Origin of the sequence: uncultured Chloroflexus sp. (genome assembly GCF_937951745.1) — a bacterium.
In the GTDB taxonomy this organism is placed as follows: domain Bacteria; phylum Chloroflexota; class Chloroflexia; order Chloroflexales; family Chloroflexaceae; genus Chloroflexus.
In genome coordinates, this window is sequence record NZ_CALFBQ010000083.1 from 1 (window position 1) to 53,647 (window position 53,647).

49 protein-coding genes are annotated in these 53,647 nt (G+C 57.9%); 26 read left to right on the forward strand and 23 right to left on the reverse strand.

Annotated features, from left to right (window positions below; translation table 11 throughout):
* Positions 1-27: 27 nt before the first annotated feature.
* On the reverse strand, positions 28-171 hold the full coding sequence (locus tag Q1A59_RS16930; RefSeq protein WP_298408318.1) for a hypothetical protein: 144 nt from the start codon (positions 169-171) through the stop codon (positions 28-30).
* Between the two features lie 283 nt (positions 172-454).
* Here Q1A59_RS16930 and rplS point away from each other — a divergent pair, with 283 nt between their 5' ends.
* The gene (rplS, locus tag Q1A59_RS16935; RefSeq protein WP_298408321.1) at positions 455-820 is read left to right on the forward strand and encodes a 50S ribosomal protein L19; all 366 of its coding nucleotides are present in this window, start codon (positions 455-457) and stop codon (positions 818-820) included.
* 99 nt (positions 821-919) lie between these two features.
* Here rplS and Q1A59_RS16940 read toward each other — a convergent pair whose 3' ends face one another.
* The 3 genes from Q1A59_RS16940 to Q1A59_RS16950 all read right to left on the reverse strand — a co-directional run bounded on the left by Q1A59_RS16940 (position 920) and on the right by Q1A59_RS16950 (position 3,565).
* Positions 920-1,723 (reverse strand): alpha/beta fold hydrolase, encoded by an 804-nt coding sequence (locus Q1A59_RS16940; protein ID WP_298408323.1) that lies wholly within the window; start codon positions 1,721-1,723, stop codon positions 920-922.
* A 104-nt stretch (positions 1,724-1,827) separates the two neighbouring features.
* Positions 1,828-2,457 carry a DUF4388 domain-containing protein gene (locus Q1A59_RS16945; RefSeq protein ID WP_299645282.1) on the reverse strand — a complete coding sequence of 210 codons (630 nt, stop codon included), beginning with the start codon at positions 2,455-2,457 and terminating at the stop codon, positions 1,828-1,830.
* A 142-nt stretch (positions 2,458-2,599) separates the two neighbouring features.
* The gene (locus Q1A59_RS16950; RefSeq protein ID WP_298408328.1) at positions 2,600-3,565 is read right to left on the reverse strand and encodes a COX15/CtaA family protein; all 966 of its coding nucleotides are present in this window, start codon (positions 3,563-3,565) and stop codon (positions 2,600-2,602) included.
* Positions 3,566-3,707: 142 nt separating this feature from the next.
* Between Q1A59_RS16950 and Q1A59_RS16955 the strand changes: the two genes are divergently transcribed.
* The 3 genes from Q1A59_RS16955 (at position 3,708) to Q1A59_RS16965 (ending at position 7,927) form a co-directional block, all read left to right on the forward strand.
* Positions 3,708-5,054 (forward strand): M20/M25/M40 family metallo-hydrolase, encoded by a 1,347-nt coding sequence (locus Q1A59_RS16955; RefSeq protein WP_298408341.1) that lies wholly within the window; start codon positions 3,708-3,710, stop codon positions 5,052-5,054.
* Between the two features lie 164 nt (positions 5,055-5,218).
* Complete coding sequence (locus Q1A59_RS16960; RefSeq protein WP_298408354.1) at positions 5,219-6,262, forward strand: iron ABC transporter substrate-binding protein; 1,044 nt, start codon at positions 5,219-5,221, stop codon at positions 6,260-6,262.
* A 54-nt stretch (positions 6,263-6,316) separates the two neighbouring features.
* On the forward strand, positions 6,317-7,927 hold the full coding sequence (locus Q1A59_RS16965) for an iron ABC transporter permease (RefSeq protein ID WP_298408385.1): 1,611 nt from the start codon (positions 6,317-6,319) through the stop codon (positions 7,925-7,927).
* A gap of 40 nt (positions 7,928-7,967) precedes the next feature.
* Here Q1A59_RS16965 and Q1A59_RS16970 read toward each other — a convergent pair whose 3' ends face one another.
* The 3 genes from Q1A59_RS16970 to Q1A59_RS16980 all read right to left on the reverse strand — a co-directional run bounded on the left by Q1A59_RS16970 (position 7,968) and on the right by Q1A59_RS16980 (position 11,201).
* Positions 7,968-8,303, reverse strand: a complete 336-nt coding sequence (locus Q1A59_RS16970) for an STAS domain-containing protein (protein WP_298482433.1) — start codon at positions 8,301-8,303, stop codon at positions 7,968-7,970.
* Positions 8,304-8,412: 109 nt separating this feature from the next.
* Complete coding sequence (locus Q1A59_RS16975; protein ID WP_298482434.1) at positions 8,413-10,101, reverse strand: SpoIIE family protein phosphatase; 1,689 nt, start codon at positions 10,099-10,101, stop codon at positions 8,413-8,415.
* Between the two features lie 8 nt (positions 10,102-10,109).
* A complete protein-coding gene (locus Q1A59_RS16980; RefSeq protein ID WP_298402541.1) occupies positions 10,110-11,201 on the reverse strand; it encodes a HEAT repeat domain-containing protein in 1,092 nt (363 codons plus the stop codon).
* Positions 11,202-11,392: 191 nt separating this feature from the next.
* Here Q1A59_RS16980 and Q1A59_RS16985 point away from each other — a divergent pair, with 191 nt between their 5' ends.
* The 10 genes from Q1A59_RS16985 (at position 11,393) to uvrA (ending at position 23,512) form a co-directional block, all read left to right on the forward strand.
* A complete protein-coding gene (locus Q1A59_RS16985) occupies positions 11,393-11,593 on the forward strand; it encodes a hypothetical protein (protein WP_298402542.1) in 201 nt (66 codons plus the stop codon).
* Entirely contained in the window at positions 11,593-11,751 is a 159-nt protein-coding gene (locus Q1A59_RS16990; protein WP_298402543.1) for a hypothetical protein, read from the forward strand. The genes Q1A59_RS16985 and Q1A59_RS16990 overlap by 1 nt, the downstream gene beginning before the upstream one ends.
* Before the next feature lie 180 nt (positions 11,752-11,931).
* Positions 11,932-12,741 (forward strand): ABC transporter ATP-binding protein, encoded by an 810-nt coding sequence (locus Q1A59_RS16995; protein ID WP_298402544.1) that lies wholly within the window; start codon positions 11,932-11,934, stop codon positions 12,739-12,741.
* A 47-nt stretch (positions 12,742-12,788) separates the two neighbouring features.
* Positions 12,789-14,738, forward strand: a complete 1,950-nt coding sequence (locus tag Q1A59_RS17000; RefSeq protein ID WP_298402545.1) for a long-chain fatty acid--CoA ligase — start codon at positions 12,789-12,791, stop codon at positions 14,736-14,738.
* A gap of 75 nt (positions 14,739-14,813) precedes the next feature.
* A complete protein-coding gene (locus Q1A59_RS17005) occupies positions 14,814-15,695 on the forward strand; it encodes a branched-chain amino acid ABC transporter permease (protein WP_298402546.1) in 882 nt (293 codons plus the stop codon).
* A gap of 33 nt (positions 15,696-15,728) precedes the next feature.
* Positions 15,729-16,787 carry a branched-chain amino acid ABC transporter permease gene (locus Q1A59_RS17010; protein ID WP_298402547.1) on the forward strand — a complete coding sequence of 353 codons (1,059 nt, stop codon included), beginning with the start codon at positions 15,729-15,731 and terminating at the stop codon, positions 16,785-16,787.
* A gap of 21 nt (positions 16,788-16,808) precedes the next feature.
* Positions 16,809-18,029, forward strand: coding sequence for an ABC transporter substrate-binding protein (locus Q1A59_RS17015; RefSeq protein WP_299645283.1), 1,221 nt, complete (start codon positions 16,809-16,811; stop codon positions 18,027-18,029).
* Between the two features lie 58 nt (positions 18,030-18,087).
* Positions 18,088-18,879 carry an ABC transporter ATP-binding protein gene (locus tag Q1A59_RS17020; RefSeq protein WP_298402549.1) on the forward strand — a complete coding sequence of 264 codons (792 nt, stop codon included), beginning with the start codon at positions 18,088-18,090 and terminating at the stop codon, positions 18,877-18,879.
* A 369-nt stretch (positions 18,880-19,248) separates the two neighbouring features.
* On the forward strand, positions 19,249-20,469 hold the full coding sequence (locus tag Q1A59_RS17025) for an AMP-binding protein (protein WP_366144866.1): 1,221 nt from the start codon (positions 19,249-19,251) through the stop codon (positions 20,467-20,469).
* A gap of 118 nt (positions 20,470-20,587) precedes the next feature.
* Positions 20,588-23,512, forward strand: a complete 2,925-nt coding sequence (uvrA, locus tag Q1A59_RS17030; protein ID WP_298402553.1) for an excinuclease ABC subunit UvrA — start codon at positions 20,588-20,590, stop codon at positions 23,510-23,512.
* A 40-nt stretch (positions 23,513-23,552) separates the two neighbouring features.
* Here uvrA and Q1A59_RS17035 read toward each other — a convergent pair whose 3' ends face one another.
* The 12 genes from Q1A59_RS17035 to Q1A59_RS17090 all read right to left on the reverse strand — a co-directional run bounded on the left by Q1A59_RS17035 (position 23,553) and on the right by Q1A59_RS17090 (position 36,311).
* Positions 23,553-24,491 (reverse strand): pentapeptide repeat-containing protein, encoded by a 939-nt coding sequence (locus Q1A59_RS17035; RefSeq protein ID WP_298402555.1) that lies wholly within the window; start codon positions 24,489-24,491, stop codon positions 23,553-23,555.
* A gap of 19 nt (positions 24,492-24,510) precedes the next feature.
* Positions 24,511-25,188 (reverse strand): 4-vinyl reductase, encoded by a 678-nt coding sequence (locus tag Q1A59_RS17040; protein ID WP_298402557.1) that lies wholly within the window; start codon positions 25,186-25,188, stop codon positions 24,511-24,513.
* Positions 25,189-25,338: 150 nt separating this feature from the next.
* Complete coding sequence (locus tag Q1A59_RS17045) at positions 25,339-26,490, reverse strand: spermidine/putrescine ABC transporter substrate-binding protein (RefSeq protein ID WP_298402559.1); 1,152 nt, start codon at positions 26,488-26,490, stop codon at positions 25,339-25,341.
* A 29-nt stretch (positions 26,491-26,519) separates the two neighbouring features.
* Positions 26,520-27,386 (reverse strand): ABC transporter permease, encoded by an 867-nt coding sequence (locus tag Q1A59_RS17050; RefSeq protein WP_298402561.1) that lies wholly within the window; start codon positions 27,384-27,386, stop codon positions 26,520-26,522.
* Positions 27,383-28,252 (reverse strand): ABC transporter permease, encoded by an 870-nt coding sequence (locus Q1A59_RS17055; RefSeq protein WP_298402563.1) that lies wholly within the window; start codon positions 28,250-28,252, stop codon positions 27,383-27,385. The genes Q1A59_RS17050 and Q1A59_RS17055 overlap by 4 nt, the downstream gene beginning before the upstream one ends.
* 10 nt (positions 28,253-28,262) lie before the next feature.
* Complete coding sequence (locus Q1A59_RS17060; RefSeq protein WP_298402564.1) at positions 28,263-29,360, reverse strand: ABC transporter ATP-binding protein; 1,098 nt, start codon at positions 29,358-29,360, stop codon at positions 28,263-28,265.
* Positions 29,361-30,031: 671 nt separating this feature from the next.
* Positions 30,032-30,529, reverse strand: coding sequence for a DUF4276 family protein (locus tag Q1A59_RS17065; protein ID WP_366949925.1), 498 nt, complete (start codon positions 30,527-30,529; stop codon positions 30,032-30,034).
* A 407-nt stretch (positions 30,530-30,936) separates the two neighbouring features.
* The gene (locus tag Q1A59_RS17070; RefSeq protein WP_299645284.1) at positions 30,937-31,329 is read right to left on the reverse strand and encodes an AAA family ATPase; all 393 of its coding nucleotides are present in this window, start codon (positions 31,327-31,329) and stop codon (positions 30,937-30,939) included.
* A gap of 201 nt (positions 31,330-31,530) precedes the next feature.
* Positions 31,531-31,791 (reverse strand): DUF2813 domain-containing protein, encoded by a 261-nt coding sequence (locus tag Q1A59_RS17075; protein ID WP_298482436.1) that lies wholly within the window; start codon positions 31,789-31,791, stop codon positions 31,531-31,533.
* A gap of 229 nt (positions 31,792-32,020) precedes the next feature.
* The gene (locus Q1A59_RS17080) at positions 32,021-33,202 is read right to left on the reverse strand and encodes a Xaa-Pro peptidase family protein (RefSeq protein ID WP_298402568.1); all 1,182 of its coding nucleotides are present in this window, start codon (positions 33,200-33,202) and stop codon (positions 32,021-32,023) included.
* Positions 33,203-33,589: 387 nt separating this feature from the next.
* A complete protein-coding gene (locus Q1A59_RS17085) occupies positions 33,590-33,859 on the reverse strand; it encodes a hypothetical protein (RefSeq protein ID WP_298402569.1) in 270 nt (89 codons plus the stop codon).
* A 106-nt stretch (positions 33,860-33,965) separates the two neighbouring features.
* Positions 33,966-36,311, reverse strand: coding sequence for a DNA translocase FtsK (locus Q1A59_RS17090; RefSeq protein WP_298402571.1), 2,346 nt, complete (start codon positions 36,309-36,311; stop codon positions 33,966-33,968).
* A 244-nt stretch (positions 36,312-36,555) separates the two neighbouring features.
* Between Q1A59_RS17090 and greA the strand changes: the two genes are divergently transcribed.
* From greA to Q1A59_RS17120, 6 genes are all read left to right on the forward strand, one after another.
* Positions 36,556-37,029, forward strand: coding sequence for a transcription elongation factor GreA (gene greA / locus Q1A59_RS17095; protein ID WP_298402573.1), 474 nt, complete (start codon positions 36,556-36,558; stop codon positions 37,027-37,029).
* Between the two features lie 125 nt (positions 37,030-37,154).
* Entirely contained in the window at positions 37,155-38,627 is a 1,473-nt protein-coding gene (lysS, locus tag Q1A59_RS17100) for a lysine--tRNA ligase (RefSeq protein WP_298482437.1), read from the forward strand.
* Between the two features lie 41 nt (positions 38,628-38,668).
* Positions 38,669-38,884 (forward strand): hypothetical protein, encoded by a 216-nt coding sequence (locus tag Q1A59_RS17105; RefSeq protein ID WP_298402577.1) that lies wholly within the window; start codon positions 38,669-38,671, stop codon positions 38,882-38,884.
* 90 nt (positions 38,885-38,974) lie between these two features.
* The gene (locus tag Q1A59_RS17110; RefSeq protein WP_298482439.1) at positions 38,975-39,415 is read left to right on the forward strand and encodes a type II toxin-antitoxin system death-on-curing family toxin; all 441 of its coding nucleotides are present in this window, start codon (positions 38,975-38,977) and stop codon (positions 39,413-39,415) included.
* Positions 39,396-40,364: an NAD-dependent epimerase/dehydratase family protein gene (locus Q1A59_RS17115; protein ID WP_298402581.1), complete on the forward strand. Its 969-nt coding sequence runs from the start codon at positions 39,396-39,398 to the stop codon at positions 40,362-40,364. The genes Q1A59_RS17110 and Q1A59_RS17115 overlap by 20 nt, the downstream gene beginning before the upstream one ends.
* Positions 40,361-41,683, forward strand: coding sequence for a lysophospholipid acyltransferase family protein (locus Q1A59_RS17120; RefSeq protein ID WP_298402583.1), 1,323 nt, complete (start codon positions 40,361-40,363; stop codon positions 41,681-41,683). Before Q1A59_RS17115 ends, Q1A59_RS17120 begins: the two co-directional genes overlap by 4 nt.
* A 58-nt stretch (positions 41,684-41,741) precedes the next feature.
* Here the strand turns inward: Q1A59_RS17120 and Q1A59_RS17125 are convergent, their stop codons facing one another.
* Both Q1A59_RS17125 and Q1A59_RS17130 read right to left on the reverse strand, forming a co-directional pair.
* Complete coding sequence (locus Q1A59_RS17125; RefSeq protein ID WP_298402585.1) at positions 41,742-42,479, reverse strand: response regulator transcription factor; 738 nt, start codon at positions 42,477-42,479, stop codon at positions 41,742-41,744.
* Entirely contained in the window at positions 42,461-43,198 is a 738-nt protein-coding gene (locus Q1A59_RS17130; RefSeq protein WP_298402587.1) for a nucleoside triphosphate pyrophosphatase, read from the reverse strand. The genes Q1A59_RS17125 and Q1A59_RS17130 overlap by 19 nt, the downstream gene beginning before the upstream one ends.
* A 441-nt stretch (positions 43,199-43,639) precedes the next feature.
* Between Q1A59_RS17130 and Q1A59_RS17135 the strand changes: the two genes are divergently transcribed.
* The 6 genes from Q1A59_RS17135 to Q1A59_RS17160 all read left to right on the forward strand — a co-directional run bounded on the left by Q1A59_RS17135 (position 43,640) and on the right by Q1A59_RS17160 (position 51,402).
* Complete coding sequence (locus tag Q1A59_RS17135) at positions 43,640-45,574, forward strand: ABC transporter substrate-binding protein (RefSeq protein ID WP_299645285.1); 1,935 nt, start codon at positions 43,640-43,642, stop codon at positions 45,572-45,574.
* Between the two features lie 172 nt (positions 45,575-45,746).
* Positions 45,747-46,940, forward strand: a complete 1,194-nt coding sequence (locus Q1A59_RS17140; RefSeq protein WP_298402591.1) for an ABC transporter permease — start codon at positions 45,747-45,749, stop codon at positions 46,938-46,940.
* A gap of 55 nt (positions 46,941-46,995) precedes the next feature.
* Positions 46,996-47,988, forward strand: a complete 993-nt coding sequence (locus Q1A59_RS17145) for an ABC transporter permease (RefSeq protein ID WP_298402593.1) — start codon at positions 46,996-46,998, stop codon at positions 47,986-47,988.
* Positions 47,989-48,025: 37 nt separating this feature from the next.
* Positions 48,026-49,042: an ABC transporter ATP-binding protein gene (locus tag Q1A59_RS17150; protein ID WP_298402594.1), complete on the forward strand. Its 1,017-nt coding sequence runs from the start codon at positions 48,026-48,028 to the stop codon at positions 49,040-49,042.
* Between the two features lie 57 nt (positions 49,043-49,099).
* The gene (locus Q1A59_RS17155; RefSeq protein ID WP_298402595.1) at positions 49,100-50,098 is read left to right on the forward strand and encodes an ABC transporter ATP-binding protein; all 999 of its coding nucleotides are present in this window, start codon (positions 49,100-49,102) and stop codon (positions 50,096-50,098) included.
* Between the two features lie 77 nt (positions 50,099-50,175).
* The gene (locus Q1A59_RS17160) at positions 50,176-51,402 is read left to right on the forward strand and encodes an exonuclease SbcCD subunit D (RefSeq protein WP_298402596.1); all 1,227 of its coding nucleotides are present in this window, start codon (positions 50,176-50,178) and stop codon (positions 51,400-51,402) included.
* A 95-nt stretch (positions 51,403-51,497) separates the two neighbouring features.
* On the opposite strand, the gene Q1A59_RS17165 is transcribed toward Q1A59_RS17160, so the two are convergent.
* Positions 51,498-52,349 carry an acetyl-CoA carboxylase carboxyltransferase subunit alpha gene (locus Q1A59_RS17165; protein WP_298402597.1) on the reverse strand — a complete coding sequence of 284 codons (852 nt, stop codon included), beginning with the start codon at positions 52,347-52,349 and terminating at the stop codon, positions 51,498-51,500.
* An 18-nt stretch (positions 52,350-52,367) separates the two neighbouring features.
* Complete coding sequence (gene accD / locus Q1A59_RS17170) at positions 52,368-53,288, reverse strand: acetyl-CoA carboxylase, carboxyltransferase subunit beta (RefSeq protein ID WP_298402598.1); 921 nt, start codon at positions 53,286-53,288, stop codon at positions 52,368-52,370.
* Between the last annotated feature and the right edge of the window lie 359 nt (positions 53,289-53,647).

Sequence of the window (53,647 nt, forward strand, 5' to 3'; positions counted from 1 at the left end):
AATGCATTTATGCCATAACTGTGATCATCATACCCATCGTGGTGCCGCAGGGCAGAACGTCGCACCGGTGTTGACACAGCCTTCGTCGTCTTGGGCACGGAAGACACGCCTCGCGTTATTCACGCCATCGCCATAGACCTCACTCTTCGGCGCAGCATCGAGCGTCGCCATTCTAGCTGCCTCACCCATACACCGCAGCTACGTACCGAACTATAGCACGGCTTGGCGCATTAACAAAATCAATTCTAGCTGCCTCGCCCATACACCGCAGCTACGTACCGCTGAGATACGCTCGCCGCTTGCCGACATACCACGGCTATGGTATAATCAGTAGCGGAACAGAGCCGGTCTGGCAGGCGGCAAACCATCCGCCTGCCAAATTTGTGTGTTAGCACGCCGTGCAGTCCCGCTGCCATGCGGGCGCCTGCCGGCACGATCCGAAAGGAGCGACGCCGTGTCGCAGCAATTACTCGAAGAATTGGGCCGGCGCCAATACCGCACCGACATTCCCGAATTTCGCGTCGGTGACACGGTGCGCGTCGGCGTCAAAGTGGTTGAAGGCAACCGCGAACGAGTGCAAGATTTTGAGGGGGTCGTCATTCGCCGGCGCGGCGAGGGCATCAATGAGAACTTTACCGTGCGCCGGATTGCGTCACACGGGATCGGTGTCGAGCGTACCTTCCTGCTCCACGCGCCACGTATCGATTCAATCAAGGTTATTCGGCGCGGCAAGGTTCGCCGGGCCAAGCTGTACTACTTGCGCGGTCGTACCGGCAAGGCGGCCCGTATTCGCGAGCGGCGAGAAACGACCCAGAACTAAGACACTTTGTGCAGCAGAACCGCAGCGGCGCATGCGCCGCTGCGATTGTTTGGGCAGGAAATCTCTGGGCCGGCGGCCCACTGCCAAGAGTGGTGACGCCTATTCTTTCGTATTGGTTGCAGCCACCTGCATCACCAGCTCAACCAGCGCCAGATTAAATTCAGCCGGACGCTCGATTGCGCTGAGATGGCCGGCGCCGGGAATCACGACAAACCGGCTGCCGGCAATCGCTTCGTGCATCACCCGCGCCTCGCTCGGCGGGGTCAGCGTGTCTTCCGCACCGACTACCACGGTCGTTGGCACGCGGATCTGGCTCAAGAGCGGCGTTGAGTCAGGGCGCGCCGCCATCGCATGCAATGCCGCAGCCACTCCCGCAGGCGGATTAGCGGCGGCAATGGCCAATAATTCGGCCCGCAGCGCCTCGCTCGCTTGCGACGCTAGCAGATTCGGCAGCAATCGTTCCGCTAACGCCGCACTACCCTCGCGCAACGCAATCTCAGCGTTAGCGGCGCGGGTCGCGCGGGTTGCATCACTATCGGCAGTCGCACGGGTATCGGCCAGCAACAAGCCACTGATCCGCTCAGACGCCCGGCGGAGCAAGGCAAACGCGATGTAGCCACCCATTGATAGCCCGCCGATGATCGCCCGTTCAATCTGTAATGCATCGAGCAAGGCAAGCACATCATCGGCATAATCGTCAAGCGATTGCGGTAGAGGTGCGGGTGGCGAACCGCCAAACCCGCGCAGATCGGGCGCAATCATACGAAACCGATCGGTGAGCGCAGTCAATTGCGCGCGCCAGAGCGCCGCACTTAGTGGAAACGCATGCAATAACACGACCGGCTGCCCGCTCCCCACATCATCGTAGCGTATTTGCACGCCGGTAGGCAGAGTCACTTCCATCGCAACCCCCATCGTTTTGCGTATTGGCGAATGCGTATAGTATAACGCACAGTAGGGGCGCAGCATAGCTGCGCCCTTACCACCCTACGCCATCTTAATTGAGATCACGACCGCAAAATCGCTAATAGCCGGTCAATAGCGGGGATTGCCGGCGGTGCCGGTTGCGGTTGCGCCTCTGGCACAGGATCGTGCGGCGCCAGTGGCACTGCTTCGAGCCGCACAATCTGTTGCGCTACCAGATGGTCGATGCCTTCAACCACATCAATTGCCTGCCAGTGCAACTCAGCCGCAATCTCGCCCACTCGCTTGCGCCCATCGATCGCATCAATGAGCAGATGCTCCGTTACCTTCGCACGCTCTTTCGCCACTTCCCGCGGCATTGCCAGTACCGGCGTCAAATGTAGCGAAGCCACCTGATGCCACAGCCGGCGCCAGCGTAATGCTGTGTGCTCGGCATTGCGCAGCAACGTCTCGAGATCGCCCCACACTGACTGCTGCTCGCTGCGCGCGCCACTTGTGACGTTGAACATCCCTTTCTGCACATTGAGCAGTATCCCAAGCGCCTCGATGCCAATCTGCCCTTCGCACTCGATATGGTAGATTTGGCCATTAAAGAGAAAGATACGACCGGATCGCTCGCCAACGATATCGAGTGATCCGGTGAGTAAGCTATAGGTCGCGAGATCGATTAGCTCGCGCAATGATACCTGCTCTAACGATCCATGCAGCGCCATTCGCGGGCCTCCTATGCAAGAGAGCGATGAGGTGAGGATGACCCTTCGTTATTGGTTATACCATAGCGCCGCTTAGCGCACAAGATGACCCTAGTCCCGTTGTGCAATAGGCCAAACTACAACCCATCGCATGCCAAACCGGCTAACGGGCCGGCGACCCGGAAACGACCGGCGCATGCGGCACAGTCACTGTCGCTGGCCGCGCTAGCAACGTCGCACTGAGCAAAACCAGCGCTAACCAAGCTAGATCGGCGAAGAGCAGATGCACCAACTGCATCCACACCGGTGCTTTGAGCAGAACGTTTACCACACCAAGAAAAATTTGACCGACAAAGATGGCAGCAGTAGCCCATGCTAGCCGCCGCGTGGACGGAGCAGGATCGTAGCGCACAGCGCGCTGAGCCAAGGTAATCATTGCTAAACCCACCAGCGTGCCTAGCACCGGGTGGATAATGCGCATCCAGACGAGGGGGTGACTGTCACGGTTGATCGATTGCGATACGCCGCCGGGCAACACGCCCAACTGCAAGAGTGTATCACCCAGCGCAGTCACTGCGCCGCTTGAACCAACCAGCGCCGTGCCAATTAGCGCAGCGATCAATATGCCAAGCAACCCCCCTTTGCCGCGCAATTCAGGCGCTGGCTTACCGCTAGCGTACCATGCGGTTAATGCCATCGCGCCAATCAGCAAGAAGGTGTTAATCAGGTGCAGACCGAGTGACAGCGCCCGGGTCAGTGAGGCATCATGTGCCACTAATTGGAAGAGCACTAATGCCGCGCCAATTAGCGCCTCTACAACCATAAAGACCATCGTGGCAATTGCCGCCCGCCGTGCCGGATGCCCGGCTGCAAACAAGCGTAAGGCCCAAACGAGCAATGCAACTGCAAGCAAGAGAGCAATTCCACTTGTAACCCGATGCGAAAACTCGATCATCTGTGCCGTGTCCGGTGCGCGTGGAATAACTTGCCCATCACACAGCGGCCAGTGATCGCCACAACCGGCGCCCGAACCAGTAGCACGCACAAATGCGCCCCACATAATCACCAGCAGGTTGTAGCCAACATTCAGCCATGCAAAATTCACAAATGCGCGGTACCGGGAATCCATGCCATAACCTCCAGCCGCGACCGGCTGTCGCGGATTGCAAGAATAATGTGACATTTCGCACTTTATTCTAGCATGGCCTTAACCCTCTCTGGAGTAAACCCCGTGTTATAATTCGTTCACCAAATACCGATGTTGCACTACAATGGGAGCAATCTGGGTGACTGTTCACGCACCGCCATCAACTGAACAGCTCGTGCATGTGCTGCACCACATTTGCCGGTTGCCATCAACGACTGGGCATATCGAAGAGTTGCGCGCTGCGGCTGAACAGATCGCGCTCTTCATTCGCATGCTCGGTATGCATGTGCGCATCGCCACGACTAGCGCGGCGCCGGTGATTATTGCCCACCGCTCTGGCCGACGCCCCCAAACGCTGTTGCTCTACCATCACTATGATACGCCGCCAACCGGCCCTTGGCGCTACTGGTCGCACGAACCGTTCGCTATCTCCGAACGCGACGGCAAGATATTCGGGCGTGGCGTCGCCGGCGGCAAGGGAGCGCTCGCTGCCCACCTCGCCGCCTTGCAAGCGATTGTGCAACGTGAAGGCAGGTTGCCGTGCGGTGTGACTCTTGTCATCGAGGGCGCCGCCACAATTGGCAGTCCGGGATTAGCTGAAGCATTGCCAGCCCACACCGATCTGGTGCGATGCGATGCGGTATTGGCCAGCATCGGCGATCGCGACGCGCACGGCACGCCAATCTGCACGAGCGGCAGCAAGGGCTGGCTCCGATTACGCTTGACTGCCCGCGGCCCAGCTTATCCGTTACCCGCCGGCTTTGCCACCAGCGTCGCGAATCCGCTCTGGCGCCTGATCTGGGCGCTTGCCGCCCTGAAGGGTGATGATGAAGATGTGCGCATCGAGGGCTTCTACGATGCGGTTGAAGGCCCTTCCCGCGCTGATAATGCCGCGATTCGCCAATTACAACTGGCCGCCGCCGCGCGCCGGGAAGCATGGCAGATCGACCAGTTTTTGTTTGGAATCGACGGCGCGGCTCTCAGCCGCACAGAAGTAACACTCCCAACCTGTAATGTCAGTTCATTGACCGTTGAACCTCATAGCGACACGCCGGTCATCCCTGCCCTCGCTTCAGCCCTGCTCGATCTCCAATTAGTGCCGGGCCAGCAGCCTGATGCTATCTATGAGTTAGTACGCCGCCATCTTGACGATAAAGGGTTTGCTGATCTCGTCCTTGAACGATTGCCCGGCGGTTATCCGCCTTGGATTACTGCCACTGATCATCCGATCGTAAGCCGAGTCGCAGCGATCGGTGCCACTGTGTGCGAACGTCCCCTCCCAATAGTACCAGCTGGCCCCTATGTGGCGCCGCTCAGCCTGCTCACCGGCGGCCAGCCTATCCCTACCGTTAGCCTCGGCTTGACGCCGGCGATCAGTGCGCTGTTCGCCCCCGATGAGCATATCGCCCTTGCCGATCTGAGCCGCCATAGCCAATTGTTGCTTGAGACGCTCGACCGGCTGTGGACGTAGCCCCCGCGCTTGCCCACCTATTTCACAACCTTTTTCTAAATATCTCAACCAAAATGTTCGTAAATTAGCTTGACCTTCGGAAAAGGTTAGGATATACTAACGTCAACCTTGCGCAAGGTTGTGGTCGTTGTCACGAAGAATCGACGTAGTCGAGGAGAGAAACCGTGAATCGCTTTCTGCGCCTGTTCGCGCTGTTGACATTGGCGGCATCCACATTGGCCGCCTGTGGGAATCAAACTGTTAGCACGCCCACCCAAGCGTCTGCACCAACTGATACGCCAGCCAAGATTGTCGTCTATTCCGGCCGCAGCGAAAGCCTCGTTGGGCCGTTCTTTGCCCAATTCACTCAAACTACCGGCATTCAAGTTGAAGTGCGCTATGGCGATACCGCTGAGTTGGTGGCTACCATCCTCGAAGAGGGCGCCAATAGTCCCGCCGACCTCTTCTTTGCCCAAGATGCTGGCGCGCTCGGCGCGTTGGCGGCTGCCGGCATGCTGGCCCCCTTGCCTGCCGAAACGCTCAATCAGGTGGAACCGCGCTTCCGCTCGTCTGATGGCTTGTGGGTTGGCATCAGTGGCCGCGCCCGCGTAGTGGTCTACAATACCAATAAGCTGACCGAGGCCGATTTGCCGCGTTCGATCACCGGTTTTGTCGATCCGCAGTGGCGGGGTCGGGTTGGTTGGGCGCCGACTAATGGCTCGTTCCAAGCGTTTGTCACCGCGATGCGGATACAGTTGGGCGAAGAGGCGACCCGGCGGTGGCTGGAAGGGATGATCGCCAACGAGGTCAAGACCTACGAGAAGAATGCGGCAATCGTGCAAGCAGTTGCTGCTGGCGAGATTGACGTTGGCTTCGTCAATCACTACTATCTCTACCAATTGCAGAGCCAGTCGGGCAATACGTTAGCGGCAGCCAACTATTACCCCGCCGATGGCGACGTTGGCGCGTTGATCAACATTGCCGGCGTTGGCATTCTCAAGACGGCGAAGAACCCCTCGGCGGCACAGCGTCTGATTGACTACATGCTCTCAACCGAAGGTCAGCGATACTTCTCAGAAAAGACCTTCGAGTACCCCCTAGCCGGTAATGTGCAACCTGATCCACGCCTGAAGCCGCTGTCGGAAATTCAAACACCTGCTATCGATCTTAATCAACTGCGCGATTTGCAAAGCACCTTGCAATTGCTGCGCGATGTCGGAGCGTTATAACCGTGTGTATGCGCCGCGATCGTGCATGATCGCGGCGTCCATCATTCCAAGCCTATGATCCGTCGCGTCACCTTCTCTGAACTAGCCGTTGCCACTCCCCAACGCCGCGCGCGTCCGTGGGTCTTGATCGGGCTGAGTCTCGGCATTGTTGTACTCGTGTTGCTACCGATCGGCTATTTACTGGTGCGCGCCCTCGAAGCCGGGCCTGATGCATGGGCGGCCTTGCTTCGCCCCCGCACGCTGCGGGTCGTGACGAATAGTATCGGTCTGGCCCTCGCCACGGCGCTGCTCAGCGTACTCATCGCAGCACCGTTAGCATGGCTGACAGTCTGCGTTGATATTCCCGGTCGCCGCTTTTGGGCGATCGCGACCGCCTTGCCGCTAGCTGTGCCGTCATATATCAACGGCTTTGCGATCATTGTAGTGTTAGGGCCGGTAGGGTTGCTGCAACAGATGCTCGCGCCGTTGGGGGTTGAGCGGTTGCCGCCGGTATATGGCTTCGGCGGCGCCGTCTTGGCCCTCACCCTCAGCAGTTATCCGTATGTGTTGCTGAATACGCGCGCAGCGTTGCAACGGTGTGATCCGGCAGTGGAAGATGCTGCCCGCAGCATGGGCGATAGCCCGTGGCGCGTCTTTTGGCGCATTCTCTTGCCGCAAGTGCGCCCGGCGATTGCGATTGGCGCACTGCTGGCTGCACTCTACAGTTTGAGCGATTTCGGCGCGGTGTCACTCTTGCAGTTCGAGACCTTCACCCGTTCGATTTACGTGCAGTATCGCGGATCGTTTGATCGCAGCGGCGCCGCCCTGTTGGCCCTCGTCTTGATTGGGCTGACACTCAGCCTGATCGGGATCGAGCAGCTTATCCGTGGCCGGCCTAGCATGAGCCGTACCACCTGCGCCGTGGCTCGCCCACGCCGGCTGGCTGACATTGGGCCGTGGCGCTGGCTAGCGGCGCTATACGCCGCCTTGTTGACTTTGCTCGGCATCGGGATGCCGCTGTTGGCGCTTAGCTACTGGTTGATCCGCGGCTTGCTCAATGGGCAGACGCTCGATGTGCTCTGGCGACCTATGGCCAATTCCCTGCTCGCTGCCGGCGGTGCAGCGGCGCTGTCGGTTGTGGCCGCCATTCCGATTGCGCTGCTGGCGGCCCGCTTTCCCTCCCGGCTGAGCCGCATCCTCGATGCCGCTGCGTACACCGGCTACGCGCTGCCCGGGATTGTCGTTGCGCTGGCGCTCGTCTTCTTCGGCGCCAACTATGCGCCGTGGCTGTACCAAACTCTGCCGATGCTGTTGTTCGGATTGGCTATCCGCTTCTTGCCGCAGGCGATCGGTAGCCTCCGTACCACATTGCAGCAGATGAACCCGCGGGTCGAAGATGCCGCCCGCTCGCTGGGTCGCTCGCCGCTTGCCGTCTTTGCCGGCGTCACCTTTCCGTTGATGACTCCCGGCCTCCTCTCGGCAGCAGCGCTGGTCTTCCTCACCTCGATCAAGGAATTGCCGACCACGTTGCTGCTCAGCCCGACCGGCTTCCCGACCCTTGCTACAATGATCTGGAGCGCCACCAGCGAAGCGATGTTTACCCAAGCCGCGGCGCCGGCCTTGGTCTTACTGGCGGTGTCGGCAGCCGCAATGGCCATTATGCTGTCGAACGAGCGATCGGCATAACCAGCGGGGCGAGAGCTGTCTCGCCCCATTACATCGCACCTTACCGATCGCGGTATGACGCCAGCGCCGCTTCGCGGTCGGGGTAAATCTTGAAGAGCGTATCAAAGCGGCTCTTGCGGAAGATTTCGGCGATCTGCGGTTGCAACCCGCACAAGCGCACATCCCCCCCTAACGGTTGCACAGCGCGCAGATTGCTCAGCAGCATGCGCAACGCCAAGCTGGCGACAAAGGTCACTGCGGTCATATCGGCCAATACTTTACCGCCGTGGTTTGTAATCGCGGCCGCCAAATCTTGTTCGATCGCGGCAACGCCGGCGGCATCGAGGCGTGCTGGCAGCTCAATAATGAGCACGTCATCTACTTGCTCGGTTTTCACGCCGAAAAACCCCTTTCTAGCAGGTGATGGCCCGCTATGCAATCAAGGATGCGGTCATTATAGCACGGCTCGCTCAGGGGTTTCGGCTGCCGGCGGTAGTGGCGCGGGTTTACCCATCCGCCGGCAATCGCTCTACCACCAAGAGGGTGATGTCATCGGCTTGGGGCGCACCCTGCGCAAAAGCATCCACTGCCGACACCGTTGCTGCCACCAACTCAGCCGCCGTACCCTGCGCCTGCGCTCGCAACAACGCTTTGAGACGGTCATCGCCAAACAATTCCCCAGCCGGGTTCATAGCCTCGGTAATGCCATCGCTAAATGCAACCAACTTCTCGCCGGGAGCAATCCGCAACGCGCGCACCTCATACGTTTGCCCGGTCACGATGCCAATCGGTAGCGCGCCTTCGCTTAACTCCTCAATCACCGCGCCATCGCGCCCGATTCGCAACGGTGGATTATGGCCGGCATTGATGTACTGCATCACTCCGGTGGCCGGATCGAGCAAGCCATAAAAGAGGGTCACAAACATCATCGATTCACCATGCTCACGGCAGATATAATCATTGGTCAGGCTTACGGCGGGCAGCAGAATCGCCGCGCTGGTATCACCATCGCCTTGGACGCTGCCGGCAGCTTGGGAAGCGGCGCGCAAGAGCGACCGGCTGAGGGCGACAAAGAGCGCAGCAGTGACGCCTTTGCCGCAGGCATCGGCGACCACCAGCCCGATCTGGCCATTGGGAAGGGTAATGGTATCAAAGAAGTCACCGCCAACCGCCTGTGCTCCCCGGCTAAATGCCGCAATGCGCCAGCCGGGTGGTTCCGGCAAGACGCGGGGTAAAAACGATTGCTGAATGCGGCGCGCAACTGCCAGCTCTTCTTCGAGCCGGTTGAGCCGGATCAGTTCGGCTTGGGCGGCTTGCAATTGTTGATAGGCGGCCACCAGCTCGGCGTTCTTGCGTTCGAGGTCATGGATCATGCGCTGGTTGGTGTTGCGCACCCGGCTGACGATGCTACGCAGCATTGTCATCGCCAGCTCCGGGCTGGAACCAATCAGGGTGGCAAATACCGCTTCGTTCAACGCAACTAGCCGGCTTGGCTCGATCGCACGCACTGTCGCCGAACGGGGACTGCGATCGATCAAGCTCATCTCACCGATGATCTGACCGGGGTGGAACACCTCTAGCCGCAACTCGGCGCCGTTCACGAATGTAATTACCTCGACCGCGCCGTCGAGAATGACAAAGCATTCGGCGCCGGAGTCCCCCTGATTGAACAACACGTCGCCAGCGGCCAAACGGCATTCCGCCAGCCGCGGAGCCAGCTCGGCCAGCACCGCTTCCGGCACGGCCTGAAAGATCGGCAAGGCCCGCAGCCGATCGAGCATACTCATCGCCTTCGTTACCGTCAACTCATTCCAGCCGCTGCGCGGATCGTGGTGATAGGTCAGCGTATCGGCATATTCACGGACGAAAAAGAGACCAAGCCCGCCAATCAATCGTTGATCAGCAGCCGCATGGATGTCCGGCGGCGGCGCTTCGCGCGGATCGAATGGCTGGCCACGATCACGAATGGTCACCGTAAGTACCCCTTGCTCGTACTCGCAAGCGAGCTGGATCTGGTCACGGTTGTGATCGTGGTAGCCATACTTGACGATATTGGTAGCCACCTCTTCGATCACCAGCCGCAACAAATACCCATAATCGGGCGGCAAACGCCAACTGGCCTCCAGCTCATCGCTGAAGGCCAAGAGAGAGGCTATAGCGTTCTGATCAGCAAAAACTGCAATCTGCCGCCGCATGCGCCCACCTACACTGCCAGCGGCTCGGTCGGATGGCGGCTCTGACCAAGCGGCAGAGTAGCCCGCAATTTGCGCAGGCGCGTGATCGCATCCACCGCCGCTTCGTGGACATTCGGATCGGTATCATCGATTGCTTGCGCCAAGGCATTGAGCACCTGAGATGTCGCTGCGGCTACGCCGAGGCGGCCCAAGGCCCGGGCAGCAGCTTCACGGGCATAGGCATCGCTATCGGCCATCATTGCCAGCAGGTGCTCGATCATCGGGCCGGTGCCGGCCAACTCACCCAATTGGCTGACTACCAGCGCCGCCGCCGAGCGCACAAAACTGTCAGGATCGCCAAGGCACTCGATCAGATGGTCGAGCAATTGCGGCGACGCGATCCGGTCGCGCAACAAGCCCAGCGTGCGGGCGGCGGCGAAACGGGTTTCTAAATCGCAATCGTGAATGGCCAACCGGATCAACGTCTTGACCAAAGGCTGCGGCGGTGTGCCGACGATCAAACCCAGCGTGCGAGCAGCGGCAGCTCGCACATGGGAGTCGCTATCGCTTAAGCCATCGTGGAGCAGCACCAGATCGGCGGCGGTAAAATGGCCTTCGCGCACCCGCAGGCGACGAATCGCTTCGTACCGGCTCTGCCAGCCGGGATCGTGCAACTGGCGGCGCAATTGCTCAAAATCACCGTTCTCGAACGTCCCGATTTCAGCGATGAGGGTTAGGCGAAACCATTCATCCCGCGAACTATTCAGCCGCTGGCGCGCAAGGTGAATAACGTTCAGCGCCACTAAAATCTCTTCGATCGTGAGGCGCAATTCGGGGCGCGAGCGCAGTTCGCGCTCGATCAATTGCGCTAACTGGTAGCGCCAATGGCTCGCCCGCCGCACAATATGATTCGCGCCGGGACCACGCGAAATCTCGGCCAATGCCAGCACCGCTGCTACCGGTTCGTCTTGAAAGGCTTCGAGAAAGGGTTCGAGCGAGCGTAGCGCGAGGAAACCGAGCACTGTACTGACGCCGGCTACTTGGATCTCCTGCCGCGGGTTGCGAGCAAAGTTATTGAACCGTTCGGCTACCCGTTGCCGCCACGTCTCGCGGTCAAACATCGGTAGCTCCTTTCTCCATGCGCCATTGCAGCCAAGCTTGTGCTTCGCCTACATCTGTAATATAGCATATTGGCTATGGATTGCACAGTACTTTAGTACTAAACCATGATTGCAGTACCATTACATACAGCACGCCGCGCGCTACGGATGTGCTAAGATAAGGCGAGAAGCATGTAGCAGCGGAAACGATCATGTCTCAGACTCCCGAAGAGCCCGATGTCGCTGCCAGTGTGCGTCGTGTGCGCCGCGGCTGTATTATGATGGCGATTATTGTAATTGCGATGACGATCTTCTTGATCAGCGCCACCGGCAACCTCGCCTTTTCGTTGCTGCTGTTCATCGCCGCGGCGCTGTTCGCGCTCGCCTTCTTTGTCGTGCGTGAGGGATCGTGATGCCAGTTCACTATCGACGCGCTCTGCTTGCCCTCCTCGGTCTGATCTGCGTGGTTATTTCGATCGTGGTTGCTTTCCTGCAACCGTTTGGGTTATGGCATTGGTTGTGGCTGGCCTTGGCTGGCCTCTGTCTGTATGGCGCACGATACGTGCCATAACCCAACTCCCATTTGCGCAATTCTGCGACCTTCGTTATAATAAACCGTAAGTATTCCCCATAGTTTGTGATACGTCATTAGTTGATCACAGCGATCGAAGTGGCGGCATTCTAGACTTCATGCGCATGATCGACTCGTGAGCGGTGCGTACCTGTTTCGTGCATTGTCAATGAGGATCGCATGACGCATCGTGATTCGGTGACACTACCAGCCCCGCAAATGGAGATCGATAACATCGGGTTGAGCTTCGGCGGGGTGCGCGCGCTGCTTTCCGTAACCTTCAATATCTATCCCGGCACCATTCAGGCCATTATCGGCCCCAACGGCGCCGGAAAGACGAGCCTCCTCAACTGTATCAGCGGTCTTTATCGCCCCCAACAGGGCCAAATCCGCTTTGAAGGGCGCAACATTATTGGCATGCCGCCCCATCAGATCGCGCGCCTCGGCATTGCCCGCTCGTTCCAGAATATCGAGCTCTTCCGTCACATGACGGTTGTCGACAACTTGATGCTGGGCCGTCATATCCATATGCGCAGCGGAGTCTTCAGCGGCGGGTTGTATTGGGGGCGGGCACAGCGCGAAGAGGTCGAACACCGCGCGTTTGTCGAGCAGGTGATCGATCTGCTCGAAATCCAGTCGATCCGCAAGAAGATGGTCGGCGCACTTTCGTATGGCCTGCAAAAGCGGGTGGAGTTGGGCCGTGCCCTCGCCATGAATCCACGCCTCTTACTGCTCGATGAGCCGATGGCCGGCATGAATACCGAAGAAAAAGAGGATATGGCCCGCTTTATCCTTGATATTAACGAAGAGTACGGCACAACGATTGTGCTGATCGAGCACGATATGGGAGTGGTGATGGATATTAGCGATCGGGTGGCGGTGCTCGAATTCGGCCAACTGATCGCGTATGGCACACCGGCTGAAGTGCGCAGCGATCCGAAAGTGATAGACGCTTATCTTGGGCGTGAGCATGCGCTTCCATACACATAAAGAAAATATTCCGGCGCTGTCTGCCGGTCCCACAGTTGGGTGACGCAATGATACAGATACCTGAGACAACCCTGCCACGCTTGCTGTTTCAGAATGCTGAACGTTTCGGCGATAAGGTGGCGCTACGCGAGAAGGATCTTGGCATCTGGCAAACGGTGACGTGGCGACAGTTTGCCGAGCACGTGCGCGCGTTTGCGATGGGGCTGCATGCGCTTGGCGTGCGCCGTGGCGATATCATTGCCATCATTGGCGATAACCGCCCGGAATGGCTCTACGCCGAATTTGCCGCTCAAACCATCGGCGCAATATCGATTGGCGTCTACCAAGACTCGGTGGCCGAAGAGGTGTATTACGTCGTTTCGGCGGCTGAAGCGCGGGTGATTGTGGCCGAAGACCAAGAACAGGTCGATAAGATTATCGAGATTTGGCCGCGGCTGGAAGGGGTGCTGAAAGTTATTTATTACGAACCAAAGGGGATGCGTAATTACCGGCAACCCTACCTTGCCCATTTCCCCGATATCGAAGAACAAGGTCGCATCTACGATCGCGCCCATCCCGGCCTGTTTGAAGCCGAACTGGCCGCTGGCAAGCCCGACGATGTCGCCATCCTTTCCACCACTTCCGGCACCACCGGCAAGCCCAAGCTGGCAATGCTCACCCACCGCAATTTGATCAGCCAAGGCGCCGGCCTGCTCTCGGTCGATCCGCTCGGCCCTGACGATGAGTTTGTCAGTTTCTTGCCGCTAGCATGGGTCGGCGAGCAGATGGTGACGGTCGCCGCCGGTATGCAGTGCGGGTTTACGATCAATTTCCCCGAATCGGCTAGCACCGTGCAAGAGAATATCCGCGAGATCGGGCCGCGGGTGATGTTCTCGCCGCCCCGCATCTGGGAAAATATGCTTTCGCAGGTGCAAGTCAAAATGCAAGACTCAACCCGTTTGAAACGGGCGCTGTTTGAGTGGGCGATGAAGCAAGGCTACGAAATGGCCGATACCCGCTTTAGCGGCAAGCAGCCGAGCTTTGGGCTGCGCCTGCGTTATTGGCTAGCCCGCATCACCGTGTTCGAGATGCTCAAAGACCATCTCGGTTTGCGCTTCCTCAAACGGGCCTATACCGGCGGCGCTGCGCTCGGCCCCGATGTCTTCCGCTTTTATCACGCCATTGGTGTTAATCTCAAGCAGGTCTACGGCCAGACCGAAAGCTCTGGCTTGAGCGTGATCCACCGCGATGGCCAAATTAAGTTCCAAACGGTTGGCACGCCCCTACCCAATACTGAGATCCGGATTGCTGAGAACGGCGAGATTCTGGTGAAAAGCCCGTCGGTGTTTGTTGGCTATTACAAAAACCCGGAAGCGACTGCCGAGGCGCTGGAAGATGGCTGGCTGCATAGCGGCGATGCCGGCTATTTTGACGAGGATGGCCACTTGATCGTGATCGACCGGGCGAAAGACGTGATGACGCTGCACGACGGCACCAAGTTCTCGCCCCAGTTTATCGAGAATAAGCTCAAGTTTAGCCCCTATATCAAGGAAGCAGTGGTGTTTGGCGGCGATTGGCCCTTTGTGACCGCAATGATCAATATTGACTTCGCCAATGTCGGCAAATGGGCCGAGAATGCGCAAATCTCGTACACTACCTACACCGATCTGGCGCAGAAGCCGCAGGTCTACGCTCTGATCCGCAAAGATGTCGAGCGGGCGAATGCTGATCTGCCGCCGGCGGCGCGCATCCGCCGCTTTTTGCTGCTCCATAAAGAGCTTGACGCCGACGATGGCGAGCTGACCCGCACCCGCAAGGTGCGCCGGCGGTTGGTGGCTCAACGCTACCAAGAGATTGTTGATGCGCTCTACGGCGACCAAGACATGCTTGAGATCGAGACGACGATTACCTATCAAGATGGGCGCACGGCTCTGATCAAGACCCGCCTGCGTATTGAGGAATTGCACGACCCGGCGGCGCCGTCACCAGCCCCGGCAGCGCGAGCCGTGGCACGTTAGAGTGCAGGATCACATTTCTAAGGCCCCATTCCATATTGGCATGCATTGTTCAATTCGGCGACGACGGAGACGCGCATGGATCGGATTATTCAACTGGCGCTGAGCGGGATTGCCAATGGCGCAATCTTTGCGTTGGTGGCGCTTGGCTTTGTCTTGATCTACAAAAGCAGCGACGTGATCAACTTCGCCCAAGGCGAGTTGTTGCTGATCGGGGCTTACCTCACCTACACGATGGTCGAGCTGTTTGGTCTCTGGTGGCCAATCGGCGTTGTGATAGCCGTGGTGTTAGCCGCAGCGGTCGGGGTTGTGATTGAGCAACTCGTGCTGCGACCTCTGATCGGCGAGCCGGCCATTTCGGTGATTATGGTCACGATTGGCTTGTCATCACTCTTGCGCGCGATGGTAGGTGCGATCTGGGGGGTGACGCCACGGCCAGCGCCGCAGTTTTTGCCCACCGATACGGTGACAATCCTTGGCGCAAATGTCGGCGTTGATCGCATCTGGGCCTTTGTGTTAGCCATTGCGCTCTTTGCCCTGCTTACGCTCTTCTTCCGCTTTAGCCGGGAAGGGATCGCGATGCGCGCGGTGGCCGACGATCAACAAGCGGCGCTTAGTATGGGGATTAGCGTCAAGAAGGTATGGGCTGTAGCGTGGGCGATTGCCGCGATTACGGCGGCAGTGGGCGGCATTCTGTTGATGAGCATTTTTGGCGGCTTGTCAGGCACGATTGGCCGGGTTGGTCTGCTCGTCTTCCCCGTGGTGATTTTGGGCGGCCTTGATAGCATTCCCGGCGCAATCATCGGCGGTCTGATCATCGGCCTGCTCCAGTCGTTCGCTGGCGGCTTGCTGCCGCCGGAATGGGGATTGGGTGAAGTCGCCCCCTTTGTCGTCCTGCTCCTGATTCTGCTGGTGCGACCATACGGTCTCTTCGGCCAACGAATTATCGAGCGCGTGTAAGCAGCGATTGGCGATAACAAGATTGGGTTTGCTATGCAGAGCGGAACGTTTCATACCACGTATGCGAGCGATGTTCGTTTGCGCCCCTATTGGCCGCAACGCATCCGGATCGTGATCGTGCTGGCATTGGCACTGATCTTTCCGTGGTTTGCCGACCGTTACTGGCTCAATTTGGCCAACACGATCGCGATTGCTGCGATCGGCGCGATTGGCTTGAACATTCTGGTCGGCTACACCGGCCAGATTAGCATTGGTCACGGCGGCTTTCTCGCTGTTGGCGCGTATACGGCCGGGTTGATGGCGGTGAATCTTGGCACACCAATGTGGATTACGATCCCGGTGGCGAGTTTCTTTACCGCAGTCGTCGGGGCGTTTTTCGGCCTGCCATCGCTGCGGCTCAAGGGATTGTACCTCGCCATTGCCACCCTTGCCTCGCAAGAGATCATTATTTGGGTGTTAACACACGGCAAACTGCTCGGTATTGGGGAATCGCTCTCGCTGCCGCGGGCGAGCAACAACCTGTTTGGGTTGCCGATGGAGTGGCTCGGTAATAACGACTTCGCCTTTTACTGGATCTGCCTTGTGGCGCTGATCCTGACCGTCATCTTTGTGAGCAATCTCTTCCGCACCCGCACCGGGCGAGCCTTTGTCGCCATTCGCGACCAAGACATCGCAGCGCAGGTGATCGGGGTTGATCTCTTCCGCTACAAACTGCTCGCCTTCGCTACCTCGTCGTTCTTCGCCGGGCTGGCCGGCGCGCTCACTGCCCACTATCGCGGCGTGATTTCGTGGGAACGCTTCACGATTGATACCAGCATTCTCTACCTTGCCATGATTATTATCGGCGGCATGGGCAGCGTCTCTGGTTCAATCTATGGCGCTGCGTTTATGACGCTGTTGCCAGCACTACTCTCAAATCTGGCCCGCGCTCTTAGCGATGTCGTGCCTAACATTAACTCCTATCTGCCCTATATGCAGCAGGGCGCGTTTGGTCTGGCCATTATCCTCTTCCTGATCTTCGAGCCAGAAGGCATCGTGAAGATGTGGCGCAATGTCAAAGATTACTTCCGGCTGTGGCCGTTCAGTTATTGAAGCGTCTAGAAGGAGGATGGCATGCACAGGAGGAGATGGACGTTCGGGTGGTTGGTGACGCTAGTCCTTTTTGCCACGTTGCTGGCCGCTTGTGGTGGTGGCGGCGGTACGGGCGGCGGCACCGGCGGCGGTGGAACGACTACGGAACCGATCAGGGTGGGAGCGATCTTTGACTTGACCGGCGCGACGGCTGACGTAGGTACGCCTTATGCACGAGGACAGATTGCCTTTATTGATTGGAAGAATGAGCAGGGCGGCATCAACGGGCGGCGGTTGCAGTTGTTCAGCGAAGACTATGCCTATCAGGTTCCGCGCGCGGAAGAGCTGTACACTAAGTTCGTAACCCAAGACAAGGTGCTGGTCTTCTCGGGCTGGGGCACCGGCGATACCGAGGCGTTGCGGCCCAAGATCACCGAAGATAAGATTCCGTTCATCTCGGCCTCGTACTCGGCAGCGTTGGCCAATCCGGCCGAAACACCCTACAACTTCCTTGTCGCGCCGACCTACTCGGATCAGTTGATCATCGCCATGAAGTGGGCGATCGAAGATTGGAAGGCCAAAGGCAATAGCGGGCTGCCGAAGTTTGGCTACTTGATCAACGATAGCCCCTTTGGCCGCTCTCCACTGGCCGACGGCACCGCCTTCGCCACCTCGCAAGGCATCGAGACACCGCTCGAAGTGCCCTCGCCACGCGGCGCAACTGATCTGACCCCGCAGTTGACCCAGCTCCGCGATTATGGCGCGAACTACATCTTCTTGCAGAACGTGTCGAGCCCGGCAGCGCTGGCGATCAAGAATGCAAAGAGCCTTGGCTACAACGTCCAGTTCGTCTGCTTGAACTGGTGCGCCAACGAGATCTTGATCAAGCTGGCCGGCACTGATGCCGAGGGTGTGGTCGGCGCCGTGCCGTTCAACCACGAGTCGGAGGGCGGCAAGATCGCGCTTGAATTCGCGAAGGCGAAGAATATTGATTACGGCGGTGCTGATAGTACCTTCGTACAAGGCTGGACGGCGATGTCGATTTTGATTGCCGGGATCGAGAAGACATTGGCTGACGGCAAGGAGCTGACCGGCGAAAATATTAAGAACACGCTGGAAACGATGGGTGCAATCGATACCAAAGGTGTCACACTACCAGTGCAGTTCAGCTCTACCGATCATGCTGGCGCTAAGTCGCTGAAGATGTTCCGGGTCGAGAACGGCAAATGGGTGCCGATTACCGACTTCATTAGCGCGCGGTAGTAAATCATACTGTGTTAGAGTAGGGTCAGGTCTTCAACCTGACCCTACACGATCGCCTATGCTCTCACTCAATAATATCGAAGTCATCTATAACGATGTCGTGCTGGTGCTTAAGGGCCTTTCGCTCGAAGTGCCGGAGGGCCGTATCGTCGCGTTGCTCGGTTCAAACGGCGCTGGTAAGAGCACGACCCTCAAAGCGATTTCGGGCTTGCTCAAGCCAGAAAACGGTGAAGTGACCGATGGCGAAATTCTGTTTCAAGGGCAGCCGATTCACAAGAAAGACGCCGCCGAGATTGTGCGTATGGGTATCTTTCAGGTGATGGAAGGGCGGCGCGTCTTCGAGCACCTCACCGTAGAAGAGAATTTGCGCGCTGGCGCGTACACTCAGCCAATACGCCGGTTTAGCGAGGATCTGGCGCTGGTCTATAACTATTTTCCCCGTCTCAAAGAGCGGCGCAATCAAGTAGCCGGCTTTCTCAGCGGCGGCGAACAGCAGATGCTGGCGATCGGGCGCGCCTTAATGGCCCATCCTAAATTAATTATGCTCGATGAACCATCGTTGGGGTTGGCCCCGCTGCTGGTGGCCGAGATTTTTGAGATTATCCGCCGGATTAATCGCGAACAGGGAACAACCATTTTGCTGGTTGAGCAAAATGCGCGCCTTGCGTTAGATTCGGCGCACCACGCTTACATTATGGAAAATGGCCGGATTGTGCTCGATGGATCGCCAGCGGATTTGAAAGATAATGCTGACGTGCGCGAGTTTTATCTTGGCCTTAACGAGATTGGCAGCCGCAAGAGTTATCGCGACGTGAAGCATTACAAGCGCCGCAAACGCTGGCTGTCGTGACACGGTACGCAATACGCACTCGCTCCTCTCCCCGATGGGTCGTATCCCACTCCAACCCTCCCCCTCTGGGGGAGGGAGTTGTAGGTTGCTCACGCCGCAGACACCGAGAGCGCGGAGCTTGCTCCGATTCCAAGCCCCGTGGCATCTTCTGCGCCTTGGCGTTCACCCCCGTGGTGTCCTCTGCGCCTTGGCGTTGACGAAGTTGGTTGTTGGGTGAGAATGCGGTACAATGCTGACTACCAATCACCCTTACGAGCGGGCAAGGATAGCGCATATTGCGGTTCGCAGGCCAATGACGCCGCAACGCTGCGCGAGCGCCGGAAGACCGTTGCGCCCGCGCGTCGTTGTCTGAAGCACGAGGTGACGGAGATGGACATGCAAGCCTTTTACGCCGGTTTTGATCAGCGCGTGCGCGAGATTGTTGCGTTTGGCTACGAGCATTCGCCAGCGTTTCGCCAACGGATGGAAGCTGCTGGACTGACGCCGGCTGATATTCAGACCACCGCTGACCTGAGCCGGTTGCCGATTTTGCGCAAAGAGCAGTTGGTTGAGCTGCAACGGCAAGGGCCGCAGTTGGGCGGGATGTTGACTGTGCCGCTCTCACGGCTGCGCCGTATCTTCCAATCACCCGGCCCAATTTACGATCCCGAATCCGATGAACCCGATCCATGGCGGTGGGGGCCAGCCTTCCGCGCCGCTGGCTTTGGCCCTGATGACGTGGTGATCAATTGCTTTGGCTACCACTTGACCCCCGCCGGGGTGATGTTTGAAGAGGGTGCACGCGCGGTTGGCTGCGCTGTCATCCCAGCCGGGATCGGCAATCAAGCCCAACAGATCGAGGCCATGGCCCATCTCGGCGTCACCGCTTACGCCGGTTTGCCCAGCTATCTCAAGGCGCTGCTCGAAAAGGCAGCGGAATTGGGCCATGACCCGCGCTCGTGGCCGCTCAACAAAGCCTTTGTCGCCGCCGAGCCGCTGCCACCCTCGTTGCGTAAGCTGTTTGAAGAGCAGTACGGGATTCTGGTCTACGACGGCTATGGCACCGCCGAGACGGGCAACCTTGGTTACAACGGCCCTGAACGGCACGGCTGGCACCTGCCGGAAGATGCGCTGGTGCAGATTTGCGATCTCAACACCGGCGAGCCAGTGCCTCCCGGCCAAACCGGAGAGGTAGTCGTGACCCTCTTCCGCCGCGACTACATCCTCATCCGCTTTGCTGTCGGCGATCTGTCGGCGCTGATGGTCTCCGATGAACCAACGGTCATTCAGACGCCGCGCTTGGTGGGTTGGCTGGGCCGCAGCGGCGAGAGTGTCAAAGTGCGCGGGTTGTTTGTCCATCCACGCCATATCGCTGAAGCGATCCGGCGGCTCGAGGGGGTGCAGGCGTATCAAGCGGTAGTGGTGCGCGAACATCACCGCGATGAATTGATCTGCCGGCTTGTGCCCGCCAGCGATGCCGATCACGCTCGCTTGCGTGACGCCGTGGCGCAGGCCTTGCACGAGGCGATCAAGCTCCATTGTAAAGTTGAAGTGGTTGCCGAGTTGCCGCCTGACGCCAAGCCGTTCGTTGATCAACGCACGTGGACGTGATCGCATTGGCTGCCTAGTCCGTTTGTTCTAGCAAACCGTGGTATACTAGAACACAGAATTGGTAGCGTCGCCAACGGGGCGGCGCTTTCTCTTCGTTCGTATCTCAGCGGAGACGGTTGTGGCCAAGACGACCATCGTGATCAAAGGCGCGCGCGAGCATAACCTCAAAGGGATTGATGTCGAGATACCGCGCGACCGGCTGGTCGTGCTGACCGGCGTGAGCGGATCGGGCAAGAGTTCGTTAGCCTTCGATACGCTCTACGCCGAAGGGCAACGGCGCTATGTTGAAAGCCTCTCGGCGTATGCGCGCCAATTCCTCGGCCAGATGGAGAAGCCGCAGGTTGATCTGATCGAAGGACTATCACCGGCAATCGCCATCGAACAGAAGAGCGCGAGCAAAAACCCACGCTCGACCGTTGGCACCGTCACCGAGATTTACGATTATCTGCGCCTGCTGTTTGCCCGCGTCGGTCACCAACACTGCCACCGCTGCGGCCAGCCTGTCGCCGCCCAATCGGCCCAACAGATGGTTGATCGGGTGTTGGCCTTACCGGCGGGCGCCCGCTTTATGGTGCTAGCGCCGGTCGTTTCTCAACGCAAAGGCGAGTACAAAGATATTTTTGCCGAAGCCAAAGCCGAAGGCTTTGCGCGGGTGCGCGTTGACGGCGAGGTTCGTTCGCTCGACGAAGAGATTAAACTCAACAAGAAGGTCAAACACTCGATCGAGGTGGTGATTGACCGGCTGACAATGCCGCACACTACCGGCAATGGCGATCTCGATAGCTTTATCACCCGCTTGACCGATAGCATCGAGACGGCGTTGCGGGTGGGGGAAGGAAAGGTGATCATTAGTCTCGCCGACGAGCCGGCTGATCCTGCTCAACCCCGCGAGTGGCTCATGAGCGAGAGCAATACCTGCCCATCGTGCGGCATCTCATTTCCCGAACTCACCCCGCAGATGTTCTCATTCAACTCGCCGCAAGGCGCCTGCCCAACCTGTACCGGCCTCGGCGCGCGGCTTGAGGTTGACCCGGCGCTGCTGGTGCCCAACGGCGCGCTCTCGATCCACGAGGGAGCAGTGACGTACTGGGGCGAGATGCGCAAGAAGCAGGATACGTGGGCCTATAAGGCGCTGCTTGCCATTGCTGCGCACTATCAGATTGACCTCGACAAGCCGTGGGATGAATTAACCGAACACCAGCGCAATGCGATTATCTACGGCAGCGGCAGCGAACGCATCCGGTTTGTGTGGGAAAACGAGAGCGGCTCACGCGGCGAGTATTCCCGCGCGTGGGAAGGGTTGGCCAGCGAGATCCGGCGACGCTATATGCAGAGTGGCTCAGACACGATGCGCGAGTACTATACTCAGTACATGAGCGAGCAACCCTGCCCTGATTGTGAAGGGGCACGCTTGCGGCCCGAAAGCTTGGCGGTACGTGTGGCCGGACGCTCAATCCGCGATGTCACCCGCATGAATGTGGCGCAGGCGCTCGATTGGGCGCGCGAGCTGCCCAACCACCTCACCGAGACCGAGCGGGCAATTGTAGGCGATGTGCTGAAAGAGATCCGCGAACGGCTCGGTTTCCTACACAACGTTGGCCTGCACTACCTCACCCTTGATCGCGCCGCGCCGACGCTGTCCGGCGGCGAAGCGCAGCGCATCCGCCTCGCTTCGCAGATCGGGTCGGGGTTAGTCGGCGTGATGTACATCCTCGACGAGCCAAGCATCGGCTTGCACCAGCGCGACAACCGCAAGCTGCTCGATTCACTGTTGCGGCTACGCGATCTCGGCAACACGCTGATCGTCGTCGAGCACGACCTCGAAACGATGCAGGCCGCCGACTGGATTATCGACTTCGGCCCCGGCGCCGGCGTCAAAGGCGGGCAGGTAGTGACCGCCGGTACACCGGAACAAGTGGCCCAACACCCGACCTCGCTCACTGGCCAATATCTATCGGGTCGGCTGACGATTCAGACACCCGCCACGCGCCGTCAACCTAAACAAGGTTGGCTGACGCTGGAAGGGGCGACGCTTAACAACTTACGCGATGTCACCATCAGCTTCCCGCTCGGCTGTTTCATCGCCGTCACCGGCGTGTCTGGGTCGGGCAAATCCTCGCTGATCACCGAAACGCTCTACCCAGCGCTAGCCAACCGGCTCAACCGTGCTCAACTCAAGCCCGGCCCCTTTCGATCGCTGCACGGTCTCGACCGGCTCGATAAGGTGATCAACATTGACCAACAACCGATCGGGCGCACGCCACGCTCAAATCCAGCAACTTACGTCAAGCTTTTCGATCTGCTGCGCGAGCTATTCGCCGAGACGCCGGAAGCCAAATTGCGCGGCTACGGCCCCGGACGGTTTAGCTTTAACATTCGCGGCGGGCGTTGTGAAGCCTGCGAGGGCAACGGCGAAATCAAGATCGATATGCAATTCCTCGCCGATGTCTGGGTGCGCTGCGCCGAATGCAAAGGCAAACGCTACAACCGTGAGACGTTGCAGGTCAAGTATAAGGGTAAGACAATTGCCGACGTGTTAGACATGGACGTGCAGACGGCGTTGGAGTTTTTCGCCAATGTGCCGCGGGTGCGGCGCATCTTGCAGACCCTGCACGATGTCGGTCTCGATTACATCAAACTGGGCCAACCGGCCACCACCCTCTCTGGTGGCGAAGCGCAGCGGGTGAAACTGGCTAAGGAATTAGCCCGCGTTGCTACCGGGCGCACGATCTACATCCTCGATGAGCCAACCACTGGCCTGCATTTCGCCGACATTCAGCATCTGTTACAGGTCTTGCACCGGTTGGTTGATGCCGGCAACACCGTGGTGGTGATCGAGCACAACCTCGACGTGATCAAGACGGCTGATTACGTGATCGATATGGGGCCGGAAGGCGGCGACGGTGGCGGCGAGGTGGTTGCGCTAGGTACGCCGGAAGAGGTTGCCCGCCATCCTACGTCGCATACCGGCAGGTTTTTGCGCGAAATCCTCGCACCGGTGGCGGCAACCGGCGGGACAGAAACGCAGGTATACGTCGATTAGGCAGTAATGAAGACGGCCCAATGGGCCGTCTTCGCCACATCTACATCGCTAACCCCCTCACGCCGGTCACATCGCAATCGCGCAGATCAGCCTCCGACAAATCGGCATCGGTCAGGTCGGCGTCGGCCAAGCTTGCCTCGCGCAGATTAGCGCCGCGCAGGTTAGCACCACGCAGATTGGCCCCGCTCAGATTGGCGCGCGACAGGTTAGCGCGGGTCAAGATAGCATTGCGCAGATTAGCCCCACTGAGGTAAATACCGCTCAGATTAGCCTCGCTAAAATCGGCGTTGCACAGACTCGCCTCACCCAAATTCGCTTCACTCAGATTAGCACCGATGAAGTTCGCTTCGTCAAGCGTGACTTCACGCAAGTTTGCATGCATCAGATTAGCACCCGCGAGATTGGCACCATTGAGGTTGGCGCCATTCAGGCTCACCCGAAGCAATATCGCTCCACTCAGATTTGCCCCGCTTAGATTGACCAATTGCGCCTCACGCAGTTGGGCTTCGCTGAGGTTAGCGCCAATCATGATTGTATCGCGGAGATCGGCCCCACTCAGGTTGCAAAGGCTAAGGTTAGCGCCATAGAGGTTGGCACCGCTAAAATCAGCAGCACTGAGGTTAGCCCCACGGAGATTCGCCCCAACCAGCGTGGCAAATTCAAGATTGGCCCAACTCAGATCCGCTTTGCGCAAATCGGCATCGCTGAGGTCAGCCCGCACTAGTTGCGCCCAATTCAGCTTTGCTTCACGCAGGTTGGCCCAGCTCAGATTCGCACTGCCCAACTCACAAACGCTTAGATCGGCCCGAAACAGATTAGCGTCGGTGAGCCGGGCCCGGCTCAGTTGGGCCTCGCTCAAATTGGCGTGGCTGAGATTCGCCGCACTCAGGTTAGCGCCATTCAGATTCGCACCGACTAACCAGAGCGGGCCGGGCCGGTTGAGCAAATCGTAGATCTGATCGGGAGTCAGGTCGGCCATACGGCCCTCCTTATATACATCAACTGACAGGCAATGATGGTACCTTAGACACGAGCCAAATTGACGCCGGCGCACCCATTGAACGACAAGCAATCTGTTCGACCGTAAACTCACGGCCGGTCTGCCAATGTAACGCCTCTTGCAGCACACCACACTGAATGTAGCCAATCGGTTCATCGGCTTGCTTGCCGGCGGACATCGAGCAGGTATAGTCGATATACGCCCATGCCTCGCCGCGATCCTCAATCGCCAAGCGGCGATCTTGGTTAACCGCTTGGCTCAGCCGGCGCAGACCAGCTTGCATCGCCGACAAACCAAGCTTCACTTGGGTCGCAAACGGCAACACCTTTGAGGCGATCAAAGCTGCGGTACCGAACAACGCACTCTGGTGCTCAATCGCCAACCGCGCCGTCTGGCGGCCAATCCGCAGCACCATGCTTCGTGCCGAGCGGCCAAAGAAGTTAAGTAGTCCAGCGTTGAGTGAAGCGTAATGGTAAAAGGTCAAACCGCTGGTCGCCTTCAGTTGTTCAGGCGGATAGTTGCCGATCAATTGGCTCAACCCAGCCTGCCGCAACACAACCGCCAACCCGTTCCGCCCGATGACCTCCTCTGCCGCTAACAACGCCCACCGCATATACGCATCAACTAACAACATATCGGCGACCGGGTCATGGTCGGGGCGATCGCGGATCTCCATGCCACCCTCCTCTGCGCATCCATAACCAGCGGATGAGCGCAGGATACCATAATAAACGCAAAGCGGAGACAAATTGTAAGGGCAACGCCAATGCGTCGCCCCAATCATTGCTCCCATATCGTAACGCGCGGCGTCGCCCAACGGCCTCCGCTAGCGGCCCTTAATCTCCGTCCATAGATCATCGAAAGCGGTAGTGCCTTCGTTGCGCACCGCCCACTCAAGCCGCTTATACATCTCTTCGTCAGGTGCGAAACCCTGCGCGTACAGCTCGCGAATCTCGGGCGACAGCAGCTCTAAGGCATCTTTATTCGGTGTCAAATAGCCGACATATTCGGTAATCTGAGCCGCAATCGCTGGTCGCAGGAGGAAGTTCATAAACACGTGCGCAGTGTAGGCATTCGGCGAATCTTTCAGGATCACCATATTATCCATCCAGATCATCCCGCCCTCTTTCGGAATCACGAAGGCGATATTAGGATTGCCGCTAAACTCATCGCCTAAGCCATTGCGGGCCTGCATCGCCGAACCGCTCCACGAATGCGCCAGCACATACTCTTCGCTAGCCAGCTTGCGGTTCACATCCGAGCTGTTGTACGCGGCCAGATACGGCTTCTGCGCCAGCAGAATCTCTTTCACCCGCGCGAGTGCCGCCGGATCGGTCGAATTGAGCGATTGACCGATGTAGCGTAATGCAGCGCCCGGTGTCTCACGTGAATCGTCAAGCATACTAAATTTGCCGGCGAATTGAGAGACTTGGCTCGGCTCTAAAATTGCAGCCCAGCTATCGATTCCATTAGGGAAGAATTTGGTGTTGTAGGCAATGCCAGTAATGCCGTACATGTACGGAATTGAATACATGTTGCCTTTATCGAAATACTGATCGAGCAAGTTAGGATCGAGATGGACTATATTGGGCAACAACGCCTTATCAATGGGTGCAGCCAACCCTTCAGCAATCATGATCTGCACTGCATAATCAGATGGTACGACAATATCGTAGCCCGAATTACCGGCGCGCACCTTAGCCAGCATGTCTTCATTGCTGTCATAGGTATCAACCACCACGCGCACCCCATATTCCGCCTCAAACTGTTCGAGAACGGCTGGGTCAATGTAATCTGACCAGTTGTAGAAGAAGAGCTGGCGCGCTAGTCGGCTGCGATCAACCCCATCACTCGGCGCCGTCACCTCACCACCGCTAGCGCCGTACTCATTCCCCGGACTCGCCGCCGGACCGCCGCCACAGGCCGTCAAGGCCAGCGCCAGCAGCAGCGCCACCACAAGCACCCGAAGCATCTGCATCTCAGTTCTCCCTTCCTTTTGCTATGCTCTCATCGCCGGCGCTGTAGCACTTGCGACAGCGCAACCAGCGCCATCGACAAGATTAGCATGAGCGTTGAGATCGCGTTAATTTCTGGCGTGATGGCACGCCGCACCCGGTTATAGACCTCCACCGGCAAGAGTGAAGTACCCGGCCCAGAGAGGAACAACGAAATGATGAAATCATCGAGCGAGAGGGTAAAGGCCAGCAGCGCGCCACCGATGATGCCGGGCAAGATGAGGGGAAAGGTGATACGCCAGAAAATATTCCAGCTGTCAGCGCCTAAATCGGCGGCGGCTTCTTCGAGCCGGCGGTCAAAATTCTTCAAACTGGTGCGTACCACCACGACCACAAACGAAATGCTAAAAGCAATATGGCCAATTGTCACCGTTGCCAGATTGCGACGCAAGACCTCGCCAGTTACCATTCTGATTACGTCGAAGATAATCGCCGAGAAAGCAAGCAGCGCCACTGCCATCACAATTTCGGGCACCACAATCGGCAAATAGATCAATCCCTCGATTGCATTGCGCCCGCGAAAGCGATAGCGCTCCATCGCCATAGCGAGCAAGGTACCGATAATCGTTGAGACAATCGTTGAGACAGTGGCTACCACCAGCGTGTTCCACGCTGCCCCCATCATGCGCGGGTTATTGAACAAGCGGATATACCAATCAAACGTAAAACCAGTCCACCGTACACCGAACTCGTCACGGGTAAACGAAAAGATAACGAGAATAACGATCGGTACATAGAGAAACAGGTAGACCAGAATGGAAAATACCGTGAGCGCCAGACCGCTCCACGTCAGCCGGCCCTCGCTAAAGGCACCGCGGATGCGCGCCGATGCAGTGGTGGCAGGTGCCGTCTTGATCATCGCTCTTCCTCCGACGTGACGCGGAAGTACATCATAATCAGCACGAGCAGCACTAACATCATCAAGACCGCCATTGCTGAACCGAGCGGCCAATTGATTGGGTTGGCGCGTAAGAAGAGACGCTGGATCAGATTGCCGAGGTAGTCCACCTTCGCCCCGCCTAACAGCTCTGATACCACAAATTGACCGAGGGTAGGAATGAAGACCAACACCGAACCAGCCACGATACCGGGCATTGTCATCGGCAACATAATGCGCAGAAACGCTTGCACCTTATTCGCCCCCAAATCGGCGGCAGCTTCCATAAGTGTGAAATCAAACCGGTCAATGGCGGCGTAGAGCGGTAAGACCATAAACGGCAACTCGCCGTAAATGAGGCCGATCAAGGTTGCGCCTTCGGTGTTGAGCAGAGTCAGCCGGCCAATGCCGATAATTTCAAGGAAGCTGTTAATGATGCCGTTGTTGGCGAGAATAATCTGCCACGCATAAATCCGCACTAAGAAATTAGTCCAAAATGGAATAAGGATCAGCATAAGCAACGGCATGCGCCATTGCTGCGGGCTGCGAGCAATAAATACCGCCAGCGGATACCCGATCAACAAACAGATCACCGTCGTCAACACACTCGTCCAGATTGAGCGCCAATAAGCGTTAACGTACAAGCTCTGGGTAAAGATGGTGATATAGTTATTCAGCGTCGGCTCGTAGACCACCCGGCCCAGCGCGTCATTGGTCATGAAGCTGTAGAGAAAGATAATGACCAGCGGCAGGGCAAAAAAGAGCAGCAGCCAGAGCAGGCCGGGGGTGAGTAGCAGCGCCAGCCGGATGCGGTCGCGGCGCTGTTGCTGTTGTTGGATCGTCGCCATCACCCCCTCCTTACTCGCTCAGCACGAGCGCATTGTCGGGCGGGCAGACGATTACCGCCGCTTCACCCGGTTGCCAATACTCATCACGATCGAGTGTTGAACGGGTATTTTGTTCCCAGATATCGATAGTACGCTGGTCGTTGATTCGTACCGTAATGCGGGTATCACTTCCGATATAATTGACTGTCATCACGGTACCGGCCAGCCCGTTCGGAGGCAATTCACCGTTGGGTGCGAGCAGCCGTACCTTTTCTGGACGAATCGAATAGGTGACTGCGGTGCCATCACTGAGTGGACGCGCGGCCAAGCCGCGGAGGCGCAACCCTTCCGGCGTTTCGAGCACGGTGTAGTTGCCATCACGCCCAATTACAACGCCGTCAATAAAGTTGGTTTCACCGATAAAGTCGGCCACAAAGCGGCAATTGGGCCGTTCGTAGATCTCGGTGGGCGTGCCGACTTGTAGCAGCTTCCCCTTATTCATGACCGCAATTCGATCAGACATCGTCAGCGCCTCTTCCTGATCGTGGGTCACGAAGACAAAGGTAATGCCGACACGAGCCTGCAAACTCTTCAGTTCGAGTTGCATCTCTTTGCGCAGCTTTTGGTCAAGCGCGCCCAGCGGCTCATCCAGCAACAGCACTTCAGGATGGTTCACCAGCGCGCGCGCTAGCGCTACCCGCTGCTGCTGCCCGCCGGAGAGCTGGCGGGGACGCCGATCTTCCAATCCGCTTAAGCGCACCAATTCGAGCGCCTCTTTCACTTGGCGGGCAATCTCGGCTTTCGGTGTCTTGCGCATCTCAAGGCCGAAGGCCACGTTTTGGGCCACCGTCATGTGGGGAAAGAGGGCATACGATTGAAACACGGTATTCACCGGGCGCAGATGGGGCGGGGTAATACCCATCTCACGGCCATGGATGAGAATGCTGCCCGCAGTGGGCAGCTCGAAGCCGGCGATCATGCGCAACGTTGAAGTCTTGCCGCAACCGCTCGGCCCCAACAATGAGAAAAATTCACCGTCACGGATCTGGAGATTGACGTGATCGACCGCAACCACGTCGCCAAACCGCTTGACGACATCGCAGAGTTCAATCGCGATCGAGTCGCTCACCTGAACACTCCTCCTAACAGGTTGGCTCACTAGTGATGAGTAGCGACCAGCGAGAGGCTGATTAAGCCAGCCGTCTCGCGTCGCAACGCTTCAACCAAACAAGGTCAAGAGAAGTCATTGGCATCGTGGCCTGTAGACATCACACTGTGCATTAATTTAGCAGTAGTATACCATAATCCTTTCGCGGAATATTGTGGGGAAAGGCACGGAGAATGAGGGAAATGTAGAATTATCAGCCATCTGCTAAACGCAGCGAGTCGATGCGGTAGAGGCGGGTTTGAAACCTGCCTACCACACCATGATGTATGGGCACGCGGCTGTATGCCCCACCATCCCTCTTTCCTCCCCCTCAACCTGCATCCCCCCCACCCCCAGCCCCGCCCCGCTGGGGAGAGGGGTCGGCACCCACCCTTCCCTTACCTAAGCAGTCAGCGAGCCTATTGCAACCGGGCGCGCAGGTGGCTTGCCTACTATCACCTTCCGTGCGCACGAGAGCGCGATAGACGCGCAAGCGACTCGCCTGCAACAGTCATACAAGAGAGGAACGGAATGAAACATTCACTGGTGGATTTGGTACGAATACTGGTATAAGATTGGCCGATACTTTCGGTCAACGATGCACTTATCCATATCAGAAAATATCGCGTACAGTACTATGTACGATGCCTAACTCAACACGTTTCTAGACGAGTAACCCACTGATTGAAGTGTGGACAGCGCGATCGGATGATGTCCAAGCCGATAGCCTCAGCAATTTTCACTCCACCGAGTGGCTTCCGGTAATCGGGCTTACTGCGCAAAATACGAGCTGCCGGATGGGTTTCACTACCATCATTTATCTCTTCCGGTGTCGAAAATTGTTCGATTTGACCAAACGGTTGTTGAGAAGATAGCCGTAACTGTTCAATCAGGATGTTCGATGCGGAAAACAACAGTTCTTCAAACTCATGCAATAGCAAAAAAGGCAAAAATCTTTGATTATTAATGTTATTAGCAAACTCCTGCTCAAGTCTATTTACCCGACGAGATGGATTCACACCTTGCAAGCTAGTTTTACCGGGAAGGTCAGCGGGTAAACCGTAGTTATCGAACATTGTAGTTACACAGACTGCGCCGCTATCATGCAGTAAATGGATAATATTCTGACGAATTTTGTCGTAAGATGTAATTCCGCCTCGATATTATTGGGCCGAAGAGACGCGTTTAGTCACTAGTAGGATTGGCGTAACCCATCGCCCACACGTAGCCAAATGCGGATTTAAGACAAGGGTTACAAACGTTTCTTCCGTTTGACCCTCGCACACGATCAAGATCCGCTTCATCGTCGTGGCCTGCCTCCAAGCACGTTCTGTTCCCATCGTTCACCTAGTGCATAGCCGGTCAGCCAATGCTCGATCGCGTCTCTCTTAAGACGCCGCACGGTAGAACCTCCTTCGTGCCGATCAAGCACCAGAATATCTTCTGGGGCAAATTGATTGACCAGTGTCACCGATTGAGTAGCGAGGATTACTTGCCGCTTTGTCGCTACTGTTTGCGCAAACTCGGCTAGTACGGTGATAGCATACGGATGCAGACCTCATTCTGGTTCATCAATAATCATCGTGGCCGGTAGATACGCTGCCGGTTGGAGGAACAGGGTTGCCGAGCAGATAAACCGTAGGGTACCGCCAGACAACGCATCGGGACCAACACTACCATCCGCACCATGCTCACGCCACTCGAGCATGAGGTGATCAGGCTGACGTGGTTGCGGTTCGAGCACAAAATCGCCAAAGAACGGTGCAACAAGGCGGACGGTTTCGACAATGGCCCGGTATGCATCCGGGTGCCCCTCGCGTAAATGCCAGAGGAAGGCCGCCAGATTGACCGCATCGGCATGCAAAAAGCGATGATCGCGGAGCGAGCACGGTTGCTTAACCCGCGCTGAGGCACCAGTATCGTGAACGTGGTAGCGCCGCCACGAGATCATAGCCCGATACACGAATCTATCAATCGTACCCTTTTTGGATGCCCATTGCGGCACCAGCGACTCAAGGCGCAACTGCTGGGACACGCGATGTCGGAGGGGATGGGGATACGTCTGGTCGTGAAAAAAGGTCGCCTCGCAAGCCAGCCATAGCTCATGACGCACGGGTACCAACTCACACCGATATCCATTCGCTCGCGGCTGCTAGGTATCGTTCCACCACAACGCTACCACCCTCCGCTCGGTTGTTTTGCGACCATAGTGCCAGATACGGTCAGCGCCACCGGCGCGAGCGACATACAGTTCCTTTATCATCTGATTGAGCATGGTAAACAGCGCGATCAGATGTGATTTGCCCGCGCCGTTCGCGCCGATCAAGACGTTCATTGGTCGTACATCTAGATCAAGTTCGCGAAAGGTGGTGTACCCTTCGAGTTTGATGCGTCCCAGCATCCGATCGGTCATAGGCAACCGGCGTTCTCACTGCTGAACCAGCACGGTAGGAGCATAATACCATGATAACGATCTCCATCTATTATCGGTGATATTCCGAGGCCCATCGGACGTTCCTCAGGTCTTGCCTTTCGAGCATTCATGGCAACATCCCCCCTCAAACGAGCAGGCATCCAATCACACAGTGCCTCTGTTCGGGTTGACACTGAGCTGTATCGGCAGTGCATGTCACTGCTCACCCTCAGCGAATCAGCCACAACTCTTCTTGCGGCGAACCAATCCACTCGCAGCCTTCAGGCGTTACCAGTATCTCTTCCTCAAGCGAAATGTAGCCGTAGCGCGTGCGCACGCCGAGTTCGAGGGTCAATACCATGCCAGCATCGATCGTGCCATAGGGTTTATCGCCGTAGCGCTCCCAACGCGGGTAGAAGCCCACACCACCGTCATGCACTGCGCGCCCGACCTGATGGCCGAGCGCATGAGGGTACTCTGGGTAGCCAGCAGCCGTAATTGTCTGACGCGCAATCGCGTCGATCTCCCACCCCACCACGCCGGGCCGGATGGCCGCCGCGGCGGCGCGAATCGCCGCCTTGACCGCGTTAAAGGCATGCTGCGCTTCCGCTGGCGGTTCGTGTTCGCCGGGCCGTAGACAGTACCAGACCCGTTGGTGATCCGAGCAGTAGCCGTCGAGCTGGACGCCAAAATCCATGTGGAAGATTTCGCCCGGCCGTACAATTTCATCCGATGGGCCAGTGTGGCCCCACGGCGAGTTGGGGCCAGCGTTGAGACCGGGGCAATGAGCAGGATCCCACGCCGTGGTTGCACCGGCCAATTGGGTTTGAGCATGGACAAAGGCTGCCACCTCGCGCTCGCTGACGCCGGGACGCAGAAAGTCACCGGTGGCGGTGAAGATGCGCATACTTAGTTCAGCGGCAGCACGCATACGTGCCACTTCCTGCGGCGTCTTGCGGCTGCGCAGTGCGGCGACAAAATGCTCCGCCGATACCAGCCGCTCACGGTACGGAGTGCCGGCAAGGTAATCGCATAAATTCAGATACATCCCATAGGTCAAGCCATCGGCGCTGACGTCGCTCCGGCTGATGTTAATCCCGATCCGCTGCGGATCGTAGCTCTGCAACAGGCTCACCAATTCCGGGCCGATGCTTTGGGTGTAGGGTCGCACCTCGTCAAACAGACCAGTGCGGCGCACCGCTTCATCATCACCCAAACCGGTTAACGCGATGGCTCGTCCACTGCGGGTGACTACAATCGCCGTCGTCCACGTCAACGAAAAGTGGCCGAGCAGTTTCAGGGCTGGGTCGGTGTGTTCCGCCGTCTCCCGCACCAAGATCAACCAGAGGTCAAGGTCGTGCGCATCGAGCAATTCTCCGGCTTGGTGTAACTTTTCGTGGTACAGATCCATCGTGGCGCTCCATTATCAAAGTTGGCAAATCGACCATGTAGCAGCAGTGTACCAGTAGCGTAAGAGGATCGGCGGCGAGCTTGATAACCGAGAGGGGATTGGAGATGGTGAGGGCAAACCCAAACGGCAAAGCGAGCCACGGCGCAGAGTGGTAAAGCGCAAAGGTGCAAAGTAACGCAGAGAGCGCAAAGGTATTTGGGATGGTGATCATCCTCTGCGCCCTCCGCGTCCTCTACGGTACTCACAATGTCCCCCCTCACCTCCAGCCCCTCTCTCACTGGCGTGGGCGAGGGGCGCCGCAGTGTTTCGCTCAACCGTGCCTTTCCCGCTAATCACGCGACTCCCCTGCCCCACCGTCCGGTAGGAGCGGGGGCCGGGGGGACGGGCCTACCGCCAGAGGCTATTCCACAAGTCTTGCAACGTCGTCTGCACGCCGGCAATTGTCTGCCGGATTGGATCGGGCGAAAGGCGGGCATCAAGCCGGGTGCGCGCATCCTCAATCACCTCGGTCAGCATTCGATGCGCTTCTTCAGCATGCAAGCGGGTAAGCAATTCGGCGTAGGCGTCGAGCAGTTGCTCGCGATCAGCCTTCGGCGTCTCTTCCAGCATATTCGCCAAAATCCGGCGCGCGCCAGTATAAAAATCTTCGATCGCCATCGCAGCTTCCTCCTAAGCGAGACGGGTGATTGATTGCCGGTTAGACGCGCCGGCAGGCCGGATCGTTGCGGCGCCACGTTCTTACGACGCGGCTATCGCCAAACCGTCACGGCGGCGTCCCATCGCGGCGCAGCACCTCGCGCGAACGCCCGCCATCAGGCGGGCCGACGTAGCCCTGCTGTTCGAGCAGATCGATCAATTGCTGCGCTTTGGAATAGCCGATCCGCAACCGGCGCTGCAAGAGCGAGGCTGATGCACGCTGATGTTGTGAGACGAGCGCAATCGCTTGCGGCAGCAATTCGTCTTGCTCGGCGGTCGAGAGGAACTCGGCGGGGGGTTGGAAGCTCTCACCGCTGGCGGCGGGTTGAGTCTCGCTTGCGCTCGGCTTCAGCTCCTCCAGCTTCGCCTCATCGGGCGGCGCCGCCTTGCGCCAAAAATCAACGATCCGCTCAACCTCACGATCGGCGACGTAAGTACCCTGAATCCGCACCAGCTTCGCCGAGTCAGCCGCCATGTAGAGCATATCGCCACGGCCAAGCAGATGTTCAGCGCCGGGAACGTCGAGAATGACCCGGCTGTCGACTTGCGAGGTCACAGCAAAGGCGATGCGCGAAGGGAAGTTTGCCTTGATCAGGCCGGTAATCACATCAACCGACGGGCGCTGAGTGGCGATAATCAGATGAATGCCAGTGGCGCGGGCCATCTGCGCCAAACGGCAGACATACGTCTCAACTTCATCGGGAGCCATCATCATCAAATCAGCCAACTCATCGATCACGATCACAATGTAGGGCATTGGCTCAAGATCGGCCTGTTTGCGCATCAATTGGCGATAGCTATCAATGTTCCGGCATGCATGCTTGGCAAACACCTTATAGCGGCGTTCCATCTCGCGGGTCACCCACCTGAGCGTTGGTACCACCCGCTCCACCTCAGTGACGACCGGCGACAGCAGGTGCGGAATGCGATTGTAGACAATCATCTCGACCATCTTGGGGTCGATCAAGATTAGTTTCAGCTCGTCAGGCGTATGTTTCAGCAATAGGCCGCACAAGAACGCATTAATCGCCACCGACTTGCCCGAACCGGTGGCGCCGGCTACCAACAGGTGCGGCATCTTGGTCAAATCGGCAATCACCGGCGTGCCACTGACATCCTTACCCAGCGGCAACTTAAGCCGACCGCGGTGCAACTCATACTCCTCGCTATCGAGCACCTCGCGCAGCGAAACCGTCGAGATCGCACTGTTGGGAATCTCGATACCGACGACATTCTTACCCGGAATGGGGGCCTCGATCCGGATCGACGGTGCCGCCAGTGCGAGCGCCAGATCGCGTTCGAGCGTGGTAATCTTAGCCACCTTCACCCCAACCGCCGGCTGCAGCTCAAACTGGGTCACGGCCGGGCCGGTATTGACGCCCACCACCCGCGCTTCTACTTTAAAGCTAGCCAATGTCTCCTCGATCACGCGCGCTTTGAGACGACGTTCTTCGTCGGTAATGCCGCCTTCACTCGAACGCTCGAGTAGTAGATCAAGCGACGGTAACGGCCACGCCCGCCGCACCGGCGAAATCTCGAAGCCGTCAAGCGCCTCTTGCACCACCTCTTGCACCGGTTCCGGCTTGGCTGGCGATGTCCTCACCGCTGGCGCGCTGGCCGGTTTCGCCGGTTCGGCAGGGGGCAGTAACTCCGGAGTAGGGAGCTTAAACAGGCTCGCCCGCGTCGGACGGGCGGCAATCGGCGTCGGCACAATATCATCGGCCTCGCCTTGGGGCGGTAGCGTAAAGATTAAATCGGCCAGCGAACGGCGCGGCATGTTGACAGGGGCAGCCGGACGGCGCGGCGCGCTCCAGAGCATGTGCCAAAAGGCAGCGGTGCGCTCGACCATCCCCAACACCAGTTCGCGCACGGTCAAATTAAAGGTCAGTAGCAAACCGGCCAACCCCAACGCCAAAATCACCACTACCGCCGCGATCCGGCCAATGGCAAACTGCAACGCCTCGAGCAGCCAATACCCAATCAAGCCGCCGCCCTCATTAAAGCGATCGGCGATCAGAATATCATGCACCGGCACTTCGAGCAGACCAAGCATTGCTAACAGCACCAGTATGGTGCCCAACACATTGGCCCCGCTCAGGCTAGCATCACTCATCCGCTCTTGCCAGAGGATGGCGATCCCGATTAAAAAGAGGGTGAGCGGCACAAAGAAAACTCCGGCGCCGAACAACGAGCGCACACCGTTGAGGTACAGGCTGCCCACCCCGCCGGCTTCACCGGTGAACACAAAAATAATTGTAACGACAGCGATCAGGATCAGACCCAGCGCAAACAGCTCACGCTGATGTTCGGGGCGCAACGAGATGGCCCAGCTCGCCCTCGCACCGCTCTTGCGGCTGCGGCTGCCTGTAGCGCGCCGCTTGCCGGTTGATTTGTTGCCGCTGCGTGAAGCCATTGCTCCTCAGTTCCCCAACACCTATGATCTACCATTCGATTATAGCATATCTGTGCGAGTATTCCATGATATGCAAACCGTCTTTACAAATTGCGCGCAACCACATATAATTGTGGCAAGGTATGGGGTAGGCTGCGAAAGCACTCCCAGCCACGACTGAGAGATATGCTCTCAGTTATTCTTTTTATATTGAGATTCCCCGTCCGCCCGGCTGTGCGGAATGGGCAGTGTAGAGGCAGTAGTGATGACAGACAAGCCGACGTACCTGACTCGCGAAGGTCGCGCCCGCCTTGAAGCGGAGCTTGAGTACCTAATGACTGTGGAACGCAAGCAGATCGCTGAGCGGATTGCCGCGGCCAAAGAATTGGGCGACATCTCTGAGAGCGGCGAATACGAAGACGCGAAGAAAGCGCAAGCCTTGCTCGAAGGTCGAATTCGCGAACTTAAGCACCTACTCTCGCGCGCTGAATTGATCGATGAAGATCAGGTGAGCAACGGCGAGGTGCGGGTCGGCTCGTCCGTAACCGTCCGGTTTGAAGACGACGGCTCGGAAGAGACGTGGACGATTGTCGGCAGCGCCGAAGCCAACCCGCGCCAAGGCCGCATCTCGAACGAGTCGCCGCTCGGCGCTGCGCTGCTTGGCAAGCGCGCCCGCAATAAGGTGACGGTGCATACTCCTTCTGGCGTGATGAAATTGACGATCCTTAAGGTGCGTTAGCAGCCATTGTACGCCGGCTGGGCACGGGCGAGGCATGCCTCGCCCGTGCTGTTTTCCGGTATAATGGGGAGAGGAGCGCCGGTGCTGGCGGAATGCGCCGGTAAAATGGTATCGATTCTTTCAGTATGGAATTAAACGACTTACAAGCCCAACGCGCCGCCAAGCTTGAACAGTTGCGCGCCGCCGGAATTGATCCCTTTCCGCCCCGCTGCTACCGCAGCCATACCATTGGCGCTGCATTGGCTGCGTTTGATGAATTGGCCGCTGCCGAAACGGTGATTACTCTCGCCGGGCGCATCATCGGCGCGCGACGAGTCATGGGAAAGATCGCTTTTGCCCATATTGAAGATGGGAGTGGCGAAATCCAACTCTGGCTCAGCCGGGCTGACATCGGCGATGAGTGGTTCGAGCGGTTTCGCGATCAGCTCGACACGTTTGATATTATCCAAGCGACTGGCACGCTCCGCCGCACGAAAACCGGCGAGCGATCGCTGTTTGTGCGTGAGTTGGCGGTTCTGGCAAAGACGATTAACCCGCCACCGGAAAAGTGGGCCGGTCTGCAAGATGTGGAAGAGCGCCATCGTCAACGCTACCTTGACCTGATTGTGAATCGTGAGCGGCGCGATATTTTTCGCGCCCGCGCCTGCATAATCAGTACGATGCGCCGTGTGCTTGACGAACGCGGCTTTCTTGAAGTAGAGACGCCGGTCTTGCAGCCGCTCTATGGCGGCGCTGCCGCGCGTCCGTTTGTTACCTATCACAATGCGCTCGGCCAGAATCTCTATCTGCGCATCGCGACTGAGCTCTATCTCAAGCGGTTGATTGTCGGCGGCTTCCCCGGCGTCTACGAGATCGGCAAAAACTTCCGCAACGAGGGGGTTGATCGCTCGCACAACCCCGAGTTTACGATGATGGAGTGCTATCAGGCGTATGCCGATTATCACGCTATGATGGCGCTGGTCGAAGAGATGCTGGATGAGATTTGCTATGCGGTGCATGGTACGACCACGATCACCTATCAGGGCCGCGAGCTTGAGTTTCGCCCGCCGTGGCCACGCCTTGCAATGGCTGATGCGATCGCCGAACGCACCGGGATCGATATTACTCAGCATCCGGATCTGGCCTCGCTGCACGCGGCAATCGCTGATCGCGGCTTGCGCGTGGATCGCAAGGCATCGTGGGCTAAGCAGGTTGATGAACTCTTCTCTGAATTCGTTCAACCCCATCTCTTCCAACCCACGTTTATCATTGACTATCCGGTGGCGATGTCACCGCTGGCCAAGCGCATTCCCGGCCGGCCCGATTTCACCGAACGGTTTGAAGCCTTTATCGCCGGGATGGAGATCGGCAACGCCTTCACCGAGCTGAACGATCCGTTTGATCAGGAAGAACGCTTCCGCGAGCAGTTGCGCGCTTTCGCCGCCGGCGATGAAGAGGCGCACCAGATGGACGAAGACTTTATCAATGCGCTGCGCTATGGCATGCCCCCCACCGGCGGCCTTGGCATCGGGATTGACCGGCTGGTGATGGTGCTGACTGACCAGCCGACGATTCGTGAAGTGATCCTTTTCCCGCATTTGCGGGAACGATCCGATTGAGTGAGCGGTGCTGGCAAACCGTAACCGGAAAGGAGGCGCGTATGCCCCGCTCGTTTACGGTCGAGCGTGAGAGTTTGCCGGCGGTAGTGCAACGCTGGATCGAGGCGATTGGCCTCGGCGAAGAAGAGGTGATCGAATTGGTCTTTACCGAACGCGAGTTGCTGATCCGCCGGCCTATGAGTCCACATTTGCGCGCTTGGGCCGAGGCGGTGTGCGATCAGTACGATCGGGCCTTCCGGCAGATTGTCGGTATCTGAGGGTGTAGCGATTGATGCGGCAGAACGGCATCATTGCGCCGGGCCAGTTTGGATCGGCGCTAGCCGCGTCAATCAGCGCAGGACGATGGGATGAGCGCTATGTTGGACGAAGAAGCGACCCCGATCGTCTATCTTACTCAAGACGATGTGCTCGATTTACATACCTTTGTGATCGAGCGATATGGCGGTTTGCTCGGTATCAAAAGCCAAGATCGGTTGCAGATGGTGTTGCATGCGCCGCGTCAGATCCTCTTTGGGGCGGAACTCTACCCCGATCTGTGCAGTAAGGCCGCAGTGCTCACCTTTATGCTTGTGAAGCACCATCCGTTCAATTCGGCCAATGAAGCGACAGCCTTTGTCAGTTTGTTGCGCTTCCTCGCCCTGAATGGCGCGAGTTTGCGGCCCGAAGTCGGGCCTGATGAGATTGGCTGGGTGTTCCACGCGTTGAGTCACGGTGATATGGATCGGGAAGAGCTTGAGCGCTGGCTGCGCGAGAATGTGGAATGTTGCCATGACGCGGGTGCTGATTAATGGCTCGACTGGAATGTTATGCGTGCGGGCAGCGCAATTGCTGAGCCAGCAGCATGAGGTGATTGTGCTGGGCCGACGACCGCCCGAAGGGCCTATCGGGCACGCCGATTGGCTTGTGGCCCGCCTTGATCGCAAGCAGATGCTCGAATTGCTGCGCACTGAGCACATTGAGACCGTGATCCATCTTGATCTGCTCGGTTTTGATGGGCCATTGCCCGATCACGAGACGACCGTGCAGCAGAATGTGATCGGGACAATGGAGCTGCTTGGCGCTTGCCGGGCAGGAGGGGTGCGCCATGTTATTGTGCGCAGCCACGGCTGGATCTATGGCGCTAGCCCGCTCAATCCGCTCTTGATCACCGAAGAACGCCCCATCAAGACGATCCATAGCCGTGGTCTGTTGCGCACCCTCGGCGAAGTCGAGCAAGTCGTGGCCGATTTTGCCGCGCGCCATCCTCAGATAACGGTGACAGTGTTACGCTATGCGCCGTTGCTAAGCCAAGATGGCCCAGTGATGAAGTATCTGCGCTCGCCATCACCCCAGTTGCTGTTTGGCTTCGATCCCATGATCCAGTTGCTGCACGTCGATGATGCCGCTTACGCCATGGTCGCCGCTGTGAACCAACCGGTCGGGGGGGCGTTTAATCTCGCGCCTGAACAGCCAATGCCGCTGAGCCAAGTGATCCGGCGGTTAGGGAAGCAACCAACAGCGACCATAGGACCGCTGTTCGATAATCAACCGCCGCCGGGCTGGCCATTTGAGGTTGACTACTTGCGCTACCACTGCACTATCGATCCGCAACGCGCTTGCCGTCAGTTGGGATGGGCGGCGAAGTATGATATGGTAACCGCGCTTGACACCCTCAAGCCGCTGTCACCGGAAGAAGAATACGCCGCAGCTTCGCGCGCGTTGAACGAGTTTCTCAACCGCAGGAGACGGGTAGAATGAACGACGAGCCGGTTACTCCGCCAACCAGCGATCCGGGAGAGCCACGCCGTCCCCGCCGGGGCCGCGCGCGATCGGTGGCGGTTGAGATGGAAATCGAGACACCGCCACCCACCGGCACTCCGCCTGAGCACGCAGCGTCCACCGATCCGGTCGAAACGCCACCCATCAGCGCTCCGCATGAGCATGCAACTCCCGCCGATCCGGTTGATCCGGCACCAACGGCGATCGGATGGGATGAGTCGACCTCCTCACGCCGTTCGGCTGAACAGTTATTTGAGGTCGAGATTGATATTCGCCAGCAGAGCGAACAGCAATCCGGCTCGCAAGCCGCCCTTGGCAATTTCGCCGCCGGCGTGGTACGGTTGATTGGCGAGAATCTCCAGCGCATGACCAATGAACAGGTCGAGCGGGTCAATAGTCTGTTACAGGGGGTTGACCTGCGCGATTACCTCGATCCCGATTTTTGGAAGGGGATCGGGATGGTGCTGCGGTATCAGATTGACGAACAGATCAACTTTATTCAGCGCCGGCAGCGGGGCGAGTACACAACCGATCCCTTCGGCATGGATCGCGAGATTATCGAGATCGCTCGGCCATTTCTCTCGTTTATGTACCATACGTGGTGGCGGGTACAGGCCAGCGGGCTGGAGCATGTGCCGGCTGCAGGTCGGGCGTTGTTGGTCGCTAACCACAGCGGCGTATTGCCGTGGGATGGAGCGATGATCGCGACCGCTGTCGTTTATGACCATCCAGCCCAAAACGAGCGAATTGTGCGCTCGCTCCACCTGCACTGGTTCACGACCCTGCCAGTGATTGCGCCAACGCTCGCCGCATTAGGTCAAGTACCCGGCATTCCAGAAAATGCCATTCGCCTACTCGAGCACGATGAGCTGGTATGTGTCTTTCCCGAAGGGTTAAAGGGGGTAGGTAAGCTCTTCAAAGATCGCTACAAGCTGGCCCGCTTTGGCCGCGGCGGCTTTGTGCAAGCCGCGCTCCGCACCCAAGCGCCGATTGTGCCGGTCGCCGTAGTCGGCGCAGAAGAGATCTATCCGATGTTTGCCAATGCCGAAGGGATCGCCAAACTGCTCGGTTTCCCCTACTTTCCGCTCACCCCATTCTTTCCGTGGTTCGGCTTGCTGGGCGTCATTCCGCTGCCAACGCGCTGGTCGATTACCTTCTGCCCGCCGATCGATACAACCAGCTACGGCCCCGATGCTGCCAATGATCCGATCACAGTGCTGGAACTGTCGGAACAGGTGCGCGAGACGATTCAAAATACTATCAATCAGAAATTAGCCGAGCGGACGTCGGTGTTCTAATGCGGTTTGACGAGGCAGCGGCGCCCGGTATGGATGCCACCCATATTTGCAAGCCGATTTACGCTTCTGGTTCACCCGGCTGAATGTTTTGCGGCGTCTCGATCCAGCCGCGGCGCAGGGCGAAGATCACCGCCTGCGTGCGGTCATTGAGCGACAATTTGCGCAAAATCGACGAAATATGATTCTTGACCGTCTGGGTGCTAATGCCTAATTCATCGGCAATCGCCTTGTTGCTGCTGCCGGCAGCAATGCGCTCCAGCACCTCGATCTCGCGTTCGCTTAGCGGCGTAAAAATTTGCAAGCCAAGATCTTCGGCAACCATCTGCACTTCGGGCAGACTGCGAAACTGCGAGAGGATCCGGCTAGCGACACGCGGCTCTTCGGTTAAGACATCATTAATCACATACTCGCCGCGCGCCACACGCCGCAGGATATCGGCCAAAGCGGCCGGCTTGATATCTTTCGAGCGGTAAGCGGCAGCGCCGGCGCGCAAAGCGTTAAACGCCGCTTCATCGCTCTCGTGCATGCTCAGCATCACGACGGCAATACTAGCGTACTGACGGCGCACCTGCCGGGTCAATTCCAAACCGCTCATGCCCGGCAGATTGAGATCGACCAGCATTACATTTGGTTCGAGATTGGGGTCAACTTGCGCCAGCCAGCGCAACGCCTCTTCACCATTACCCGCTTCACCTACAATCTGGATGCCCGGTTCGTGGGATAACGCCCAGCGCACCCCCTGTCGGAACAGCGGATGGTCATCCACGATCAACAATTTTACGGTTGGGTTGGCCATGGCGCCGGTTCCTTTCCCTGACTGCGCAGCCATCTGAGATATGCTTCAACCGGCTCAACGGGCACTTCCATCCCGGCAGCGCGGAGCAGGCGCGCCACTGCCGGCAGCGGTAATCCTACCACATTGGTATAGCTGCCTTCAATTGAGTCAATCAATGCCGCGCCACCGCTTTGTAAACCATAACCGCCAGCTTTATCCAGTGACTCGCCGAGGGCTACGTAGGCAGTGATCTCGTCATCATTCAGCGCGCGGAAACGCACCCGACTGGCAACAAGGTCAAACAAGATCTGCCGCCCAGCATACACCACCCCGCTACAATCGGCTGCTTGGGGCAACAAGAGGCACAAACCGGTCAGAACCGTGTGCGCGCGCCCGGCCAAGCGCCGGATCATTGCACAGGCATGGTCTTCGTCACGCGGTTTGCCCAACACCATCCCGTCAATCACCACTTCGGTATCGGCCGCCAGCACGATCGCATCAGGATGACGCCGGCCAATATCAGCCGCTTTGCGCCAAGCAACGAGTGTGGGATGCGCATCGATTGGCAAGAGTTCCGGCAACGGCGGCAAAGCCGCCACTAGATCAGCCGGTGCCGGCGCAGGATGATCTTCAGCCGGGCTAGCAAGACACGTATATTCCACGCCAAGGTAGGCGAGCAACTCGCGCCGGCGGGGTGAGGCAGAAGCAAGAATGAGCGGGTGAGACGACGAGGCGGGCATACCAATCCTGATATCGCTATCCTTCGAGCCGTCAGCGCCTCGATCATAACATGGCCAGCGGTGTCGCGCAAGATTGCGCGAAAGAAGAGCATGCACTAGCGCCGTTCGTTGGTTGGTTACCAATTCGTTGATAAAGTTGACAGTCGCTTACAGAACCGTTATAATCCCGCCTAACGATGTACAGTTTCTTACCAACACCTGTCGATCGTCGCCGCACCTCGCCTCATGCTATTCTGGTCCACGTATGCTGGCTTACATAGCCTTCGCTCGTACATCAGCCGCGGGCTGATATGATTATCGGACAAATGGCGTGGAGGATGGAGAAAGGAGGTGATGCGGCGAAGAATGAACGCAATGGCGCGGCCGTTCGATAGCGATGCTTGGCAAGAGATTGGAAATCGTTCGTTCCGTTGCCCTCAGATTTAAGGAGGACACAGACAGATGGCTAGCTTTACCAAGCGAATCGTTGCCGTCGCGATGGTGATGGCGATGATAATTCCGATGCTAGCGGCTTGTGGCGGCACTGCCCAGCCGCAGGTCATCCGCGAGACGGTGGTAGTCTTGCAGACGGCCGAGCCGGTGCGCGAGACAGTCCGTGAGACGGTCGTCGTGACCGAGGAGGTCAAGGCTGAGCAGTACACCACCCCGCACCCGATTCTGAGCGATGTGCGCGTGCGACAGGCGATTGCCTACTGCACCAATCGCCCCGAGCTGATTCAGTCGGTTTATCCTTACCTGACGCCCGAGCAGCAGCAGGAGCTGTTGATGGACACCTTCCTGCCGAAGGCACACTGGGCGGCGGCGAAGGAGAACATCACGGTCTACCCGTTTGACCCCGACAAAGGCAAGGCCCTGCTCGAGGAAGCCGGCTGGACGGGCAGCCCGATCCGCACCAATGCTAACGGCGAACCGCTGGCATTGAGCTTCACCACCACCAATGCCCAATTCCGCCAGACGTGGTCGGCTGTCTTCATTCGCCAGATGGCGGCGTGTGGTATTCAGGTTATTCCAACCTACGCTCCAGCCTCGTGGTGGTTCGGCAGCAGCACCGGCCTACGCCGCCGCGACTTTGAGCTAGGCGCCTTCGCGTGGGTTGGTCAAGCCGATCCGGGTGGTCAGACACTGTACTCTTGCAACCAGATTCCGCTGGCTTCTAATAACTGGAACGGCCAGAACTACATGGGCTGGTGCAATGAGCGGGCAAGCCGTGCGATTATCGCCGCGAACAACACGCTCGACCGCGCCGAGCGCATCCGCCAGTACGCAATCGTGCAAGAAGAGTTCACCAAAGACATGGTGAGCCTGCCGCTCTTCAACCGGCTTGAGGCGTATGCCGCCAGCAAACGGCTGGTGAACTTCAAGCCGAATCCGACCGAGTACTACACTGCCAATGCTGATGAGTGGGAGCTGTCTGATGGCGGCGACACCATTGTGCTCGGCTTCACCCAAGAGCCGCAGACGATGTGGAGCTTGATCGAGAGCGCAGCGGTGCAGCGTGTCGCGGTGAACCTGCTTGGCGTGCCGTCGACCACCTCTTACGATTATGACTACCAGCCGGTGGGTCTCGATGGTCTCTCGACGATCGAGAACGGCCGCGCTACTAACGTCGATGTCGAAGTCAAAGAGGGTGATATTGTCTGGACGACCGATGGTGAAGCGAAGCCGTTGGCGCCCGGCATTGAGATCACGACTGCCGATGGCGAGACGATCACGTATCAGGGCGGCACGGTCAAGATGAAGCAATTGACCGTCACTGACAAGTGGATTTCGGGCATCACGTGGGAAGACGGTGAGCCGCTCAAGAAAGCTGACTTCGAACTTGCCTACAAGATCAACTGTGATCCGAAGTCGGGTGCTACGTCGCTGACCTTCTGCGAGTCGATCGCTAAGGTTGACTTCATCAGCGACACCGAGTACACCGTCACCTTCCACCCCGGTGTGCAGTGGCCGACCTACTTCACCGGTTCGTTGGGCTACTACCCGTCGCATCAGGTGTTGAGTGACGGCCGCAAGCTGGCAGATGTGCCGGCGGAAGAGTGGCAGACCCTGCCCGAGATTATCGAGCGCCCGCTAAGCACTGGCCCCTATGTCCTCAAGGAGTGGGCCAAGGGCCAGAGCATGACGTTTGAGGCCAACCCCAATTACTACAAGGGCGAGGTCAAGATCAAGCGGGTGATCATCAAGTTCATCGCCGATACTAATCAGGCGGTGGCCCAGTTGCTGACCGGCGAAGTTGACGTGCTAGGCAGCGAGACGTTAGGTGCCGGCGCTGAAGTGCAGACCGTGATCGAGGCCGGTAACCGCGGCGAGATCCAAGCCTTCGTGGTGCCCAGCCCGACGTGGGAGCACATCGACATGAACCTCTTCACCAAGTAAGCGATTGAATTGGCCGGTAACCGGCACGGCGATGGGCAGATCGTTGCCCATCGCCGCGCCTGCTCTATGGGTGAACACAACGGCGCAATGCGACTAACGAGAGCTGCTTGACAATCGTGACCTCGCGCAGCCGGCCACGATCGATCGTTCCCCAACGTTCAGGAGTATTACTATGGCAGGTTATCTTGCCCGCCGCTTTATGCAAATGTTCTTGGTGGCACTAGTAGCGGCAATTTGCGCCTATGGCATGTTGTATTTGGTGCCCGGCGGGCCGATTGATCAATTGCTGGCCGAACGACAAAATGCCGGGCCAAATCGAATTACAGAAGCAGATATTCGCCGCGTGCGCGAGCGATTTGAATTGGATATCTATTTGCCCTTCCGTTTTACTCGTTGGCTTATCGGCTGGCCAGCGGGGCCACTGCCCGGCGGTATTGGAGCCAATTGGCAGATTGGGTGTGCTGTGCCCGGCCAAGTGCGTCTGCGTTACCCGGATGGACGGGTGGAGGTACGCGAAGAGGGGTGTGAGGTGCCGGTAACGATGGCTGACCTTGAAGGGCGCAAGGTGAGTCGTGGGATCGTCTTTGGTGATTTTGGTACATCGCAGGTTATGCTGCGCGGACGGCCGGTTGCGGATCTGATTATGACCCGTTTGCCCTATACGCTTTACCTGATGGGGGCATCGATCTTGCTCTCGATCCTCATTGCGGTACCGATTGGCGTTTACTCAGCGGTACGCCAATACTCGCGCTTTGACTATGTGATGACGACACTGGCCTTCATTGGCGCATCACTTCCAAGCTTTGTGTTTGGCATCTTCGCGATCTTGCTCTTCTCGGTGTTAGCTAAGAACGCTGGATTGCCCTACCTCCCCCCCGGTGATGCAGTAGGAGTACGTGATTATACAATCCCGCTGATCGGCACTGTGCAAGCCGGATCATTTCTTGATCGATTTTTACGCTTCCTGATGCCGTGTGGCGTATTAACCTTTATCAATATCGCCGGCTGGAGCCGCTTCGTGCGTGGGAGTATGCTTGAGGTGCTGAGCCTCGATTATGTGCGCACGGCAAGGGCGAAAGGCGTTGCTGAGCGGGTGGTGATTCTGAAGCACGCCCTGCGCAATTCACTCATCCCGTTTGTCACCTTGTTGGCCGGCATTCTGGTTGCGCTCTTCAGCGGTGCGCTGATCACCGAGACCGTATTTAACTGGCCGGGAATTGGGCGCCTGTTTATCGATGCCCTTGGCCGCAATGATTATAATGTGGTGATGGCGTTGTTGATCATCAACGTCGTTTTGTTGTTGATTGGCATTTTGATCACCGACATCTTGTATACGGTGGTCGATCCGCGCATTCGCTTGACCTAATGATGTTTTGCCGGCGCTATCGCCGGTAATCAAGACGTTCACGAGGAGAAGTTGCATGGCCACTAGCACGACTGCCGTGCCACTTGAAGAGGCTGCACCCCGACGATCGGAAGGGCAGTGGGCAATTGTCTTCCGGCGCTTTCGCCGCCACCGGCTAGCGATGTTTTGTGTCGGGTTGCTTGCCGTTTTACTGTTGCTATCGGCGGCAGCTCCATTGATTGCGCCTTACGAGCGTGATGAGCCAAATCTTACCGGGCGCTTTCTCACACCGATGGGCCGCGATGCCGATGACGGTTTGCATATTCTCGGCACCGATCACCTTGGTCGCGATTATGCCACTCGTTTACTATACGCTTCGCGCGTGTCACTCGGTACAGCGTTTACCGCAACGCTCATTGCCTCAACAATTGGCATTTTGTTGGGAATGCTAGCCGGATATTTTGGCGGCTGGGTTGATACGATTATCAGTCGCTTTCTAGAAATTGTTGCTACATTTCCGACACTCTTACTACTACTCATTTTGTCGTCTATTTTGGTACAAAATATCAATGCAGTCCCACTACCAGCGGGGGGGGCCTCGTTCCTTGCTTTTCTCTTCGCAGTGTCAGAACGTGAGGCGCGCATTATTTTCGCCGTGATTCTGGTGCTCGCCTTTTTTGGTTGGACCGGCACGGCCCGGCTAATGCGCGGCATGGTGCTCTCGGTGCGCGAGAATGTCTACATCGAGTCGGCCCGCGCTCTCGGCGCGAGCAATGCGCGCATTCTATTTCGCCATGTCTTCCCCAATGCCCTACCGCCAATGATCGTCGATTTTACCCTCGGCGTGAACGGCACGCTGGTCGCCGAGTCGGCGCTAAGCTTCCTTGGCTTCGGCATTCAAGACCCAACGCCAACGTGGGGCAATATGTTGGACTATGCCCAAAGCTATATGTTCCAGTACCCGTGGATGCCGCTCATTCCGGCGATGCCGATCTTGATCGCATCGATTGCGATTAACTATATTGGTGATGGTCTGCGTGACGCGCTCGATCCGCGCCAGCGCGGCTAAGCAACGGGCACGCCCAAGATAATGATACGGAGTACCTGTGGCAACCGAGTCTCGTGTTGTAGCGGGCGCAGCGCGCCCAACCGGCCGGCGTGGCGCTGAACTGCTGCGCGTGGAAGGTTTGAAAACCTATTTCTTTACCGAAGATGGCATCGTGCAAGCGGTCGATGGGGTAGATTTTACCTTGCGCCGCGGCGAAACCCTCGGCATCGTCGGTGAGTCGGGGTCAGGAAAGAGCGTGACCTCGCTTTCGATTATGCGCTTAGTAAGCCCGCCCGGCCGGATTGTCGAAGGCAAGATTATCTTCGACGGAGTTAATCTGCTCGACCTTGACTCCGAAGAGATGCGCAAGATCCGCGGCGACCGGATTGCAATGATTTTCCAGCAGCCGACCACAGCGCTCAATCCGGTCTTCCGGGTGGGTGACCAGATTATCGAGACACTCGAAATCCATCAGGGTCTCAAGGGCGAAGAGGCGCAAAAACGCTGTATCGAGCTGCTGTCGATGGTGGGGTTACCCGACCCGCAGCGACGGATGCGCCAGTATCCTCATGAGCTATCGGGTGGGCAATGCCAGCGCGTGATGATCGCGATGGCCCTAGCCTGCAACCCTGAATTACTGATCGCTGACGAGCCGACCACCGCGCTTGATGTGACGATTCAGGCCCAGATCCTTGACCTGATGCGCGAACTGCGCGAGAAGATCGAGACGGCGATTATGCTGATTACGCACGATATGGGCGTGATCGCCGAGATGGCCGATAGTGTGGTGGTAATGTACGCTGGGCAAGTGGTTGAATACGCTGATGTGCAGTCGCTGTTTAGCGATCCCAAGCACCCCTACACCCGCGGCCTGCTCAACTCGATGCCGATACTTGGCGATGAACGCGAGGAGTTGGAGGTCATTCCCGGTACGGTGCCGAGCTTGATCAATCCGCCTAAAGGGTGCCGTTTCGCATCGCGGTGCAGCAAACGGTTTGAGAAATGCGACCAGCCGCCGCCGATGATCGAGCTAGGCGCAAACCGGCGCGTGCGGTGCTGGCTGTATAAAGATTGACGCCAAGACGCCGTCCAGCACAACGTCTTGGTTATGACGATACGATGGAGCGAGACCATGACTACTCCGGTGGTGCAACCGGCAGATGATATCCTGCTTGAGGTGCGTAATCTCAAGAAATACTTCCCGATCAAAGGCGGTTTTTTGCGCCGCACCATCGCTGAGGTGCGCGCAGTTGATGATGTCAGCTTTACCGTCAAGCGCGGCGAAACGCTCGGGCTGGTGGGTGAGAGCGGCTGTGGCAAGACAACTACTGGGCGCACGGTGTTGCGGCTCGAACGAGCAACGGCGGGTGAGGTCATCTTTGAAGGCCAAGATGTGATGCGGGCTAACGGTCGAACGATGAAAGCGCTGCGCCGCGATATGCAGATTATCTTCCAAGACCCTTACGCTTCGCTTGACCCGCGCATTACGATTGGCGAGAGTGTGGCCGAAGGGTTGGTCATTCACGGCATCGGCACACCGGCTGAACGGCGCGAGCGCGTGCGGGAAGTGCTGGCGAAAGTCGGTTTGAGCGCCTCGCATATGACCCGCTTCCCCCACGAATTTTCGGGTGGCCAGCGCCAGCGCATCGGCATTGCCCGCGCGCTGATCATGGAACCAAAGCTGATCGTCTGTGATGAACCGGTTTCGGCCCTCGATGTATCGATCCAATCGCAGGTGCTCAATTTGCTGCGCTCCCTCCAGCGTGAGTTCGGCCTGACGTACCTCTTCATCGCCCACAATCTGGCCGTGGTTGAGCACATCTCTGATCGGGTAGGGGTGATGTATCTGGGGAAAGTGGTCGAATTAACGACCAGCGCCGAACTGTTCCGCGAGCCGCTACACCCCTATACCAAAGCGCTCATCTCGGCGATCCCGCATCCCAATCCGATGGTGAAGCGCGAGCGGATCGTGTTGCAGGGAGATGTGCCGAGCCCGATCAATCCGCCAAGCGGCTGCCGCTTTCACCCGCGCTGCTGGATCGCCAAGAGCATCTGCAAAGAGCAGGAGCCGGCGTTTGAAGAGAAGCGCAAAGGCCACTGGGTCGCCTGCCATTTCGCTGGCCAGTTTTAGAGGGTAGCGACAGGTCAGAGCACAATGTCAGGAACGACGCAGTGAGTCACTCTCACCCAACGCATGGAGTGATCACGATGATCCGCATGCTCCATCTCGCCGATCTGCACCTCGGCGTCGAAAACTACGGCGCACTTGATCCGCGCCGCGGGCTGCACTCGCGCCTAATCGACTATCTCGACCGGCTTGATGAAGCGATAAGTATAGGCCTCGATCACCAGATCGATCTCTGCCTCATTGCGGGAGATATCTACAAAAACCGCACCCCCAACCCGACAGTCCAACGCGAATTTGCCACCCGCATCCGGCGATTGCGCGAGGCAGGTGTCGCGGTGGTCATTCTCACCGGTAACCATGATATTTCGCCAGCGCAAGGCAAAGCGCACTCGGTCGAGATCTTTGCCACGCTGGCGCTCGACGGGGTGACGGTAGCCGACCGGCTGCGCCGACACCGGATTATCACCCGCAACGGCGAGGTGCAATTGATTGCCGTGCCGTGGGTAACGCGCCAAATGTTGCTGGCCCGCGAAGAAATGGCCGGTGCGTCGTTTGCAACAATCGAGGACGAATTGAGCCGCCGGTTGGCCGATTTTATTGAGCATGCGGTAGCTCAACGCGACCCCAACCTGCCTACCATCATTGCCTTTCACGGAACGGTGGAAGGCGCCCAGTTGGGTTCAGAACGAGCTATGCTTCTTGGCCGTGATCTAAGCCTGCCGCGCTCGGCGTTAACCCATCCCGGCGTCGATTATGTCGCGTTGGGCCATATTCACCGCCATCAAGCGTTAGGTGAACAGCCGCCGATCGTCTATCCCGGCAGTATCGAACGGATCGATTTTGGCGAGCGCGACGAACCAAAAGGCTGTGTCTTCGTGGAATTAGCGCCGGGCCAAGCGCGCTGGCGCTTTGTGCCGTTAAACGCGCGTCCGTTTGTCAGCATTGAACGTGATCTTCGTCGGAGCAGTGATCCGGCGGCAGCATTACGGACGGCGATCGAGCGTCACGATGTGCGTGATGCGGTGGTGCGCGTCGAAGTGCAGCTTGGGCGCGAGCAGACCCCACTGCTCCGCGAAGAGCAAGTGCGGACGTGGCTCCATGAAGCCGGCGCAGCCGTAATTGCCGCCATTGTATTTGATGTGGAACGACCGGTGCGCCAACGCTTTGCCGGGGTTGCGGAAGCGTTGCGAGAGGGATTGACGCCACGGCAAGCGCTCGAACTGTACCTCAAAAGCAAGAATACGCCGCCACAACGGATCGCGCAATTGTTGGCGGCAGCAGATGAGCTGATTGGGGAAGCCGGATAACGGCACCCGATCGCGTGGGGAAAGAGTGCAGGGACAACGTGCTGCGTTGTCCCTGCCCCGATCGTTAGGCAGACGAGCCGAAGCTGTCCTCAGGGTCATGATCGGCGGGCAAAGAAATCCATCTGCTGCTCTTGATACTGGCCCATTGAGCGATACTTTTGGTACCGTTCACGCAGCAGCGTATCAAGATCACGCTGCTGCAGATCGGCCAGATGGAAGCGGAGCCGCTCACCAACCGCAGCGATAGCAGCAAGACGGTCAGTATGAGCACCGCCGGGAGGTTCGGGAATCACCTCATCGATAATGCGCAACTCGAAGAGATCGGCGGCAGTCAGCTTAAGGGCCTTGGCAGCCTCAGGCGCCTTTGCGGCATCGCGCCAGAGGATGGAAGCGGCCGCTTCGGGTGGGGCAACAGAATAGATCGAATTCTCTTGCATCAGAATGCGATCGGCGACACTGATCGCCAACGCGCCACCACTGCCGCCCTCGCCAATGACGACGGCCACGCTCGGCACGCGCAACGTCGTCATCAGCATAATGCTTTCGGCAATCGCATTGGCTTGCCCGCGCTCTTCCGAACTCTTGGTCGGATCGGCGGCGGGGGTATCAACAAAACAAATCACCGGCAAACCAAACTTCTCAGCGTGGCGCATCAACCGCTGCGCCTTGCGGTAGCCTTCTGGGTGAGGCATACCGAAATTGCGCCGCATATTCTCGCGGGTATCGTTACCCTTCTGGTGGCCGATCACCATCACCGTCTGGCCGGCAAACGTTGCCATCCCGCCGACCATCGCCGGATCATCACCGAACCGCCGATCGCCGTGCAATTCGACAAAATCCTCGCAGAGAGCAGCGATATAATCGAGGGTATGCGGACGCTGAGGATGGCGCGCCAACTGCACGCGATCCCACGGAGTCATCGTTTGTTGTGGAGGAGTCTCTTCCATACCGTGCCTCGCGTGATCTTACATAATCGGCTGCGGGAGAGTAGCGCGGCGCGCCGCGAGCTGATCGGTCCTAGCTGCCGGAGCTGGCCGCTGTTGGTAGAGCTTAAGCAGGCGAGCCAGCATATCGCGCATCTCACTGCGCGGCACCACCATATCAATCATCCCGTGTTCGAGCATAAACTCAGCCGTCTGGAAACCAGCAGGCAACTTCTGGCGCATAATCTGCTCGATCAGGCGTTTGCCAGCAAAACCGATATTAGCGCCCGGTTCAGCGATAATAACATCGGCCACCGACGGATAGGAAGCGGTCACACCACCGTAGCATGGGTCAACCAACAGAGCGATATGAGGTTGGCCGGCAGCCGCCAAGCGGGTCAACGCCATCGTCACCTTAGCCATCTGCATCAAGCCGATCACACCCTCTTGCTGGCGCGCGCCGCCTGACGTATTAATCGTCAACAACGGCACCCCCAGCTCAGCGGCGCGCTCGGCGGCGCGGGCCATCTTCTCGCCGTAGACGCTGCCCATCGACGCTCCCATAAACGAGAAATCACCTACGGCGACACACAGTTGCACACCACTGATCGCACCGACACCAGAAATCACGGCATCAGCCATACCAGTACGTTGCTGGGCTTTGGCCAATTTGGCGGCATAGCTTTCATCAGCAGCGACAAAACCGAGCGGGTCGGTCGGCAACAGGTTGGCATCCATCTCGCGAAACGATCCGACATCGAGCAGACCGAGCCACTCGTGGGCGCTGAGGCGCATATGATGACCGCACTTCGGGCAGACTTTGAGATTGTCGTTGAGCTGTTTCTTGTAAATCAGCTCGCGACATTCGCTGCACTTTACCCACAGATCGTCCGGGATTTGGGCATTGTCTTGATCATCGGGCCCGGTAAACCCTTTTCGGCTGAGGCGGAAGAACTCTTTCACTGTTCCCTACGCTTTCACTTGGCGCATATGCGCGCGTCTGCTGGTGATTTTATTCACAGTGGCGTTATTGCCATATATTATAGCATGAGCTGCAAAGAGGGTGTACCTGCGAGATCTCATTAACATTGCGTGATCGTACTGGACCGAAACACGAGTGAAACAAAAGCGTTTTCGCTGACTAGAAAAGCAAAAAAGGGCTACGCATCTCCGGCGACTCGAGCCGCTTGACAAATCGGGCAAGAGTTGCTATACTCCCCATCGTCAATCGCATCGCGGTTGACACGGAGGACGGCCCACGTGGCACGCTCCGCACCAAATGGCCCGTCGTCATCCGGCGCAGCGCATCTTGCCTGCTCCGC

Coding starts and splice junctions, on each gene's coding strand:
- Q1A59_RS17125 (WP_298402585.1), bottom strand. CDS start 42,479: ATGGCCAACCCAACCGTAAAATTGTTGATCGTGGATGACCATCCGCTG.
- Q1A59_RS16985 (WP_298402542.1), top strand. CDS start 11,393: ATGTCTCAGACTCCCGAAGAGCCCGATGTCGCTGCCAGTGTGCGTCGT.
- Q1A59_RS16930 (WP_298408318.1), bottom strand. CDS start 171: ATGGCGACGCTCGATGCTGCGCCGAAGAGTGAGGTCTATGGCGATGGC.
- Q1A59_RS17135 (WP_299645285.1), top strand. CDS start 43,640: ATGGCTAGCTTTACCAAGCGAATCGTTGCCGTCGCGATGGTGATGGCG.
- Q1A59_RS17020 (WP_298402549.1), top strand. CDS start 18,088: ATGCTCTCACTCAATAATATCGAAGTCATCTATAACGATGTCGTGCTG.
- Q1A59_RS17025 (WP_366144866.1), top strand. CDS start 19,249: ATGGACATGCAAGCCTTTTACGCCGGTTTTGATCAGCGCGTGCGCGAG.
- Q1A59_RS17115 (WP_298402581.1), top strand. CDS start 39,396: ATGACGCGGGTGCTGATTAATGGCTCGACTGGAATGTTATGCGTGCGG.
- Q1A59_RS17005 (WP_298402546.1), top strand. CDS start 14,814: ATGGATCGGATTATTCAACTGGCGCTGAGCGGGATTGCCAATGGCGCA.
- Q1A59_RS17160 (WP_298402596.1), top strand. CDS start 50,176: ATGATCCGCATGCTCCATCTCGCCGATCTGCACCTCGGCGTCGAAAAC.
- Q1A59_RS17040 (WP_298402557.1), bottom strand. CDS start 25,188: ATGGAGATCCGCGATCGCCCCGACCATGACCCGGTCGCCGATATGTTG.
- Q1A59_RS16950 (WP_298408328.1), bottom strand. CDS start 3,565: ATGGATTCCCGGTACCGCGCATTTGTGAATTTTGCATGGCTGAATGTT.
- Q1A59_RS17110 (WP_298482439.1), top strand. CDS start 38,975: ATGAGCGCTATGTTGGACGAAGAAGCGACCCCGATCGTCTATCTTACT.
- lysS (WP_298482437.1), top strand. CDS start 37,155: ATGGAATTAAACGACTTACAAGCCCAACGCGCCGCCAAGCTTGAACAG.
- Q1A59_RS16995 (WP_298402544.1), top strand. CDS start 11,932: ATGACGCATCGTGATTCGGTGACACTACCAGCCCCGCAAATGGAGATC.
- Q1A59_RS17035 (WP_298402555.1), bottom strand. CDS start 24,491: ATGGCCGACCTGACTCCCGATCAGATCTACGATTTGCTCAACCGGCCC.
- Q1A59_RS17015 (WP_299645283.1), top strand. CDS start 16,809: ATGCACAGGAGGAGATGGACGTTCGGGTGGTTGGTGACGCTAGTCCTT.
- Q1A59_RS17055 (WP_298402563.1), bottom strand. CDS start 28,252: ATGGCGACGATCCAACAACAGCAACAGCGCCGCGACCGCATCCGGCTG.
- Q1A59_RS17010 (WP_298402547.1), top strand. CDS start 15,729: ATGCAGAGCGGAACGTTTCATACCACGTATGCGAGCGATGTTCGTTTG.
- Q1A59_RS17140 (WP_298402591.1), top strand. CDS start 45,747: ATGGCAGGTTATCTTGCCCGCCGCTTTATGCAAATGTTCTTGGTGGCA.
- Q1A59_RS16975 (WP_298482434.1), bottom strand. CDS start 10,101: ATGCGGCGGCAGATTGCAGTTTTTGCTGATCAGAACGCTATAGCCTCT.
- greA (WP_298402573.1), top strand. CDS start 36,556: ATGACAGACAAGCCGACGTACCTGACTCGCGAAGGTCGCGCCCGCCTT.
- Q1A59_RS17075 (WP_298482436.1), bottom strand. CDS start 31,791: ATGACCGATCGGATGCTGGGACGCATCAAACTCGAAGGGTACACCACC.
- Q1A59_RS17050 (WP_298402561.1), bottom strand. CDS start 27,386: ATGATCAAGACGGCACCTGCCACCACTGCATCGGCGCGCATCCGCGGT.
- Q1A59_RS17120 (WP_298402583.1), top strand. CDS start 40,361: ATGAACGACGAGCCGGTTACTCCGCCAACCAGCGATCCGGGAGAGCCA.
- Q1A59_RS17105 (WP_298402577.1), top strand. CDS start 38,669: ATGCCCCGCTCGTTTACGGTCGAGCGTGAGAGTTTGCCGGCGGTAGTG.
- Q1A59_RS16980 (WP_298402541.1), bottom strand. CDS start 11,201: ATGTTTGACCGCGAGACGTGGCGGCAACGGGTAGCCGAACGGTTCAAT.
- Q1A59_RS17145 (WP_298402593.1), top strand. CDS start 46,996: ATGGCCACTAGCACGACTGCCGTGCCACTTGAAGAGGCTGCACCCCGA.
- Q1A59_RS16945 (WP_299645282.1), bottom strand. CDS start 2,457: ATGGCGCTGCATGGATCGTTAGAGCAGGTATCATTGCGCGAGCTAATC.
- Q1A59_RS17165 (WP_298402597.1), bottom strand. CDS start 52,349: ATGGAAGAGACTCCTCCACAACAAACGATGACTCCGTGGGATCGCGTG.
- Q1A59_RS17045 (WP_298402559.1), bottom strand. CDS start 26,490: ATGCAGATGCTTCGGGTGCTTGTGGTGGCGCTGCTGCTGGCGCTGGCC.
- Q1A59_RS17000 (WP_298402545.1), top strand. CDS start 12,789: ATGATACAGATACCTGAGACAACCCTGCCACGCTTGCTGTTTCAGAAT.
- Q1A59_RS17080 (WP_298402568.1), bottom strand. CDS start 33,202: ATGGATCTGTACCACGAAAAGTTACACCAAGCCGGAGAATTGCTCGAT.
- Q1A59_RS17070 (WP_299645284.1), bottom strand. CDS start 31,329: ATGATCTCGTGGCGGCGCTACCACGTTCACGATACTGGTGCCTCAGCG.
- Q1A59_RS16940 (WP_298408323.1), bottom strand. CDS start 1,723: ATGGAAGTGACTCTGCCTACCGGCGTGCAAATACGCTACGATGATGTG.
- Q1A59_RS16965 (WP_298408385.1), top strand. CDS start 6,317: ATGATCCGTCGCGTCACCTTCTCTGAACTAGCCGTTGCCACTCCCCAA.
- Q1A59_RS16990 (WP_298402543.1), top strand. CDS start 11,593: ATGCCAGTTCACTATCGACGCGCTCTGCTTGCCCTCCTCGGTCTGATC.
- Q1A59_RS17130 (WP_298402587.1), bottom strand. CDS start 43,198: ATGCCCGCCTCGTCGTCTCACCCGCTCATTCTTGCTTCTGCCTCACCC.
- Q1A59_RS17085 (WP_298402569.1), bottom strand. CDS start 33,859: ATGGCGATCGAAGATTTTTATACTGGCGCGCGCCGGATTTTGGCGAAT.
- Q1A59_RS17090 (WP_298402571.1), bottom strand. CDS start 36,311: ATGGCTTCACGCAGCGGCAACAAATCAACCGGCAAGCGGCGCGCTACA.
- Q1A59_RS17155 (WP_298402595.1), top strand. CDS start 49,100: ATGACTACTCCGGTGGTGCAACCGGCAGATGATATCCTGCTTGAGGTG.
- Q1A59_RS16955 (WP_298408341.1), top strand. CDS start 3,708: ATGGGAGCAATCTGGGTGACTGTTCACGCACCGCCATCAACTGAACAG.